Genomic DNA, 47987 nt, shown 5'->3' with positions numbered 1-47987 from the left:
CGTCGTCCCCGGTGATCTCCGAGTGGACGCGCCGCAGATCCTCCACCAGGGAGCCGAGCAGCACCCAGTGCCGCGGATCGGGCGTCGAGATCACCAGCGGCGCCGTGAGCGCGGGGATGTTCGCCGTCGCGGTGTCGGGCTCGACGACGGGGGAGTCCGGGTCGCGACTGAGCAGCCGGAGGTCGTGCGCCGCCCGGCGCAGCTCCTCGGCGATCGCGATCATGGTCGGTTCGCCGGTGAGCCCGTCGTCGTAGTGGTCGTGGAACGCCCGCGTCATGCCGATCGCCCGCGTGACGATGGGCTTGAGGCGCGCGAACAGAGCCTCGTCGTGAGCCAGGACGACCCGGTGCTTCCCCTGCCGCGGGTTCAGCGTCAGGCTCTCCTCGGCCGCGGTCAGCGCGGTCGCGGCCTTCGCCTCCATCGGGCGCAGGAGGCGGGCCTCGATCAGGAGGGCGTCGAGCTCTCCCGGCGTGAGCGTGCTCGTGATCGCCTGGGCGAGCCGGTCGAGGGTCGAGGCGAGCTCGTTCCCGAGCGCGAGGACGGCGGTGCGCGCCGGCGCCGTGAGCACGGGAGGGACGACCGCGATGTTGACGATCACGCCGATGACCGCACCGACGATCGTCTCGCCGATCCGGGCGAAGGCGTACTCCGGATTCGACGCCCCGATCGCGAGGACGAGCATGGCGCTGATCGGCACCTGGTTGGCGCTGCCCGGGGTCAGCTTGAGCACCCACGCGAGCAGCACCGAGACGACGACCGCGACCAGCACGATCCAGCTGTTCATCCCGAACGCCAGACCGACCGCGTAGGCCACCAGCACGCCGACGATCACGCCGAGCGAGCGCTCGATCGCGCGGCCGACGGACTGGTTCACGCTCGGCTGCACCACGAGCAGGGCCGCGATCGCGGCGAACACCGGCAGTTCCCCCGGCACGATCAGGCTCGCCGCGAGCCAGGCCAGGATCATCGCGACGGCGGTCTTGAGCACCTGCAGGAACGGCGTGCGGCTCGTCGCGCGGATGTTCGCGGGGAGTTTCAGTGCCACTGCTCCAGGCTAGTCCGCATAGCGGCGGTACCGGTCCGCCGCTCGCTCGACCCCGCGCTCCTGCGCGGCCGTCAGCGGCAGGAACGGGCGCGCTTCGATCGCCTCCCCGTCGCGCCGCCAGGTGCCGGCGACGCGACCGCGCGCGATCACGACGGGGGAGAAGATGCCGTTCTTGCCGGGGACGACGCGCTCGAAGTCCGCGGGATCGATGACGGGGTCGCGGTTCTGATACCCGAGGAGGTATTCGTCGAAGCCGGGCAGGAGGTGCACGGCGGCGCTCTCCGCGCGGGTCTCGGGAGTCGCGGTCGCTGTGTCGGCCAGGCGCGCGGTGACGAGGTACTCGGTGCCGTCGACCTCGAGGGTGGTGAGCTCGTCGCCCAGCACGGCGACGGCGGTGCGCGCCTGCGCGACGGTTCCCTTCGTCCACCAGACGAAGTCCTTCAGGGTGGCGGGGCCGTGACCGGCGAGGTAGCGACGCAGGTACTCGGCGATCGCCTCGTCCGGCTCGAGCGTGCGCGACGCCGAGAGCGGCGCCCACTCGTCGAGCAGCACGAGCGCCTGCTGGGTGCGGTGCGTCGGCCCCCAGCAGATCACGCCGGTCTGCGCGAGGAAGTACAGCAGGTGGTAGCCGCGCTGACCGCCCGTGGCGATGCCCGCGGCCTCCCAGAGCGCCATGACGTCGGCGCGTCCGAGGCTGCGCCCGCCGGAGAGGGCGGCTGTGAGGAGGTCCTGGGCGCGCACGAAGTCGGGCGGCTCGAGCTCCAGATCGCGGTGCCGGCGCGTCAGCCCGGCGACCATGCGGGCGGTGGTGACACCGAGCATCCAGCGGAGGTCCTCCGGCGCGACGAAGTGCAGGGTGCCGCGCATGGGCCACAACCGCACGATCCGGCCGGCATCCAGGTCCGCGAGCACGGCGCTACGTGAAGGGGCGACCGTCCGCAGGGCGAGCGCCCAGCAGGCCGCGCCGAAATCCTGCGCCTGCACCGCCAGCATCCGGCGCGTCACATCGGCGGGACCGACTTCGCGGTCGCCGTCGAGCGCCTGCGCGAGGCGGCGCATCCGGAGCAGGTCGGAACGGCGCGCTGGCATGGGTCCAGTCTGCCGCAGGGCACCGACACGGGTGCGAGGCGCGCTAGGGGAGGATGCCGAGCTCGCTGAGCTGCTCGCTCAGTCCTGCGCCGTCGGGCGCGTACACCCAGGGCGCTCCCGAGATCTCGCTGTGCTTCTCCGCCTTCGAGCGACCGCCGGCGAGCACCGCCTCGCCGCCGGAGAGCTGGCGGATCGCGACCCCGGTCACGTTGTCGGGGTGGGCTGTCGTGAACTCCCCGTAGAGCATCTCATCGTGCTGGCCGTCGTCGCCGATGAGCAGCCACTTGAGTCCGGGGAACTCGGATGCCAGCCGCTCGAGGCTCGTGCGCTTGTGCTCGCGGCCGCTCCGGAAGATCCGGTCGTGGGTGGGTCCCCAGTCGGTGAGCAGCAGCGGACCGGCCGGGAACAGGTTGCGGGAGAGGAACCGGCGCAGCGTGGGCGCGACGTTCCAGGCCCCGGTCGAGAGGTAGATCACCGGCGTTCCGGGATGGGTCGCCGCCAGCCGTTCCAGCAGGACCGCCATGCCGGGAGTGGGGACGCGCGCGTGCTCGTCGAGCACGAAGGTGTTCCAGGCCGCGAGCAGCGGGCGGGGGAGGGCGGTCACCATGACGGTGTCGTCGACGTCGGAGATGATGCCGAACTCGGCCTTCGGGTCCACGATGTAGATCGGCGCTTCGAACACCCGGCTGGACTCGACGGTGGACAGCCGCACCGTGTGCCAGCCGGGGGTGAGCTGGACGGGGACGACCGTGTCGATCACGCCGCCGCGGTCGGGCATGACCGTGTGGGTCTCGCCCTCGATCTCGACGGTGACCGCCACATCCGCCACGGGAACGCTGACGAACGACCGCCAGCCGCGGATGGACTCCTCGCGCTTGCGATGCTTGCGCTCGGCCCGGCTGCCCGGACGGGGCTCCTTCGCCAGGACGACGCGGCCCAGGATGCGCACCCAGGTGGGCGCTCCGTAGCCGGTGTACGGCAGGACGGTCGCGAGATACCCGCGCTTGCGCGCCCGGCGGGCCCGGAACTCGTGGAACGCGTCTTCGATACGCGCGGCCCGGTGCATGATGGGCTCCACGGAGGCGCTGCGCTTGTCCGGAGTTGCGGTCATAGAGATTCAAGTCTCTCATGGAGTGCAGGATCGATTTCGACAGCCCCCAGATCTGGGGGGCGATCACTGAGCGAGTCGGAGCGGATTCCCCGCAATAAGTGAGCTTTCCACGAATATGATCGTTACCAATGGAGTGCGTGACGCGCGGCGTCACGCCCGGGTTGGGGAACCGCAACACGTAACGTAGTCACCGGAAAGAAGGAGTTGCGATCGTGCCCATCAACGACCTCGTCGCTGGACAGAACACCGTCGGAGCCGCGCTCGTGCGCACCGAGCCGATCCAGGAGCGCAGCGCCGCCCGGGTCGACGCGCTGTTGGACGCGGCCGCCGAAGTGGTCGACGAGATCGGCTTCGACCGGCTGACCACGGCGATGGTGGCCGAGCGGGCGGGCGCCTCGATCGGCACCGTGTACCGGTACTTCCCCGATCGCATCGTGCTCCTCCAGGCGCTCCGCGACCGCGCGGTGCTGCGCTATCGCCGCACCGTCGTCGAGGCGATCCACGAGCAGCAGCCCGAGCACTGGTGGAACGCCGTCGAGGCCGCCATCGACTCGTTCGTCACGATGTTCCGCGACGAGGCGGGCTTCCGCATCATCCGGTTCACCGACGCCGAGCGCTCCGGCGTGCCGGGCGAGGAGGTCGTGCGCGACGTCTCGTTCGCCGCCCAGTTCGCCGACATCCTCGCCGACGAGTACAGCCTGCCCGCCGGCGACGACCTGGCCTTCCGGCTCGAGATCGTGGTGGAGATCATGGACTCGCTGATCAACCGCGCCTTCCGCGACGACCCGGCGGGCGACGAGCGCTACATCGCCGAGGCCCGCGTCGTCGCCCGCGAGTACCTCGAGAAGCGCTACGGCAGCGAGGCCTGATCCCGCTCTCCCCTCGTGGGAATGTCGGTGGTCCGCGCGACGCTGACATCCATCGACGGCTGCGCTCCGAAGAAGCGGGGGAGATCGACGATCTCTTCTGATTTCCGCCATAAAGGGACGCATCCGTTGCCAAACGGGCAGAACGCTGTTTGGGTGGAATGGATGGACCTGACCGACAGAAATGGGCCCCTGCGATGATCGAGTTCCGTTCGGTGACGAAACAGTTCCCCGACGGCACCGTCGCGGTCGACGACTTCTCGCTCGTGATCCCGTCGCGCAAGATCACGGTGCTGGTCGGCTCCTCCGGTAGCGGCAAGACCACGATCCTGCGCATGATCAACCGGATGGTGGATCCGACGAGCGGCACGATCGAGATCGACGGCGAGGACGTGCAGAACCTGCAGCCCGTCCAGCTGCGGCGCAGCATCGGGTACGTCATGCAGAACTCCGGTCTGCTCCCGCACCGCAAGGTCGTCGACAACATCGCGACCGTCCCTTTGCTCCGCGGGGTCAAGAAGCGGGAGGCGCGGCAGAACGCCCTCGAGCTGATGGACACGGTCGGGCTCGAGCGCTCGCTCGCCGACCGGTACCCAAGCCAGCTCTCGGGCGGACAGCAGCAGCGCGTCGGCGTCGCCCGCGGCCTCGCCGTCGACCCGAACATCCTGCTCATGGACGAGCCGTTCGGCGCCGTCGACCCGATCGTCCGCGACGAACTGCAGAACGAGCTGCTGCACCTGCAGCGCGAGCTCGACAAGACGGTCGTCTTCGTGACCCACGACATCGACGAGGCGTTCCGGCTCGGCAGCCAGGTCGTGATCTTCCGCAAGGGCGGCATCATCGCCCAGCAGGGCACGCCGTCCGAGATCCTGGCGGCGCCCGCGGACGAGTTCGTCGCGTCGTTCATCGGCGCCGACCGCGGACGCCGTGCGCTCCACGTCGAGCAGACCCCGACCGGCGATGTGCTGGTCGACAGCGAAGGACGGCCGGCCGGTGTGCTGACCCCGTCCGATGAGGCAAAGGCCACGACCCTCCCGGTCGTGGGTGCTTCGGCGCAGGGTGAGGAAGCGTCGTGAGCTGGCTGTGGTCGAACATCGGCCTCGTCTGGGATCTCACGGTCGCTCACGTGACGCTGAGCGTGTTCCCGATCGTCATCGGGTTCCTGGTCTCGATTCCGATCGGCTGGGTCGCGAACCGCTACCGCGCGAGCCGCGGAGTGCTGCTGACGATCGGCGGCATCCTCTACACGATCCCATCGCTGCCGCTCTTCGTGGCGATGCCGGCGCTGATCGGCACGCAGATCCTGGACCCGAAGAACGTGGTCATCGCCCTCAGCCTGTATGCGCTCGCCCTGATGGTGCGCACGACCTCCGACGCGCTCGCGAGCGTGCCCGGTGACGTGCTGCAGTCGGCGTCCGCCGTGGGCTTCAGCACCTGGCGCCGCTTCTGGTCCGTCGAGCTGCCGCTCGCCGGTCCGGTGCTGCTCGCGGGTCTCCGGGTGGTCTCGGTGAGCACGGTGAGCCTCGTCAGCGTCGGCTCCCTCGTCGGCGTGAGCAACCTCGGAACGATGTTCGTGCAGGGGCTGAACCAGTACAACAACGCCGAGGTGGTGACGGGCATCGTCGCGATCGTGATCATCGCGCTCGTCTTCGACCTGGCCCTGGTGCTCCTCGGGAGGCTCCTGATGCCGTGGACCCGGCTCGGCACGACCAAGCGCGCGAGCCGCCGTGCCGCGCTGAGGGCGGTGACGGGCGCATGACCGATATCCTCGCGGCGTTCGCCTGGGTGTTCGACCCGGCCAACTGGGCCGGCCCGAGCGGCATCCTCGCGCGTCTCGGCGAGCACGCCTGGTACTCGCTGCTGACGCTGATCCTGGCCGCGGTGATCGCCCTGCCGATCGGACTGGCGATCGGCCACACCGGCCGGTTCCGCGGGCTCGCCGTCGGCGTCTCCGGCGCCCTGCGCGCGATCCCGACGCTCGGCCTCGTGGTCTACCTGGCCCTCATCACGCTGAACCTCAGCATCATCCCCCCGCTGATCGCGCTGACCATCCTGGCGATCCCGCCCGTGCTGGCGGGCGCGTACTCCGGGCTGGAATCGGTGGACCGGCGCACGATCGACGCGGCGCGCGCCATGGGGATGACGGAGCTCCAGATCCTGTTCAAGGTCGAGATCCCGCTGTCCCTGCCACTGCTCATCGGCGGGATCCGCTCTGCAGCCCTGCAGGTCATCGCGACCTGGACGGTCGCGGCCATCCTGCCGGTCGGCGGCCTCGGCCGCTTCCTGTTCGACGGACTCGCCGTGCAGCGCTACGACGAGATGCTGGGCGGCTCGATCCTCGTGATCGCGCTCGCCCTCGTCACCGACGGCGTCTTCGCCCTCGTGCAGCGCCTCGTGGTGCCGCGCGGCGTCACCGCCGGCAAGATCCAGGACGTGCGCTCGAAGGACCCCTGGCGCCCCATCGGCCCCTCGGTTCCCAACCATCCGGTCGGGAACAGCAGCACCTGACCCCCGAACCCACCAAGATCCATAGCACCCACCGAAAGAGAGAAACCAACATGTTCGCATCCAAGAGAGGCCGCATCGCGGCCGGCGTGGTGGCGGCGGGAGCCCTCCTGGCTCTCAGCGCGTGCTCGTCCGGCGGTGGCGCGCTCGGCGGCAACACCTCGACCTCGTCGAGCGACAGCGTCACCATCGGCTCCGCCGCGTTCGGCGAGTCCGAGATCCTCATGCAGGTGTACGGCCAGGCTCTGGCCGCCAACGGTGTGAAGGTCAACTACAAGCCGAGCATCGGTCAGCGCGACGTCTACCTCAAGGCGCTGCAGGACGGCTCGATCGACCTGATCCCCGAGTACAGCGGCAACCTGCTTCAGTTCTACAAGAAGGACAGCACCGCCACCTCCAGCGACGACGTCTACACGGCGCTCAAGTCGGCCCTCCCCAAGGGTTACGAGGTGCTCGATCAGGCCGAGGCGCAGGACGCCGACTCCTACAACGTCACCAAGGAGTTCTCGGAGAAGTGGGGCGTCACCAGCCTCGCCGACCTCTCCAAGGTCACCGACCCGCTGACGGTGGGCGCGAACCCGGAGTTCGAGACCCGTCCCTACGGCATCCCGGGGCTCAAGTCGGCCTACGGCGTCACCGCGACGCTGAAGCCGATCAGCGACTCGGGCGGCCCGCTGACCGTCACGGCGCTGAAGAACGGCGACGTGCAGCTGGCCGACATCTACACGACGACCCCGGCCATCAAGGACAACGGCTTCGTGACCCTGAAGGACCCGAAGAGCCTGATCGCGGCGCAGAACATCGTCCCGCTGATCAACACCTCCAAGGCGACGGACAAGGTCAAGGAGGTCCTGAACAAGGTCTCCGCCGAGCTCACCACCGATGACCTCATCACGATGAACAGCGAGAACCAGGGCTCCAGCAAGACCGCGCCCGACGTGGTCGCGAAGAACTGGCTGAAGGACCACCCCGTCAAGTAGACGCGGGCGTCATTCTCCGTCGTGCGGCGGCTCGGGAGACCGGGCCGCCGCACCCATGTGCGCCGCCTCGCGCTTCTGCAGGATCTTCTTCACGAGGAAGACCAGCACGATGAAGACCGCGATGATGGCCACGAAGATGTACCCGGCCCAGTGCAGCTCCCGCGAGAGCTCGCGATAGCTCCCGGCGGCCAGCGAACCGACGCTGACGTAGGCGAACGCCCACAGGATGCACGCCGGCGCCGTCCACGTCATGAAGGTGCGGTACCGCATCGGGCTCATCCCCACCGTCAGCGGGATGAGCGAGTGCAGCACTGGCAGGAAGCGGGACAGGAAGACGGCGATCCCGCCGCGTCGCGCGAGATACGCCTCCGCCTTGTCGAAGTTGTCCTGGCCGAGCTTGCGGCCCAGCTTGCTGGCGCGGATGCGCGGCCCGAACCAGCGGCCCAGGGCGAAGCCGATCGACTCGCCGCACAGGGCGCCGATCACGACCGCGACGACCATCGCGAAGTACTCGACGGGGCCCTCGACCGCGGTGCTCGCGACGAGGACGATCGTGTCGCCCGGGACGATCAGGCCGACGAGGATGGACGTCTCCAGCATGATCCCGACGCCGGCGAGCAGCGTCCGCAGAACGGGATCCACGCTCTGGACGAGGTCGAGGATCCAGTTGAGCGCGTCGTTCACGGGGCGGGCGCCGTCCGCACGAGGCTCCAGAACGCCGTGAGCGCGTCCGCCATGTCGGCCGACGGGTCCAGCATCCACTGCACCTGCATGCCGTCGGCGACGGCGATGCCGAGCCGGGCGAGCTGCCGCGCGTCGACCGCGTCGGTCATCCGGCCCGCGGCCTGCTCGGCGCGCACGTGCTGCTCGAGGCCGCCGACGATCCTCGCGTAGCGCTCGACGAAGTAGTCGTGGCCGGGATGCTCGGGATCGGATGCCTCGGCGGAGAGGGTCGCGTAGAGCTGCACGAGCCCCGGGACCTCGGCGTTGTGGCGGATGACGCGCACGAGGCCGTCCGCGGCGTCCGCCCACTGGTCGCCGAGCTCCGCCCCGCCCGTGTCCACCTCGTCGCGCTTGCGCAGCACCTCGGAGAAGAGCTCCTCCTTCGAGGAGAAGTGATGCAGCAGGCCCGCCTGGCTCAGCCCCACGGACTCGGCGATCTCGCGCAGCGACGCCTTGCGGTATCCCTTGTCGGCGAACACCTCCAGCGCGCGCGAGAGGATCTCCTCCCGTTTGGCGATTCCCTTGGCGTACGAGCCCTTCTTCGGCATACGGACGATGCTACTGGGCCGCGCCTGGGAGACCGGAGCGCTCAGCTGGTGAGCACCAGCACCGGCGGCACGACGACGAGGAGGACGGTCACGACGGCGATGGTGAGGCGGAGCGCCGGGCCCACCGTGCGGCGGCCGGCGGTGAGCCGCGCCTCCCGGGCGAGGAGGGCGTCGCGCCGCTGCTCGGGCGTGCGGCGGTCCTTCGGGGCGCCGAGCGCGGAGCCCGCCGTGCCCGTCTCGTCGACGATGCGGATCGCTCCGGCGAGCACGGGGTCGCCCGACGACCGCCGTGCGGTGTCGTCGGCGAGCATCTCGAGCAGCAGCGCGACGGCGTCCTGGGCGCGGGTGGCGATGGGGAACCAGGGGAGGGCGCGCTTCCACGACCGGAACGCGTCCAACAGGAGGTGGTGCTTCTGGCGCAGGTGCGTGCGCTCGTGCGCGATCACCGCGTCCAGCTCCTCGGGGCTGAGCAACGCGATCATCCCCTCGGAGAGCACCGTCACGCTGCGGGCTCCGGGGAGGCAGTACGCCGCGGGTGCGGGATGGTCGATCACCCGTGTGCTGGGCACGTCCGGGAGGGGCGAGCTGAGGAGGCGCAGCAGCTCCATGTGCTGGTGGCGCTGGCGGCGGCTGCGCACCGACGTCAGCGCGAGGTTCAGTACGAGGTGCGCCGTGAGCAGGACCGCCGCACTCAGCAGGAACGCGTTGAGCAGGCTGACGCCGGAGGGGAGCGGGCCCGTGAAGAGGGTGCCCGCCGCTCCCGCGATCCGGCTCCACAGGTCGTCGCCGAACGGCTGCAGGCCGGCGAGCAGCAGGGAGCCGATCATCGAGATGCCACCCGCGAGCGCGATCGACTGCCACAGCGCGACGGCGAGGACGGGAGCGGCCGTCGGCCAGGTCGCCCGCGCGAGGAGCAGCGGCACGGGCCAGGCCAGGGCGATCGCCAGCAGCCCGAGGATGATGGCCGTCTCGTTGACGGGGAGCACGGTCGGACTAGGAGGTGCGCGCGTCGAGCAGGCGGCGCAGCACCTGCGCCTCCGACTCGTCGACGGTTCCCACGAAGTAGGCGAGCGCCTCGGTGCGGTCGGAGGACGACTCCAGCACCTCGCGCATCAGATCGGCGACGTGACCGGCCTTGCTGAGGGCCGCGAAGTAGACGTGCGGGCGGACGTCGCGCTCGCGGTCGACCATGCCCTTCTGCTCGAGGCGGGAGAGCACGGTGAGCACCGTCGTGAGCGCGGGAGTCTTGCCCTCCCCACGGGTGGCCGATAGCTTGTCGCGTAACTCGTTGGCAGTGATCGGGGCGTCGCCCGCCCACAGGGCGTCCATGACAGCCCGCTCCAGTTCTCCGAGATTCGCCACGGATACAGCGTACGCGAAGATGCTGAGAATGTTCTACACTCTGTAGAAGACGCACTTCTACACCGTGTAGAAGACCGATCGAAGGGTGAGACGCCGTGCACGATCTCTTGGACCCGCTGCTGCTGTCGCGGTGGCAGTTCGGGCTCACAACGATCTACCATTTCCTGTTCGTGCCCCTGACGATCGGCGTCGTCACCGTGGTCGCGATCTTCCAGACCTGCTGGTACCGCACGGGCAAGGTCCACTACCTGCAGCTCACCCACTTCTTCGGCAAGATCTTCCTGATCAACTTCGCCATGGGTGTCGTGACGGGCATCGTGCAGGAGTTCCAGTTCGGCATGAACTGGTCGGACTACTCGCGCTTCGTCGGCGACATCTTCGGCGCTCCGCTCGCGCTGGAGGGCCTGCTCGCGTTCTTCCTGGAGGCCACCTTCATCGGCCTCTGGATCTTCGGCTGGGACAAGCTGCCCAGGGGTCTGCACCTGGCGACCATCTGGTTGACGGCGGCCGGCAGCATCCTCTCGGCGTACTTCATCATCGCGGCCAACGCCTTCATGCAGAACCCGGTCGGCTACACGCTCAACCCGGAGCGCGGCCGGGCCGAGCTCACCGACATCTGGGCGGTGCTCACCAACAAGGTGGCGCTCGCGGCGTTCCCGCACACGATCTTCGGCGCGTTCATGGTGTCGGCGGGGCTGATGATCACGGTCGCGGCCTGGCACCTCTCGCGCAACCAGCACCTCGAGACCATGCGCCCCGCGCTGAAGTTCAGCCTCTGGATGATGGTGGTCGCCGGCATCGGCACGGTGCTGAGCGGAGACCAGCTCGGCCTCGCGATGGTGGAGACGCAGCCGATGAAGATGGCGGCCGCGGAGGCGTTGTACAAGACGTCGACGGGAGCCGACGCCTCGTTCTCGATCTTCACGCTGGGCACACCAGACGGCGTGCACGAGCTGTTCTCCATCCGCGTGCCGTATCTGCTGTCGTTCCTCTCGACGCACACGCTGAACGGGACGGTCGAGGGCATCAACGACCTCCAGGCCCAGTACGTGCAGCTGTACGGACCGGGCGACTACACCCCGACGATCTGGGTCACCTACTGGGCGTTCCGCTGGATGATCGGCCTCGGCATGCTCCACGTGCTCGTCGCCGTCGTCGGCCTCTGGCTGACCCGCAAGGGCCGCATGCCGAAGCGCCAGTGGCAGTGGAAGCTCGCCATCTGGGCGATGCCGCTCTCGCTCGCCGCGATGATCGTCGGCTGGATCTTCACCGAGATGGGCCGGCAGCCGTGGATCGTCTTCAGCCTGATGAAGACGGCGGACGGCGTCTCGCCCAACACCACCGGCCTCGAGGTGCTGATCTCGATCATCGCCTTCACCCTCGTCTACGGCGCACTGGCGGTCGTCGAGTTCAAGCTGATCAAACGTGCGGCCCAGAAGGGTCCGGCCCCGGTCGAGGAGCATCTCGACGAAGAGGGCAAGCACGTCCCGGTCGCGACGGTCTACTAGGAGGAGACGGAAAATGGATCTCGCAGTTCTCTGGTTCGGCATCGTCGCCTTCTTCTTCGTCGGCTACTTCGTCCTCGACGGGTTCGACTTCGGCGTCGGGATGGCGCTGCCCTTCCTCGGCAAGGACGACGTGGACCGCCGCGTCATGATCAACACCATCGGCCCGGTCTGGGACCTCAACGAGACCTGGGTCATCGTGGGCGGCGCCGCGCTGTTCGCGGCCTTCCCCGAGTGGTACGCCACGCTGTTCAGCGGGTTCTACCTGGCGCTGCTGCTCATCCTGATCGCGCTCATCCTGCGCGGGGTCTCGTTCGAGTACCGGCACCAGCGCGACAGCACGCGGTGGAAGAAGTGGTTCGACGGCATGATCGTGTTCGGCTCCGCCGTTCCCGCGTTCCTCTGGGGCTGCGCCTTCGCGAACATCGTGCAGGGCGTGGCGCTCGACTCGGGCTACAACTACACGGGCACGCTGTTCGACCTCCTGAACGCCTACGGCCTGCTGGGCGGACTGACGACGCTCCTGCTGTTCTTCACGCACGGGGTCGTGTTCATCTCGCTGAAGACCGACGGCGCCATCCGGGAGCGGGCGCGCTCGCTGGCCGTGAAGTCGGGCGCGGTGACCGTCGTCGTCGCGGCGGCGTTCCTGCTCTGGACCGGCATCGCGCACTTCTCGGTCGTGTTCCTGATCCTGGCCGCGCTGGCCGCCGTCGCCCTGATCGCCTCGTGGGTCGCCAACCTGCGCGGTGCCGAGGGCTGGTCGTTCGCGCTCATGGCGGCGACGATCGCCTTCGCCGTGGTCTCGCTCTTCGCCGCGCTCTTCCCGAACGTGATGCCGTCGTCGCCGAACCCGGAGAACAGCCTCACGATCGCGAACGCGTCGAGCACCACCGCGACCCTCACCGTGATGACCTGGGTGGCGGCGATCTTCCTGCCGCTGATCCTGCTCTACCAGGGCTTCACGTACTGGGTCTTCCGCAAGCGGGTCACCCGGGCCAGCATCCCGGACGAGGCCCCCGAACCCGTGAACGCCTGACCGGTGAAGCCTTTCGATCCCCGCCTCCTGAGGTACGCCTCCGCGTCCCGGGGGACCCTCGCCGCCGGCGGTCTGCTCGCCATCGTGCAGACCGCCGCCGGCCTGGCGTTCGCCTGGCTCGTGACGCAGCTGATCGTGCGCGCGATCGCGGGTGAGGATCTCACGGCCCTCAGCGGCCTGATCGCCGCGCTCGTGTTGGTGGTCATCGGGCGGGGCGTCGTGCTCTGGCTCGTCGACGCGGTCGCCGCGCGCGGCGGCGCACGGGTGATCGGGCAGTTGCGGGAACGGCTCATGTCCGCTGTCGCGACGCTCGGCCCCGGGTGGACGGCCTCGCGCAACTCGGCCGACGTGACACTCGTCGCCGGCCGCGGGATGGAGGCGCTCGACGGGTACTTCGGCAAGTACCTGCCGCAGCTGATCATGACGGCCGTGGCCACGCCGATCCTGGTGCTGGTGATCGGCTGGCAGGACCTCACGAGCGGGATCATCATCCTGCTGACCCTGCCGCTCATCCCGCTCTTCATGGTGCTCGTCGGCTGGGCGACCCAGGCGGCGCAGAAGCGGCAGTGGACCGCGCTCTCGACGCTGTCCCGCGGCTTCCTCGACGTGGTCGGCGGGCTCTCCACGCTGAAGCTCTTCGGGCGGCAGCACCGCCAGGAGGGGCGGATCCGCTCGGTGAGCGAGGACTACCGGGTGCACACCATGAAGGTGCTCCGGATGTCGTTCCTCTCCGGTTTCGTGCTCGAGCTGGCGGCCAGCCTGTCGGTCGCGCTCGTCGCGGTGACCATCGGCCTGCGACTCGTCGCGGGCGACATGGAGCTGTCGGTCGGGCTGTTCGTGCTGCTGCTCGCACCGGAGGCCTTTCTCCCTCTCCGCAACGTGGGCGCGAGCTATCACGCCGCGGCCGAGGGCGTCGAGGCCGCCGAGAACGCGTTCGCGGTGATCGAGGCGGCGGAGAACGCCGACGCGACCGCTCCGGCCCCGGCGGAGGGAGGGGCACCCGCCGAGCCGGGGCTCGCCTTCGCGGGGGTCGTCGTGCGCTACGACGGGCAGCCCGTGGTCGGTCCCTTCACCGCCGTCGTCGCCCCGGGGAGGCTGGCCGCACTGAGCGCTCCGAGCGGCGCCGGAAAGTCGAGCCTCGTCTCTGCGGCCCTCGGCTTCGCGGACGCGGAGGGCACGATCGTCGCGGGACGCCGGAGCGACGCCGAGGGGCGGCGATCCGCGATCGCGTGGGCCGGACAGCGGCCCGGGCTGATCGCCGGCACGATCGCCTCGAACGTCGCGCTCGGCGACCCGCATCCCGAGCGCACCGCCGTGCTCGACGCCCTGCACGACGCGGCCGCCGGCGAGCTCGACCCCGACGCGAGCGTCGATGCCGGGGGAGCCGGACTGTCCGGCGGTCAGGCGCAGCGCGTCGCCGTCGCCCGCGCCCTGTACCGGCTGCGCACCCGCGACTGCCCCGTCCTGATCCTCGACGAGCCCACCTCGGCGCTCGACGCCGCGACCGAGTCCGCGCTGATGGCCAGCCTCCGGCGGATCGCGGACGCCGGGTCGGCCGTGCTCGTCGTCAGCCACCGGGAGGCCGTGGTCGCCGCGGCCGACGTGATCTTCGAAGTGGAGGCGGCCGATCGTGTCCGCTGACGTCCGCCGTATCCTGCGGCTCTCCCTCCCGCCGGCCCGCCGGCTGTGGGCCGCGGTGGCCCTGGGCGCGCTGAGTGCCGCCTGCGCCGTGGCGCTGCTCGGCGTCAGCGCCTGGCTGATCACCTATGCCGCCGAGCAGCCGCCCGTCCTGTTCCTGTCGATGGCCGTGGTCGGCGTGCGTGCGTTCGCCCTCGGCCGCGCCTTCTTCCGCTACCTGGAGCGCCTGGCCGGCCACGACGCGGCGTTCCGGCAGCTGCCGGCCATCCGCTCCTCGCTCTTCGCGCGCCTCGTGCCCCTCGCACCGGACGGCCTGCGCGGCGCGCGCGGCGGCGACCTGCTCTCGCGGATCGCCGACGACGTCGACGAGCTGCAGAACTACTCGCTGCGAGTGGTCCAGCCGCTGGTGACCTCCGGGCTGATCGCGCTGGCGAGCGTGGTCGTCGCCGTCCTGCTCCTCCCCGAGGCGGGGGTCGCCCTCCTGGCGATGCTCGTCCTGGCCGTCGTCGCCGGATCGTTCGTCAACTCGTGGGCCGCGGGAGCCGCCGAGCGCCGGATCGCACCGCTCCGCGCCGAGCTCTCCGACGCGATCCTCGACCTGGTCCGTAACGTCGACGTGCTCACCGCCTACGGGGCGCTTCCCGCCGCGCAGGCGCGGGTGTCCGCGGCGAGCGACCGCCTGACCGGCGCGGTCCGCGCCCGCGCGGCCGGTCTCGGCCTCACCGCCGGTGCTGTCTCGCTGCTCGCGGGCGGCGCGACCGTCCTCGGCCTCGTGTCCGGCATCCCGGCGCTCGGGGCCGGACGGATCGACGGTCCCGTCCTCGCGGTCGTCGCGCTGCTCCCGCTCGCGGTGTTCGAGGTCTTCGGCATGGTTCCGCTCGCGCTGGGCGCATGGCGGCAGGTGCAGGCGAGCGCCCGTCGCATCGCCGAGGCCGCGCCCGCCTCCGTGCCGGGTGGCATCCCCGTCGATGCCGAGGGCGCCGAGCCGCTCGCAGTCGACGGCGTGCCGGTGCTCCGGCTGGCCCGCGTGTCCGCGCACTGGCCGGGCGTCGACCGTCCGGTGCTGCACGACATCGATCTCGAACTCCTGCCGGGGGAGCGGGTGCTGCTGACCGGCCCGACCGGGGCGGGCAAGACGGCGCTGGCCCATGTGCTGGTGCGCTTCCTGGAGCACGACGGCAGCTACTCCGTCGGCGGTGTCGAGACGCGGGACGCGCGACAGGACGATGTGCGCCGGGTGGTCGGGCTGTGCGAGCAGCAGCCCTACCTCTTCGACGCCGACCTGCGGCAGAACCTGCTGTTCGCGCACGAGACCGCCACGGACGAGGAGCTGCTGGCGGTGCTGGAGCGCGTCGGCCTGGCGGACTGGGCGCGCGAGCGCGACGGCCTCGCGACGAGCGTGGGCGAGCACGGAGCCCTGGTGTCGGGCGGTCAGGCGCAGCGGATCGCGCTGGCGCGCGCCCTGCTGGCCGACTTCCCCGTGCTCGTCGTCGACGAGCCCACGGCGAACGTCGACGTGACGGCCGCCGACCGGGTGGTGCGCGACATCCTCCGCACCGCGGAGGAGGACGGGCGCACGGTGCTGCTCATCTCGCACACCGACGTCCCGCGCGAGCTCATCACCCGGAGCATCGCCCTGGAGGACGGCCGGATCACGGACGCGGCGGCAGCGGCCTAGCCAGCGCGGCGAAGCGGGAGCGCCACGCGTCGGTGCGGGCCGGATCCTGCGCGAGCGCGGGGCCGTCCACCCACGCCGTCACCGGGCGGATGCCGTGCAGCGCGTTCACCGCCCACAGCGTCGCACCGTCGAGCTGCGCCGGCCGCACCTCCTCCTCGTCCACCGGAACCCGGAGGGCCGCCGCGATCCCGCGGACGGTCCGGGCGGCGACGCTGTCGACCCGGGCGAGGGAGAGCGGAGGCGCGAACAGAGTGTCGCCGCGCCACCAGAGGAGCGCCGTCGTCGAACCATCGGACACGTAACCCTCGTCGAGGATGACGGCCTCCTGCGCACCACGGCTCTGCGCGCGTTGGCGCAGGACCGAGAGCCGGTCGATGTCCGGCCCCTTGAGGTCGGGAGCGGTGCGCGGGTCGGAGGCGGCGGTCGCCACGACGAGGGATTCGCCGAGCGGCGGGGCGGTCCGCAGCCGGAACCGCAGACGCAGGGCGTCGCGGGTGCGCACGAGCTCGAACCGCGGGAACCACGCGCCCTCACGGGGCAGCGCGGCGACCCCGGCCTCCCAGAACGCCTGGATCTCGGAGCGGTCGGGATGCCCCTGCAGCCGCGCCGACTCCTGGAACCGCGCGGAGTGCAGCGCGAGCGCGAGCGCGGTCCCGTCGGTGACGAGGAAGGAGTCCGCGACGAGGAGCTCGGTCTCGGCCACCTCGCAGGAGTCGCGGGCGACGAGCTCGCCGCCCGCCCAGTCGAAGAGGGTGCTGCTCGCGTCCATTCGCCTAGGCTAGCCCAGTGGTTCTCCCGCTCCGCGCGCTGCCGCTCGACGACTGGGTCGATCCGGCGGATGCCTTCGTCGCGCTCTTCGGCGACCCGTCGGCGACGTCGCGCGCGGCCGACGCGGTGTGGCTCGACAGCGGCCCCGATGCCGTCGACGGGCGGAGCGTCATCGCCACCGGCCGGCGGGTGCTCACCGCGTCGGCGTCCCGCGGCACGGTCACGGTCGACGGCGTCGAACGCGCGGGAGAGGCCCTCGACGCCCTCCGCGCCGAGCTCTCCGGCTGGGAGGCGCCGAGCATCCCGGACGCGCCGTTCGGCTGGGTCGGCTGGCTCGGCTACGAGACCGGCGCGCGCCCGCTGGGGGTCCCGTACCGCGCGGGCGACGGGGCCGATTCCGCGCTGCTGCTCGTCGACCGCGCCGTCGTCTTCGATCACGCCTCCCGCCGGGTGGAGATCATCACTGCGCCGGAAGGTGACGACCGCGAGTGGGCGGAGGAGGCGCGCGCGGCCCTCGCGGACTGCGCGGGCGCAGCGGCGGCGTACGATCGCGCCCATCCCGTGCCCGAGGCGGCAGCCGTCTGGCGTCACGGCGACGACGCGTACCTCGGCCTGATCCGCGACTGCCTCGACGCCATCCGGGACGGCGACGCCTATCAGCTGTGCCTCACGAACCTCGCGACGGCGCGCACCGACGCGGACCCGCTCGCGGTGCAGCTCCGGCTGCGCGCGACGAGCCCGGCGCACCACGGGGGATTCCTCCGGATCGCGGGGGAGGCGCTCGTCAGCTCGTCGCCCGAGCAGTTCCTGCACGTCTCGGCCGCGGGGCGCGTGCGCACGAAGCCGATCAAGGGGACCCGGCCGCGCGGCGCCACCGTCTCCGCCGACCTCGCGCTCCGCGCCGAGCTGGAGGCGAGCGACAAGGAGCGGGCCGAGAACGTCATGATCGTCGACCTGATGCGCAACGACCTCGCGCGCGTCTGCGCGGTCGGCTCGGTGGAGGTCCGGCACCTGCTCGCGGTCGAGAGCTACGCGCAGGTGCATCAGCTGGTGAGCACGGTGGAGGGGCGGCTGCGCGACGGGCTCGGCGCGGTGGACGCGATCGCGGCGTGCTTCCCGGCCGGCTCGATGACGGGCGCTCCGAAGCTCAGCGCCATGCGCATCCTGTCCCGGCTGGAGGACGGCCCACGCGGTGTGTACGCGGGCTGCTTCGGGTTCATCGGGCTGGACGGGTCCGCCGATCTCGCCATGGTCATCCGGAGCCTCCGCTTCCGCGACGGCGGGGTGCAGATCGGCGCGGGCGGCGGGATCACCGCGCTCTCGGTCCCGCTCGAGGAGTTGGAGGAGGTGCGGGTCAAGGCGGCTCCGCTGCTCCGCTCCGCCGGACTGCGCGTCCCCGGCGCTTGACGTCGGCTGGGAACGGACTGGACGCCTCCGACGTTTAGTAGTCTGGAGTCCCGGGCTTGTGCCCGGAGTCTGCTTCGCCAGCCACCCCGCCCGACGGTCCGCCGTCGCGGTGCGGTCGAGCCGGCGGTATCGACACAGCGCTAGCGAGAAAAACAGGAGTCCCGTGGCACACGAGCACGATTCAGGGAGCACGCCCGTCGAGGGCGCGCAGTACGACTTCGCCGCGATCCAGAGCAAGTGGCTCCCGATCTGGGACGAGCTCAAGCCGTTCGCCACGGCCGACCCGGACGACAAGCGTCCGCGCAAGTACGTGCTCGACATGTTCCCGTACCCCTCCGGAGACCTCCACATGGGCCACGCCGAGGCGTACGCGCTGGGTGACGTGATCGCCCGCTACTGGCGTCAGCAGGGCTTCAACGTGCTGCACCCGATCGGCTGGGACGCCTTCGGCCTGCCCGCAGAGGGCGCCGCCATCAAGCGCAACCTCGACCCGCGCGACTGGACCTACGACAACATCGCGCAGCAGAAGGCCAGCATGCGCCGCTACGCGCCCAGCTTCGACTGGGACCGCGTCATCCAGACCTGCGACCCGGACTACTACCGCTGGAACCAGTGGCTGTTCCTGAAGCTGTACGAGAAGGGCCTGGCCTACCGCAAGGCCAGCCAGGTCAACTGGTGCCCCTTCGACCAGACGGTGCTGGCGAACGAGCAGGTCGTCAACGGCCGCTGCGAGCGCTGCGACAACCTGGTCACCAAGAAGAAGCTGACCCAGTGGTACTTCCGCATCACCGACTACGCGGACCGCCTGCTGGACGACCTGAAGCAGCTGGAGGGCGCCTGGCCGTCCAAGGTCCTCAGCATGCAGCGCAACTGGATCGGCCGCTCCACCGGTGCCGACGTGCAGTTCGCGATCGAGGGCCGCGACGAGGCCGTGACGGTGTACACCACCCGGCCGGACACCCTCTACGGCGTGACCTTCATGGTCGTCGCACCGGACTCCGACCTGGCCGCCGAGCTGGTGGAGGGTGCGCGCCCGGAGGTCCGTGAGCGGTTCGACGAGTACCTGGCGGCGGTGCGCGGCACCACCGAGATGGACCGCCTGAGCACCGAGCGCGAGAAGACCGGCGTCTTCCTGGAGCGGCACGCGATCAACCCGCTGACCGGCGAGCGCATCCCGATCTGGGCGGCCGACTACGTGCTGAGCGACTACGGTCACGGCGCGATCATGGCCGTGCCCGCGCACGACCAGCGCGACCTGGACTTCGCCCGCGCCTTCGACCTCCCCGTGCGCGTGGTGGTCGACACCAACCAGCCCGTCACCGGCGTCATCCCCGTCATCCCGGTCGACCCGGAGACGGGCGAGCCGACGATGCCGGAGGACGCCCCGCTGGAGAACCCGTCGGAGACCGGCGTGGCGCTGACCGGTGAAGGACGCCTGATCAACTCCGGTCCGTTCGACGGGCTGAGCAAGTCGAACGCGATCCGTCGCGTGACGGAGGCGCTGCAGGGCTCCGGCCTGGGCGAGACGGCCAAGAATTTCCGCCTGCGCGACTGGCTGATCTCGCGTCAGCGCTACTGGGGCACCCCCATCCCGATCATCCACTGCGAGAAGTGCGGCGAGGTGCCCGTCCCGGAGTCGGAGCTGCCCGTGCTCCTGCCGCCGGCGGAGGGTCTCGACCTGAAGCCCAAGGGCACCAGCCCGCTGGGTGCGGCCGAGGACTGGGTCAACGTGTCGTGCCCGACGTGCGGCGGCCCCGCCAAGCGCGACGCCGACACGATGGACACCTTCGTCGACAGCTCCTGGTACTTCCTGCGCTTCCTGTCCCCGAAGGACGACACCCAGGCGTTCGACCCGCGCGAGGCCGAGAAGTGGGCGCCCGTCGACCAGTACGTCGGCGGCGTGACGCACGCCATTCTGCACCTGCTGTACTCGCGGTTCATCACCAAGGTGCTGTTCGACATGGGCTCGATCAGCTTCACGGAGCCGTTCACGGCACTGCTGAACCAGGGCATGGTGCTGATGGAGGGCTCCGCGATGTCGAAGTCGCGCGGCAACATCGTGAAGCTGTCCGAGCAGCTCGACGAGCACGGTGTCGACGCGGTGCGACTGACCATGGCGTTCGCCGGCCCGCCGGAGGACGACATCGACTGGGCGGACGTGTCGCCGTCGGGCAGCGCCAAGTTCCTCGCGCGTGCCTGGCGCGTGGCGCACGACGTCACGAGCGCGCCCGACGTCGTCTGGAAGAACGGCGACCCGGCGCTGCGCCGCGTGACGCACCGCTTCCTCGCCGACGCCCCCGGACTGATCGAGGCGTTCAAGTTCAACGTCGTCGTCGCCCGCCTGATGGAGCTGGTGAACGCCACCCGCAAGGCGATCGACACCGGCGTCGGCCCGGCCGACGCGGCCGTGCGCGAGGCGGCGGAGGTCACGGCGATGGCCCTCAACCTCTTCGCGCCGTACACCGCGGAGGACATGTGGGAGATCCTCGGCTACGAGGCCTCCGTGGCGCTGGCCCAGTGGCGCAAAGCCGACCCGACCCTCCTGATCGAGGAGTCGGTCACGGCCGTCGTGCAGGTGGACGGCAAGGTCCGCGACCGCGTCGAGGTCTCGCCGAAGATCTCGGGTGACGAGCTGGAGGCTCTCGCGCGGGCGTCGGAGGCCGTGGTGCGTTCGGTCGGTGGCCGGGAGATCGTCAACGTGATCGTGCGTGCGCCGCGGCTGGTGAACATCGCCACGCGGCCGAAAGGCTGAGCTGAGCTGCCCTGCTCTGAGCTGAACGGGTCGGCGGCCCTCCACAGGAGGGCCGCCGATCCGCGTTTCTGACCGGTTCGGGACCGGGCGACGGGTCGCCGTTCGCGCTTCGTAGCGTGGAGCCATGCGACACCGAGCCGATGCCTCCGACGCGGATCCGGTCGCGCGCCGACGGTTGCGGCTGGGGGCGGGCGCGGCGATCGTGCTGCTGCTCGGTGCGTTCGCGGTGGCGATCCTGGTGTCGGTGTTCGCGCAGCAGGGGAGCGAGGTGGAGGTCCCCCCGGCGCACGCCTCGCCCTCGGCAACGGGAGCGGGATCGGGAGCGGAGGAGGTCGACGGGGCCGGCGAACTCTTCGTGCACGTGTCAGGAGCCGTGGTCAGCCCTGGACTGGTCACCCTCGCGGCGGGCGCCCGGGTGGTCGACGCGATCGCTGCCGCGGGAGGGCTCACGCCTGACGGCGATCCTGCCGGGGTGAATCTCGCGCGCCTGGTCTCCGATGGCGAGCAGCTGGTGGTGCCCCGGGAAGGGGAGCTTCCGCCCGCCGGCGTGGTCGGTGGCGGCGGGAGCGTCGGAGGTGCGACGGCGGGTCTCGTGAACCTCAACACGGCAGGACAGGCCGAACTCGAGACGCTGCCGCGCATCGGACCCGCGCTGGCACAGCGCATCCTGGACTGGCGGGCCGCGAACGGGCGGTTCAGCGCGACGACCGACCTGCTGAAGGTCACGGGCATCGGGGACAAGGTCTTCGAGGGCCTCAAAGACCGGGTGAGCGTCTGATGCCCGATCTGCGTCTCGCCCTTCCGGCCGCAGCCGTCTGGCTCGCCTGCGCCGTCGCCATCGGATCGCCCGGCAGCGCCGGGCTCGTCGCCGTGGGCGCGGGGATCGTGGCGGTGGTGGTCGTCGTCGCCGCGCTCCGGCTGGTTCGGCGTCGTGCGCTGGCGGTGCTCATCGGGGTCGTGGCGGCGGGGGTGGCGTTGGGGTGCGGTGTGTCCGCTGTGCGGGCGCCGAGCCGCACGGCCGGAGTGTTCGAGACGGCCGTCGAGGACCGGCGGGAGCTGACGGTGCAGGTGCGTGCGGAGAGTCCGGGCCGTCGGGTGGCCTCCGGCTTCGACGGCGCCGAGCGCTGGAGCTGGGAAGGCACCGCGCTTGCGGTGACCGGTGGTGCCCCAGGTGGCGGCGGCACCGCGCGCGGGCTGGCCGTCCCCCTGACGGTGTTCGCGGCCGCGGCCGCCGACGGGTCCACGGGAGTGCCGCCGTTCGGCGCCGTGGTGGAGGCGACCGGGGCTGTCCGCGCGAACGAGCCGGGGGAGTCCACCAGCTTCCGGCTGTCCGCTACGGAGAGCGCCGTTCCCGTCGCCGACCCGCCCGCGTGGGTGGCGTGGACCGCGCCGGTCCGGTCGGCGTTCGCCGAGGCCGCGCGGAAGACTCCCGGCGACGGCGGGGCGCTCCTGCCCGGGCTCGCGATCGGCGATGAATCCGGTGTCTCGGAGGAGCTCGACGCCGCGATGAAGGCGAGCTCGCTGAGCCACCTCACCGCCGTGTCGGGGGCGAACTGCGCCCTTGTCACGGGACTGGTGTTCATCGTGGCGGCGCGCGTCGGCGCCGGTCGCCGCACCCGGATCGTCGTCGCCGCCACAGCGCTGTTGGCGTTCGTCGTGCTCGTCGGGCCGGGCGCGAGCATCCTGCGCGCGGCGGTGATGGCCGCCGTCGTGCTGCTCGCGCTCGCCCGGGGACGGCCGGCGGACGGTCTGCCGGCGCTCGCGCTGGCCGTGGTCCTGCTGCTGGTGCACGATCCGTGGATGGCGCGCGACTACGGGTTCGCGCTCTCGGTCGCCGCGACCGCCGGGCTGCTCCTGCTGGCCGGGCCGCTGGCGCGCCTGTTCTCGCGGTGGCTGCCGCGCGGGGTCGCCCTGGCGATCGCCGTGCCGGCGGCGGCCCAGCTGGCGTGCCAGCCCATCCTCCTGCTGCTCACGCCCACCATCCCCGTGTACGGGGTCGGGGCGAATCTGCTCGCCGAACCGGCCGCGCCGGTGGCGACCGTGCTGGGCTGCCTCGCGTGCCTCACGCTGCCGTGGGCTCCGGCGCTGGGGGAGCTGTTCGTCCGGATCGCCTGGCTGCCGTCGGCGTGGATCGCCCGGATCGCGCACACGACCGCGGCGCTGCCAGGGGCGGCGCTCCCGTGGGCCGAGGGCGCGGTCGGGGTGATCCTGTGCGTCGGTGTCCTCGTCGCAGTCGGCGTCGTGAGTGCGCGCGGCCGTGTGCCGAGGCCGGTGTTCGTCGCCGCGGCCCTCGCCCTCGGGGGCGTCGTGGTCGCGTACGCCGGTGCGCTCGGCGGCGCCCTGGTGATACGGATGGTGGCCACGCCGGGGGACTGGCAGATCGCGGCCTGCGATGTCGGCCAGGGCGACGCGATCCTCCTCCGCGACGGCGACGCGATCGGGATGATCGACGTGGGACGAGCGCCGGAAGCGGCGGTCGCCTGCCTCGACCGCCTCGGCGTGGCGCGGGTCGACCTCCTGGTGCTCACTCACTTCGACGCGGATCACGTCGGCGGTCTCCCGGGTGTGCTGGATCGGGTCGAGCGGGCGCTGGTCGGGCGGCCGGACCGGGAGGCCGACGAACGCGTCATGGCATCGCTCGATGAGCACGGGGTGACGGTCGAGCAGGCGCGGGCGGGAATGACGGGCGGGCTCGGTCGGCTCCGCTGGGACGTTCTGTGGCCCCGTGGGGGGCCCGGAGCCGCGCCGACGGGCAACGACGGGAGCGTGGTGCTGCGGACGTCGGGCGCCGGTCTCACCGGGCTGTTCCTCGGGGACCTGGGCGAGCGGGCGCAGGACGAGCTGCTCGCCGCGGGTGGACTCGGACGGGTCGACGTGGTGAAGGTCGCGCACCACGGGTCGGCGGACCAGAGCGAGCGCCTCTACGACGTCTCTGCTCCACGGGTCGGTCTGCTCTCGGTGGGTGCGGACAACGGGTACGGGCACCCGACGCGGCGCGCACTGGATCTGATGGACCGCGTCGGGGCGGTGGCCGTCCGCACGGACACGCGGGGGCTCGTCCTCGTCTCGCCGGGTGCGGACGGGCCGCGGGTCTGGACCGAGCGGCCCGAGGCGGCCGATGCCGGTGGTCGCCCGTATCCTGGAGGGGAACGAGGAGGAACGTGGCGACCAGGAACACCGGCCGAAGCAGCGCGAGCCGCTCCGGAGCCAGCAAGGCCCGCGCGGTCGCGGCGGCGATCCCGCAGCTCGCCTGGAACCAGATCCGCTCCGCACCCGTGGTGCTGGTGTCCGGGACGGAGGGATTCCTCGCCGACCGCGCGATCCGCAACCTGCGCGACGCGCTCAAGGCGGAGGACCCGAGCCTCGAGATCAGTGACGTCTCCGCGGCGGACTACGCGCCGGGCGAGCTCATCACGCTCGCGAGCCCCTCCCTCTTCGGGGAGCCGCGGCTCATCCGCGTCGACGCGGTCGAGAAGTGCACCGACGCGTTCCTCACCGAGATGCTCGAGTACCTCTCCGCGCCCGCCGACGGCACCGTCGTCGTGCTGCGCCACGCCGGGGGAGTGCGGGGCAAGAAGCTGCTCGACGCGATCCGGTCCGGCTCGGGCGGCGGCATCGAAGTGGTCTGCACCGAGCTGAAGAAGGACGCCGAGAAGTACGAGTTCACGCAGGCCGAGTTCGCCAGCGCCGGCCGCAAGGTCACCCCGGGCGCCCTTCGGGCGATCACGTCGGCCTTCTCGGACGATCTCGCGGAGATGGCCGCCGCGTGCCAGCAGCTCATCTCCGACGCGGCGGAGCAGATCACCGAGGCGACGGTCGACAAGTACTACGGCGGTCGCGTCGAGACGAACGCGTTCCAGGTCGCCGACGCCGCCATCGCCGGCCGACATGGCGAGGCGCTCATCACCATGCGCCACGCGCTCGCGTCTGGCGCCGACCCCGTGCCGATGGTGGCCGCATTCGCGAGCAAGATCCGCACGATGGCGAAGATCTCCGGAGCGCGCGGCGGCTCAGGACAGCTGGCCCAGCAGTTCGGGCTCGCGCCGTGGCAGGTCGACCGCGCCAAGCGCGACCTGCAGGGCTGGACGGAGGACGGCCTCGGCCGCTGCATCGAGGTGCTCGCCGAGACCGACGCGAACGTGAAGGGCGGCGGCCGGGACCCGGTGTTCGCCCTGGAGCGGATGATCCGGATCGTCAGCGGCCGAGGGCGAGGCTGAGCGGTCCGCTCACGCGGACCGGCCCAGCAGCACGAGCTCCCCGGTCGTGCGGGTCATCGCGACATAGCGGTCGACAGCGGCCTCGAACGGATCGGTCGCCGGCAGCTCCTCGTCATCGACCAGCACCACCAGATCGAACTCCAGCCCCTTGGCCTCCGCGGGCGTGAGTGCACGCACGCGACCGCGCGGCACGAACGCGGGGTCGCCGATGACGCACGCCGTCCCCTCGTCATGCGCCGCCAGCCAGTCGGCGAGGATGCGGTCCCGATCGGCGAACGCGGCGCGCCGCACCGGGATGCCGTTGTCGCGGATCGAGGTGGGGACGTTCGCATCCCGGAGGACGGAGCGGATGACCGGCGCCGCCTCCGCCATGACCGGCGCCGGCGTCCGGTAGTTGATCGTGAGGGACGCGACCGTCGCGTCGCTCAGGCCGACACCGGCCAGTCGTTCCTCCCAGGACTCCACGAAACCGTGCCGCGCCTGGGCTCGGTCGCCGACGACCGTGACGCTGCGCGACGGGACGCGGCCGACCAGCATGCTCCACTCCGCTGCGGTCAGCTCCTGCGCCTCGTCCACGACGATGTGCGCGAACGGGCCGCCGAGCCGGCCCGTGTCCGACACCTCCGGGACGGCGACCGTGTTGAGCACGCCCCGCAGATCCTGGCCCCGCAGCATGGACATGATCTTCAGATCGGAGTCGTCGGTCGCGATCAGGCGCTCGACCACGTCATCCATGACCTCCCGGTCGGCGGCCGCCTCCGCGACCGCACGGCGCCGCCGCTCGGCCGCCTCGGGGTCGCCCGCCCGCCGGTGCGCCGCGTCGAGGAGCGGCAGGTCCGACAGCCTCCACGGTGCGGCGGACGCCCGCTGCAGGAGCGCCGCCTCCGCAGCGTCGAGCCAGGGCGCGCAGCGGCGCAGGAGGTCAGGAGAGGTCCACAGACGACGCACGACCCCAGGCGGGTCGAGCAGGGGCCAGGCCGTGTCGAACAGGCCGCGCAGGGGCGTCTCCCGGATGAGCACGCGCCGGACCGTCTCCGCGTCCGCATCGGGGGCCGTGAGGCCGTACGCGTCGAACTCCTCCTCGTCATCGAAGCCCCACCGTTCCGCGTCGTCGTCCGCGGTGGGGCTCGAGACCTCAGCTCCCGCATCGCCCCAGCCTTCGCCGTCCCAGCGACCGGCAGGGTCGCCCTGGATCGAGGAGCGCGAGGCGACCGCGTCGACGAGGATCGCGAGCAGGGCCTCCCAGACGACCTCGCGCGCCTCGTTGTGCGAGACGGCGGGATCGGCGGCAGCGAACGCCTCCGCCCACTCCGCCGGGCCGAGACGTAATTCGCCCCACGCCGTGTCGATCACGGTGGTGCGCTGCGGCGCCCGCTCGGAGAGCCGGATCGCGGCCTCCACGGCGCCGGGCATACGGCCGTCGGCCTTGAGCAGCGCCACCCGGCGATCGGGCTCTGCCCGGGCGGCCGGGCCCTCGGGGACGAGGTCCGCCAGGGTGCAGGTGTGGACGCCGTCCTCGCCGAGCCCGGGGAGGATGTCGCTCACGAAGTCGGTGTACGCGTGCGACGGCCCCACGACGAGCACCCCACCCCGTCCGCTCGTCAGGCGCGGGTCGGCGTAGAGCAGGTAGGCGGCCCGGTGAAGAGCGACGACCGTCTTCCCCGTGCCGGGGCCGCCGTCGACCACGAGGGCGCCGCGTGCGCCGGCGCGGATGATCGCGTCCTGATCGGCCTGGATCGTCCCGAGCACATCGCGCATGCGCGGTGACCGGCTGGCCCCCAGGCTGGCGATGAACGCCGACTGGTCGTCGAGCGCGACGCCGGAGGTCGCGCTGCCGGGCGCGAACGCCTCGTCCCAGTAGTCCGTGATCCACCCGTCGGTCCACCGGTACCGCCGACGGCTGAGCGCCCCCATCGGGTCCACCACGGTCGCCCCGAAGAACGGCTCGGCGGCCGGCGCGCGCCAGTCGAGCAGCAGCCGCTCGCCGTCACCGTCGACGAGTCCGATCCGGCCGATGTACTGCGTCTCGTGGTCCCCGACGATCCGGCCGATGCAGAGATCGAGCCCGAAGCGGCGCAGTACACGGATGCGGCCGTTCAGCCTCCGGATCTCGAGGTCGCGCTCGTAGGCGTCCTGTCCGCTCCCGAGGGGCGCCCGGAGTTCGGCGTCGAGCCGGCGCTCCAGCTCGTGGAGCTGCGCCGCCAGGCTGCGCTCGATGCGGGCGAAGTGTCGCTCATCGTCCTCGATGAGTGCGGGTGAGGCCTTGGCGGGATGAGCGGAGAGCGCGAACGGGGAGCGTGGGGAATCGGTCAATGCGCGTCCAATCGGGAGGGAGAGGAACCGATTCTGGTGCATGACGGGGGCCTTGCCGCAAGCGGGGTGGGTCCCGTTATCCTGGAAATGCGGGAGGCGTGCAACCTCGGGACGCGTCGCTCCACCCGCGTTCAGATGCAGAAAGCCCCCGCCGTCGGACCGTGGTCCTCGGGAGCGGGGGCTCTTCGCTGCGCGGGATCAGCTCCCGCGGAGGTCATCTGCTCAGAGAGCGGCGACCTGCTTGGCGATGGACGACTTGCGGTTCGCCGCCTGGTTCTGGTGGATGACGCCCTTGCTGGCGGCCTTGTCGATCTTCTTGGACGCGATGCGCAGCGCCGCGGTCGCCTTGTCCTTGTCGCCCGCGACAACGGCCTCACGGGTCGCGCGGATGGCCGTCTTGAGCTCGCTCTTGACGGACTTGTTGCGCTCCTGCGCCTTCTTGTTGGTGCGGTTGCGCTTGATCTGCGACTTGATGTTTGCCACGAATGGTTACTTTCGTTCGAAGTGAGTATCGGATGTGCCGTTCAGCGAGAGAGGGCGCTTCCCGGCGTTCGTGCGGGTACACCCACACGCAAGCCAACAAACAACTTTACCAGCGGGCAACCTCTGCGCCAAATGCGGCGGGATCAGCGGGCGTCGACCGACTCCGGTGCGTACGAGCCGGACGTGATCTCGTCGAGCAGCGTCGGCCCGTTGGGCTCCCAGCCGAGGTCGATGCGGCCCTTGGATCCGCGCGACTGCTGGTCGAGCAGCAGCGCCTCGGTGAGCCCCGCGCCGAGACGCTCGGAGGTCTCCTCGACCGTCTCGGCGACCACGCCGCCGGCGATTCCCGCAGCGGTGGCAGCGGCCTCCCCGAGCTCGCGAACGGTCGGGTTGGCGCCGCTCGCCCCGAGGTACACGGAGCCGGCGTCACCCTGCTCGAGCGCGAGCACGTAGAGGGCGGCGAGGTCGTCGACGTGCACGGTCGCCCAGTGCTGCGCCCCGTCCCCGATCAGGTGCAGCGCCGGAGCGACGCCTTCGCCGCGCGGAGCGTCGACGATCAGGCGGGCCAGGCCGGCACCGCGGCCGTAGACGATGGACGGGACGACGACGATCCCGCGTACGCCCTCCGCGCCGAGGACGCGGGCCTCGTTCGCTCCGCGCCACGCGGTGAGCGCGGGCGGAGCGGCGGGGGAGTCCTCCGTGATGTCGGCGTTGGAGCCGTAGGTCCAGATCCCGCCGGTGTGCACGAACGGCTTGTCGCTGCCCTCGAGGCCCCGCAGCACGGCGGTGATGAAGACCGGGTCGACGTCCTCCCCGGAAGCGAGGTGCAGGACGCCGTCGCTCGCGAGGGCCGTCTCCGCGACCAGGTCGCTGTCGGTCGCGTCGCCGATCAGCGCCGTTGCGCCCGCGGCCTCCACGATCGCCGCCTTCTCGGCGTTGCGGACGAGGGCGGTCACGGAGTGCCCCTCCTCGAGGAGGCGGGGGAGGACGGAGGTGCCGATGTAGCCGGTCGCGCCGGTCAGGAGGATGCTCATGCTCCCATCCAACACTGCCGGCGCCGGCGCATTCCCCGCCTGACGGCGAGCGTAGGCTCGACCCCATGACTGCTTCGACCATCGCCATCGTCAACGCCCGCGTCGTCCCCGTGCTCGGAGAGCCGATCGAGGGCGGCACCGTCCTCATCCGCGACGGCGTGATCGAGGCCGTGGGCGCGGCGGGCGAGGTCGACATCCCGGACGGCGTCCCGACGGTCGACGCGACCGGCAAGTGGGTGCTGCCCGGCTTCGTCGAGTCGCACGGGCACGTCGGCATCCACGAGGAGGCCAACGGACCCGCGGGCGACGACACCAACGAGATGACGACGCCGAACACCGCGGCGGTGCGCGCGATCGACGCCGTGAACATCGACGACGAGGGCTTCCGCGACGCACTCTCGGGCGGCGTCACCTCCATCGTCGTCAAGCCCGGATCCGGCAACCCGATCGGCGGCCAGACCGTCGCGATCAAGTCCTGGGGCGGCCGGACGATCGACGAGCAGGTCATCAAGGCGGCCGTCAGCGTGAAGTCGGCGCTGGGCGAGAACCCGAAGCGCGTCTACGGCGCGAAGAACGTCACCCCGAGCACGCGTCTGGGTGTCGCGATGATCATCCGCCAGGCGTTCGTGGAGGCGCAGAACTACCGCGCCCAGCGCGACGAGGCCGAGCGCGACGGCAAGGCGTTCGCCCGCGATCTCACCAAGGAGACCCTCGTCCGGGTGCTCGACGGCGAGCTCTACTGGGACCAGCACACGCACCGCCACGACGACATCGCCACGGCCCTGCGCCTGGCCGACGAGTTCGGCTACAAGCTCGTCGTGAACCACGGCACCGAGGCGCACAAGATCGCGGACGTGCTCGCCGAGCGCGACATCCCGGTCATCTTCGGGCCGATGTTCACCTCCCGCTCCAAGGTCGAGCTGCGGGACCGCGCCATCGCCAACCTCGCCACCCTCGCGGCGGCGGGCGTGCGCGTCGCGATCACGACGGACCACCCGGTCGTCCCGATCAACTTCCTCGTCTACCAGGCGGCCCTCGCCGTCAAGGACGGACTGCCGCACCAGACCGCGCTCGAGGCGCTCACCGTCAACCCGGCAGCGTTCCTGGGCCTCGACGAGCGGATCGGCGCCCTGGCCCCGGGACGCGACGGCGACGTGGTCGTGTGGTCGGGGGACCCGCTCGACGTGAACTCGCGTGCCGAGCGCGTCTACATCGAGGGCACGGAGGTCTACCGCTGGGAGGACGGCGCCGGCCGGGTCGTGGAGCGCTCCGAGCGCTTCGCCTGACGGGTCGGAGGGGCTCGGCCGTTCATGGGAGAATGGCGGCACGATGTCACCACGAGCTTTGACGGCCCTCGAGCCCGCCGCCACCGATCCCGCGTTCCTGCGCAACTTCTGCATCATCGCGCACATCGACCACGGCAAGTCGACCCTGGCCGACCGCATGCTGCAGATCACCGGCGCTGTCGCCGAGCGGGACATGCGCGCCCAGTACCTGGACCGCATGGACATCGAGCGCGAGCGCGGCATCACGATCAAGAGCCAGGCCGTCCGCATGCCGTGGGCGCACGACGGGTCGACCTTCGCGCTCAACATGATCGACACGCCCGGCCACGTCGACTTCACCTACGAGGTGTCCCGTTCGCTCGCCGCGTGCGAGGGCGCCATCCTGCTGGTGGATGCCGCCCAGGGCATCGAAGCGCAGACGCTCGCGAACCTCTACCTGGCGCTCGAGAACGATCTGACGATCATCCCGGTGCTCAACAAGATCGACCTCCCCGCCGCCGACCCCGAGAAGTACGCGGCCGAGCTGGCGAGCCTCATCGGCGGCCGCCCGGAGGACGTTCTGCGTGTCTCGGGCAAGACCGGGATGGGCGTCGATGCGCTCCTCGACCGAGTCGTGCAGGAGATCCCCGCGCCCGTGGGCGTCGCGGACGCTCCCGCCCGCGCCATGATCTTCGACTCCGTCTACGACAGCTACCGCGGCGTCGTCACCTACGTCCGCATGGTGGACGGCAAGCTGTCGCCGCGCGAGCGCGTGCAGATGATGTCGACCAAGGCCACCCACGAGATCCTCGAGATCGGCGTCTCCTCGCCCGAGCCCACCCCGTCGAAGGGTCTGGGCGTCGGCGAGGTCGGCTACCTGATCACCGGCGTGAAGGATGTGCGCCAGTCCAAGGTCGGCGACACGATCACGACGGCGTCGAAGCCCGCGACGGTCGCCCTCCCCGGCTACACCGAGCCCAAGCCGATGGTCTTCTCGGGTCTCTACCCGATCGACGGCAGCGACTACCCCGAGCTCCGCGAAGCCCTCGACAAGCTGAAGCTCTCCGACGCCGCGCTCGTCTACGAGCCCGAGACGTCGGTCGCGCTCGGCTTCGGCTTCCGCTGCGGCTTCCTCGGCCTCCTGCACCTGGAGATCATCACCGAGCGCCTCTCGCGCGAGTTCGGCCTCGACCTCATCACCACCGCGCCGAGCGTGGTCTACGAGGTCACGACCGAGGACAAGAAGACCATCACGGTCACGAACCCGAGTGAGTTCCCGGGCGGCAAGATCGACAAGGTGGAGGAGCCGATCGTCAAGGCGGCCATCCTCGCCCCCAAGGACTACGTCGGCGTCATCATGGAGCTCTGCCAGAGCCGCCGCGGCACCCTGCTCGGCATGGAGTACCTCGGCGAGGACCGCGTCGAGATCCGCTACACGATGCCGCTCGGCGAGATCGTCTTCGACTTCTTCGACAACCTGAAGAGCCGCACCGCCGGCTACGCGTCCCTCGACTACGAGCCCGCGGGCGAGCAGGAGGCCGACCTCGTCAAGGTCGACATCCTGCTGCAGGGCGAGGCCGTCGACGCGTTCAGTGCGATCGTCCACCGGGACAAGGCGTATGCCTACGGCACGATGATGGCCGGCCGCCTGCGCGAGCTCATCCCGCGCCAGCAGTTCGAGGTGCCGATCCAGGCCGCCATCGGCGCCCGCATCATCGCGCGCGAGAACATCCGCGCCATGCGAAAGGACGTCCTCGCCAAGTGCTACGGCGGCGACATCACCCGCAAGCGCAAGCTCCTCGAGAAGCAGAAGGAGGGCAAGAAGCGCATGAAGATGGTCGGCCGCGTCGAGGTCCCCCAGGAGGCGTTCATCGCCGCGCTCTCGGGCGACACGGAAAAGAAGGACGCGAAGTAGCGGAGGCTACGCGTTCGCCTTCCGGTACACGTTGATCTGCACGCCGGACGCGAGCGTGCGCGTCTCGGCGACGTCGAACGTCGTGCGCGGGAACCCGTCGGGGAAGAGCTTCTTGCCGGTCCCGAGCACGATCGGGTAGACCATCAGCCGGTACTCGTCGACCAGGCCGTGGGCGCCGAGCGTCTGGATGAGGTTCGCGCTGCCCCAGACGCGGATCTCTCCGCCGGGCTGCTCCCGGAGCGCCGCGACCGCGCCGGGCACGTCGTCGCCGAGCAGCTGCGAGTTCTTCCAGCCCAGCTCGGTGAGCGTGCGGGAGGCGACGTACTTCGGCACCCGGTTGTAGCGGCGGGTGAACGCGCCCTGCAGGCCGGGAGCGTCCTCGGGCCACACGCCCCAGGCCTGCGACCAGATGTCGTAGGTGCGGCGGCCGAGCAGCAGGGCCTCGGTGCGCTCCTCCCACTCCACGACGACGTTGTCGTCCGCGTCGCCGCCGCCGCGTTCGCGGTCGAAGTCCATCTGCCACCCGCCGTACGGGAAGCCGTGCTCGTCGTCCTCCGTCGACCCTCCCGGCGCCTGGATGACGCCGTCGAGCGTGATGAACTCCTGCACCACGATGCTGCTCATGCCGAACCTCCTCGGTCGTGCTCGGCCCCAGTGTCGTCGTCGCGGCGGTAGAGCGCCAGACCCGGCCGGGAATCCGCTCCGGTTCGCGCTGGGGCGCGGATTGGCGGAGGATAGACACCATGCGCCGCTCCACCTTCACCGACCAGCCCGTCACGTACGGCGCCGTCGGTGGAACGCAGGCCCCCGACCTGCTCTACTACCCGCCGAAGGGCTACCGGCCTCTGCAGAAGAGGACGCGTCTCGGCTCGGGCGACGAGCGGTTCGAGACGGCGGCCACCGCGTTGATGACGTGGGGCGTGCAGCGCGGCAGCGGCATCCTCGTCACCGAGGTGAGCGAGGGCACCGGCGTGCAGTACGAGGGCATCGAGTACGACGCCGACGGCACGCCGAAGGGGATGCGGGAGCACCGCGTGGAGGAGGACGTCTTCGCCGACGACGGCTCCCCGTACATCCGCAACGGGATGACGGCCGTGCTCAAGGTGCCGTTCGGCCCGTTCAAGGTCTCCGCTCCGATCCGCGTCGTCTACGTGGTGGACGAGCCGGACCGCGCGGGCTTCGCGTACGGCACGCTGCACGGACACCCGGAGAGCGGCGAGGAGGCGTTCTTCGTGGAGCGCCACGAGGACGGCACCGTGTGGTTCGTCCTGCGGTCGTTCTCGCGCCCGTCGACCGGCTTCTACCGTCTCGTCGCGCCGGTGCTCCGGGTGGTACAGAACCGCTTCACGACGAAGTACCTGCGTTCGCTGCTCCCCGCACGGTCGGCCTGATGCCGAGCGCCCTCCCGCTCGGCGACCCCGCGCCCGCCGACGGCATCCTCCCGGAGTCGTCGCTCGACGGTGCGGCGGACCGCGACTTCGGCGTCTACCTGCACGTGCCGTTCTGCCGGGTGCGCTGCGGGTACTGCGACTTCAACACGTACACGGCCACGGAGCTCCGCGGTGTGAGCCAGTCCGAGTACGCCGGGCACGCGGTCTCCGAGGTCCGTTTCGCCGCGCGCGCCCTGCAGGCGAGCGGATTGCCGGAGCGACCGGTGTCGACCGTGTTCCTGGGCGGCGGCACGCCGACCCTCCTGCCGCCGTCGGATCTCGGCGCCATGCTCGGCGCGGTTCGCGACGCATGGGGCCTCGCGCCGGGCGCCGAGGTCACGACCGAGGCGAACCCCGACTCCGTGGACGCGGAGGACCTGCGCCGCCTCGCCGACGCCGGCTTCACCCGGGTGTCGTTCGGGATGCAGTCCGCCGTCCCGCACGTCCTCGCGACGCTGGAGCGCACCCACGACCCCGAGCGCATCCCACTGGTCGTCGAGTGGGCGCGCGACGCCGGCCTCCAGGTGAGCCTCGACCTGATCTACGGCACGCCGGGGGAGTCGCTCGCCGACTGGGAGCGGAGCCTCGACACGGCGCTCGCCTGCGCCCCCGACCACCTCTCGGCGTACTCGCTGATCGTCGAGGCGGGCACCAAACTCGCGCGCCAGATCAAGAGCGGACAGGTCCCGGAGCCCGACGAGGATCTCCAGGCGGACATGTACGAGCTCGCGGACGCGCGACTCGCCGCGGCCGGCTACGACTGGTACGAGGTCAGTAACTGGTCCCGCGACGGCGACCACCGCTCGCGCCACAACCTCTCGTACTGGCTCGGCCACGACTGGTGGGGCATCGGGCCGGGCGCGCACAGCCACGTCGGCGGCGTGCGCTGGTGGAACGTCAAGCATCCCGCCGCGTACGCCCAGCGCGTGCTCGCGGGGGAGTCGCCCGCCGCCGGCCGGGAGACGCTCGACACCGAGACGCGCCGGGTGGAGCGGGTGCTGCTGCTCACGCGCATCCGGGAGGGCATCCGCACGGCCGAGCTCTCCGCCGAGGGTCGCCGGGAGATCGCGGGACTCATCGCCGACGGCCTGATCGACGGAAAAGCCGCCCTCGCCGGATCGGTGACCCTGACCCTGCGAGGACGGCTTCTGGCGGACGCCGTCGTGAGACGGCTGCTCGCCGAGGTGTGATCGGGAGCGTCAGCTCACGAACTTGATGGCGATCGGGTACGTGTAGTACTCGCCGCGGTTCGCCTTGAGAGCGGCCATGATGCTGAAGACGATGTTCACGACCCAGACGGCCAGCAGGATGAAGATCCCGACGACGACGAAGCTCGTGATCCAGCCGACCACGGTGCCGATGAACAGGGTTATCTGGAAGTTCAGCGCCGTGGCGGTGTGGGAGCGCACGAACGGGCCGCGCTCCTTGAGCACGAGGTACCCGATGAGCGCAGGGAGCCATCCGAAGAGGATCCCGCCGACGTGGACGAGCGTCGCCCAGAGCTTCTCGTCGGAGGGGCTCAACTGCTGAGAGGCGCCTCCGTACGGCTGCTGGGGCGGCGGTGGGGGCGTTGCGGACATGGAGTCTCCTTGCAAAGAGCCCGGAGGTCCCGGGCTGATCGGCGGACGATTACCCACACAGCCTAGGGCCGGAGGGCCGAGGCTGAGAAGAAACCGAGAGCCATTCGGCCCGAGACCACCGTTCTACTTGATGAAGCGGAAGTTCACCGGGTACCGGTAGGAGCCCCCTCCATTGACCTTGACGAAGCCGAGGATCGAGAACACCAGGTTCACGATGTAGAGCACCCACGGGATCAGCAGAGTGAAGAGCAGGTAGCCGACGCCGAACGTGAAGCCGCCGATGATGACACCGACGATCAGCGACGCCACCCACACGATGATCCAGGTGATCTGCCAGTTGAGCGCCTCCTTGCCCTCGACGTTCGTCTTCGCGCCGCGGTCCTTGAAGACCAGCCAGATGATGAGGGAGGGGAGGATCCAGAGGATGCCGCCGAGGTGGGCGAACGACGCCCACTGCTTGTCCTGCGCGGCGTCCAGCGGCGCGGCGGGAGCGGCGTACGGCTGCTGCGGAGGCGTGCCGTTGTAGGGCTGCTGGGGAGGGACGTTGCCGTACGGCTGCTGCGGCGGGACGTCGCCGTATGGCTGCTGCGGAGGAACGCCGTTGTTCGGGTCCACAGGCTGATTCGGATCGGACATGCGTGTTGCCCTTTCATGATCGGATGCGACGGAGTCGACCCGGTGCGCATACGGTACCGCCGAGCGCGCCCGCGGACAATAACTCGTGACGGCCGTTCGCGCGATATGATTAGCACTCAAGAACGCTGAGTGCTAAGTGAATTCGCTGTCACAGGGTCGACGGGAGGGTGTCATGGTCTCCGAGCGCAGTCTCGAGGTCCTTCGGGTGATCGTGCAGGACTACGTCGCCTCCCGCGAGCCGGTCGGCTCGAAGAGCATCGTCGAGCGGCACTCGTTCGGCGTCTCGGCCGCGACGATCCGCAACGACATGGCCCTGCTCGAGGAGGAGGAGCTCATCGCGGCTCCCCACACGTCGTCCGGGCGCGTCCCGACCGACAAGGGCTACCGGCTGTTCGTCGACCACCTCTCCGAGATGCGTCCGCTCACCACGGCGCAGCGCACCGCCATCGAGGCGTTCCTCGGCGAGTCGATCGACCTGGACGACGTGCTCGCACGCACCGTCCGCCTGCTCTCGCAGCTGACCAACCAGGTCGCGCTGGTGCAGTACCCGTCGGTCTCCCGCTCCCGCATCCGGCACATCGAGCTGGTGTCGCTGGCGCCGCACCGCCTCCTGAGCGTGCTGATCACGGACTCGGGCGCGGTCGAGCAGCGTGTGATCGAGCTGAACGCCGCGCTGAGCGACCAGGAGATCGCGGAGATCCGCGGAGCGATCAACGGCGCGGCGGCGGGACTCTCGCTCCCCGACGCCACCGCCCGGCTGCGTCAGCTGCCGGACGCCTTGACCGAGCGGACCCGTGAGCTGGTCTCGCCGGTCGCGAGCGCGCTGCTCGACCAGATCGCCGCGAACCGCCAGGAGCGCCTCGTGATGGCCGGGGCCGCCAACCTCGTCCGCACCGAGACCGACTTCCCCGGCACGATCACCCCGGTGCTCGAGGCGATCGAGGAGCAGGTGGTGCTGCTGCGCCTGTTCGACGAGATGGCGCACGACCAGCACGGCGTCGCCGTCAGCATCGGGCGCGAGAACGCCGTCCTCGGGCTGAGCGAGGCGTCGATCCTGTCGAGCGGCTACAGCGCCGCCGGCTCCGACGTCGCCCGCATCGGGCTGCTCGGCCCGCTCCGCATGGATTACTCGGGCAACATGGCCGCGGTCCGCGCGGTCGCCCGCTACCTCTCTCGCCTCCTCGGCGACTAGAACCACGACAAACGAGAAGGAACAGCCTTACGTGGCCGACCACTACGAAGTACTGGGCGTTGAGCGCAACGCCACCCCCGACGAGATCAAGAAGGCGTACCGCCGGCTCGCGCGCGAGCTGCACCCGGACGTGAATCCGAGCTCCGAGGCCCAGGAGCGGTTCAAGCTCGTCACGCACGCGTACGACGTGCTCAGCGACCCGCAGCAGCGCCAGCAGTACGACCTCGGCGGGTCCGGCGGTTTCGGCGGCGGGGGAGGCCAGGGCGACTTCGCCGGCTTCGGGGACATCTTCGAGACGTTCTTCGGGGGAGGAGGGGGCGCCTCCCGTGGTCCGCGGTCCCGGCGCGAGCGCGGGCAGGACGCCCTGCTGCGCGTGGAGATCGATCTCGACGAGGTCGTCTTCGGCACCCACCGCGACCTCGAGGTGGACACCGCCGTCGTCTGCGAGACCTGCAACGGCTCCTGCTGCCAGCCCGGCACCGCGCCGGTCACCTGCGACATCTGCCACGGCACCGGCAGCATCCAGCGCTCCGTGCGCTCCCTGCTCGGCAACGTGATGACGTCGAGCCCGTGCGGCAGCTGCCGCGGCTACGGCACCGTCATCGCCACCCCGTGCGTCACCTGCCAGGGTCAGGGCCGCGTGCGCGCCCGCCGCACCGTTCCGGTGGACATCCCCGCCGGCGTCGACACCGGCCTGCGCCTGCAGATGCCGGGCAGCGGCGAGGCGGGCCCCGCGGGCGGCCCGAACGGCGACCTCTACCTCGAGATCAAGGTCAAGCACCACGATGTCTTCAGCCGCGACGGCGACGACCTCCTCTGCACCCTCGAGGTGTCGATGGTGGACGCGATCCTCGGCACGACGGCGTCGGTCAAGGCGCTCGACGGCGACATCCGCCTCGAGCTGAAAGCAGGCACGCAGAGCGCCGACATCGTGACCGTGAAGGATCGCGGCATCACGCACCTGCGCGGCAGCGGCCGCGGTGACCTGAAGGTCGGGATCCAGGTGGTCACGCCGACGAAGCTCGACCACAAGGAGAAGGAGCTCATCAAGAAGTTCGCGGCGACGCACCACTCGGTGGAGCCGTCGCTCGCGCGCTTCCAGCAGGGGCTCTTCGCCAAGCTGCGCGACCGGTTCCTGAACTTCTGACCCGATGAGCTCGCTCTATCTGCGGGAGGACCTCGAGGCCGTGGACGCCGGGGGCCGCCTGACGCTCACCGGCCCCGAGGCCAAGCACGCCGCGACCGTGAACCGCACCCGCCCTGGCCAGACCGTGCTCATCGGCAACGGCCGCGGCCTGGTCGCCGCGGGCGAGGTGGTCGTCGCGACCGGAGCCGAACTCACGATCGAGGTCGCCTCGGTGCGGCAGGAGGAGCGGCCCGCACCGCGCATCACCCTCGTGCAGGCGCTGGCGAAGGGCGACCGCGACGAGCTGGCGATCCAGGCGGCGACAGAGCTCGGCGTCGATCGCGTCGTCCCGTGGTCCGCGTCGCGTTCGGTGTCCCGCTGGGACGGCGCGAAGATCGCGAAAGGCCGTGACCGCTGGTCGACGATCGTCCGGGAGGCCTCGAAGCAGTCCATCCGCGCCTGGGTGCCGGAGGTCGGTGAGCTGGCCACGACCGCGCAGATCGCCGCCCTGACCGTCGACGCGGACGTGCTGGTGCTGGAGCCGACGGGGGACACCGCCCTGACGGCGTTCACGCCGGGCGAGCGGGACCTCATCCTCGTCGTCGGCCCCGAAGGCGGCATCGCACCGGGCGAGCTCGAGGTGCTCCACGGCGCGGGTGCGCGCATCGTGCGCCTCGGCGACACGGTGCTCCGCACCTCCACCGCCGGCCCCGCGGCCCTCGCGGTGCTGAACGCCGCGCTCGGTCGCTGGTAGACCCCTCAGGGCGGGCGAATAGGATGGACCCCATGGAAAGCGCACAGCCCTCGATCTTCTCGCGCATCGTCGCGGGCGAGATCCCGGCCGACATCGTCTACGACGGCGAGCGCATCATCGCGTTCCGCGACATCGCGCCCAAGGCGCCGGTGCATCTCCTCGTCGTCCCCAAGACCGAGCAGTACCGCGACGTGACGGAGCTCGCCGCCGGCGACCCGGCGCTGCTCGCCGAGATCGTGTCCGTCGCGAAGCGCCTCGCCGCCGAGGCGGGAGGCGACTTCCGTCTGGTCTTCAACACCGGTGCGGGCGCGGGACAGACCGTGTTCCATGTGCACGCCCACGTACTGAGCGCCGGCCCCGGCGGGTCGCTCGAGGAAGGAAGCCTTGCCGACTAGCGAACCGATGCCCGAGGCGGGCGCCGCGTCGAACGGGGCCGCCGAGGCGCGTCTGCACGTCGACGGCGTCCAGATGGTCCGGCTGCTCGGACCGCAGGACCGGCTCCTCACCACGCTGGAGCGGCAGTATCCGCTCGTCAGCGTGCACGTGCGCGGCAACGAGATCACCCTGACCGGGGACGCCACGCAGGTGGAGGCCGCACGGCGGCTGCTGGAGGAGCTGCTGCAGCTCGTCCGCAACGGGCAGGACATCAGCCCGGCCGAGGTCACGACGTCGGCCAAGATCCTCGACAACGACAACGCCACGAGTCTCGCGGACGTGCTGGGCCAGGCCATCCTGACCACGCGCGGAAAGACCATCCGCCCGAAGACGCTCGGGCAGAAGAAGTACGTCGACGCGATCGACGAGAGCACCATCGTCTTCGGAATCGGCCCGGCCGGTACGGGCAAGACGTACCTCGCGATGGCGAAGGCGGTGCAGGCCCTCCAGCGCAAGGAGGTCAACCGCATCATCCTGACGCGCCCGGCGGTGGAGGCGGGGGAGCGCCTGGGCTACCTGCCCGGCACGCTCACGGACAAGATCGACCCGTACCTCCGCCCGCTGTACGACGCGCTCAACGAGATGATGGACCCGGAGCTGGTGCCGAAGCTGCTCGCGGCGGGCACCATCGAGGTCGCTCCGCTCGCCTACATGCGCGGCCGCACGCTGAACGACTCGTTCATCATCCTCGACGAGGCGCAGAACACGACGCCCGAGCAGATGAAGATGTTCCTCACCCGTCTGGGCTTCGGCTCGCAGATGGTCGTGACGGGCGACATCACGCAGATCGACCTCCCGAACGCGGCGAGCGGCCTGCGGCTCGTGACGCGCGTCCTCAAGGACGTCGACGACATCCACTTCGCGCAGCTGACCAGCGAGGACGTCGTGCGCCACACCCTGGTGGGCCGCATCGTCGACGCGTACACCGAGTACGACGCCAAGCAGCAGGCGCGCCTGTACGAGCGCGAGAAGGCCGCCGAGTTCGCGAACCGCGCCGAACGCCGCGGGGCCGCGCGCGACCACCTCCCGAAGCGACGATAGGGCCGCCATGAGCATCGAGATCAACAACGAGTCCGCGATCGAGGTGGACGAGGCCGCCCTCCAGCGCCTCGCCTCGTACGCGTTCGACATCATGCACGTCCACCCGGACGCCGAGCTCGCGATCGTGCTCGTCGACGAGGCCGCCATGGAGCAGCTGCACGTGCAGTGGATGGACGAGCCCGGCCCGACCGACGTGCTCAGCTTCCCGATGGACGAGCTGCGTCCCGGCACCGAGGAGGAGCCGTCGCCGGCCGGACTGCTCGGCGACGTCGTGCTCTGCCCGCAGGTGGCGCAGGTGCAGGCCGAGACGGCCGGGCACACCCTGATGGACGAGCTGCTGCTGCTGACGACCCACGGCATCCTGCACCTGCTGGGCTTCGACCACGCGGAGCCGGCCGAGGAGCGCGAGATGTTCGGGATCCAGCGCGACATCCTGGTGGGCTTCTCCCGCTACGACCGACAGCGCTAGGAGGCACGATGCTCCCGGCGCTGTTCTTCATCGTCGCGTTCGTCCTCGTCGCCTTCGGCGGTCTGATGGCCGCCGTCGACTCCGCCCTGGGCGTGCAGTCGCGCGGCGACATCGCCGACCTGGCGGAGACCTCCCGGTCCAAGAAGGCGCTGCTGGCGATCTCCGAGGACCCGGGCCCGTACCTGAACGCGGTCAACTTCAGCCGCATCATCGCGGAGACCACGGCCGCCGTGCTCGTCACGCTCGCCTTCGAGCAGATCTTCGACGAGTGGTGGATCTCACTGATCCTGGCCGCCCTCATCATGACGGGCGTGTCGTTCGTGCTGGTGGGCGTCAGCCCGCGGAGCGTGGGGCGCGCGAACTCGACCGTGCTGCTGCGCACGACCGCCGGACTCGTGCGCTTCGTGCGCGTCGTGCTCGGCCCCATCCCGGGCGGCCTGGTCGCGCTGGGCAACCGCGTGACGCCCTCCCGCGCGCGTTCGGCCCCGGTCACGAGCGAGGAGCAGCTGCTCAGCATCGTCGACGAGGCGGCGGAGTTCGACGTGCTCGAGGAGGACGACCGGGAGCTCATCCACTCGATCTTCGAGTTCAGCGACACCGTCGTGCGCGAGGTGATGATCCCGCGCACGGACATGATCGCCCTCGACACGTCGGCGGGTCTCGGCACGGCGATGGGCCTGTTCTTCAGCAAGGGCGTCTCGCGCATGCCGGTCATCGACGGGGACCCCGACGAGGTCGTCGGCGTGCTCTACCTGCGGGATGTCGCCAAGCTCAGCTTCGAGCGCCCGCTCGGCGCCGACGAGCTGACCATGGGGGAGATCGCGCGGCCCGCGCTCTTCGTGCCCGAGTCGCAGAAGGCGGACGCGCTGCTGCGCGAGATGCAGCGGGAGTCCAACCATCTGGCGATGGTCGTCGACGAGTACGGCGGCATCGCGGGTCTCGTCACGCTCGAAGACCTCATCGAGGAACTCGTCGGCGACATCTCCGACGAGTACGACCACGAGGTCGAGCTGGTCCAGCCGCTCGGCGAGGGCCGCTACCGGATCGCGACGCGCCTCCCGCTCGACGATCTGGGCGAGCTGTTCGACCTGGAGATCGACGACGACGACGTCGACAGCGTCGGCGGTCTGATCGCCAAGGCCCTGGGCCGCCTGCCCGAGGTCGGCTCGACCGTGTCGATCGAGGGCCTCCGGTTCACGGTCGACCGCATCGAGGGCCGCCACAAGCACGTCAGCACCGTCCTGGTCGAGCGCGACACCGCGCTCCTCCCGGCGCCCGACGACCGGGTGCTCGCGCACCGGTCGGACGAGAAGCGCCAGAAGCACGACAGACACGAGAAAGAAGTACGCCCGTGACCGAGTACCACGCCGGATTCGTGTCGTTCGTCGGCCGCCCGAACGTCGGGAAGTCCACGCTCACCAACGCCCTCGTGGGCGAGAAGGTGGCGATCACCAGCTCCAAGCCGCAGACGACCCGCCGCGCCATCCGCGGCATCGTGCACCAGAAGAACGGCCAGCTCATCCTGGTCGACACCCCGGGCATCCACCGTCCCCGCACCCTGCTCGGCGAGCGTCTCAACACCCTCGTGCAGTCGACGCTCGGCGACGTGGACGTGATCGGGTTCTGCGTGCCCGCCGACGAGAAGATCGGCCCGGGCGACCGCTTCATCAACGAGCAGCTCGACGACTACCCCTCCGCGAAGAAGGTGGCGATCGTCACCAAGATCGACAAGGCGAGCCGCCCGCAGGTCGCGCAGCAGCTGCTCGCCCTCGCCGAGCTGCGGGAGTGGGAGGCGATCGTGCCGATCTCCGCCACCAGCGCCATCCAGCTCGACACCCTCACGGGCGAGCTCATGAAGCTGCTCCCGTCGTCGCCCGGCCCGCTCTACCCGGAGGACGCGATCACCGACGAGGGCCTCGAGGACCGCATCTCGGAGTACATCCGCGAGGCCGTGCTGGAGGGTGTGCAGGACGAGCTCCCGCACTCGCTCGCCGTCACGATCGACGACATCGTGGAGCGCGACGACAAGGATCTCGTCGAGGTGTATGCGAACCTCTTCGTCGAGCGCGACAGCCAGAAGGCCATCGTCATCGGCAAGGGCGGCAGCCGGCTGCGGGATGTCGGCGCGGCCGCTCGGGTGCCGATCGAGGCGCTGCTCGGGCGGCACGTGTTCCTCTCCATTCGCGTGAAGGTGGCGAAGGACTGGCAGCGCGACCCGAAGCAGCTGGGGCGTCTCGGGTTCTGACGCCCCGTACATCCCGAGGATGATTCGCGCGTCAGGATGCGGCTTCGGCGCGCCCGGGACCGTACCGTAGAGGCATGCCCGACCGCACCCGCCTCCTGAGCGCGCTGGCGCCGCACCGCTGGGTGCTGGAGCCGGCCGTCGCGGCGCTGCTGTTCGTCGCGTGGCTGCTGGCCGGTCTGCCGACCGCCCTCTCCGGGCTCGCCGTCCTGTTCTACTGCGCCGGTGTCGCCCTGTCGCGGGTGCTCCCCGGTGCGGCGCTCGGGATCGTGTGGGTGGCCATCCTGCTGGAGCTCACCGAGCCCGATCCGCTGCCGGGCGCGTTCCGTGTGATCGGGAGCGTCGCGGTCTTCGCCACGGTCTTCGGGATCGCCGCCCACGGCGGACGCGTGCTCCGCTGGTTCGCCTTCGGTTCGGCCATCCTGCTGGGCCCGGCGATGGCGTACCTCTTCACGGTGCGCGGGGAGCTCAAGTTCCTGCAGTTCGGGCCGGTGATCGCGGGCTACTACACGAGCCAGGGCGTCGGGCTCCTGCTCATGAGCCTCCTGATGATCGTCGCCTTCCTGATCGCGTGGCTGCTCGGCTACCTCGTGGCCCGTCAGCGCGCGTTCGAGCCGACCAGGGACACTGCGCCGGGCCAGACGCAGCGCGGCTCGGTCCTGGTCTGGCTGGCCTCCTCGGGCGGGGCGACCGTGACCGAGGGGGATCCGGACCGGCCCCGGCTCGTGCGGCGCCTCAGCCGCACCGAGCTGACGTTCGACATCGCCGGCGCCGCGGCGTTCGCGGTGGTCTGCCTGCTGATCGACTCGGCGAACGTGTTCGGCACCACCCTCGACGGCAGCCGCTCCGGCGTGGTGGTGCTGGCGGTGTTCACCGTCGCCGTCGCGCTTCGGCGGATGTCCCCGGCGGTGGCCCTCTCCTTCGCCTGGCTGGGCGCCGTCATCCAGATGACGACGGGCAATACCATCCTGGCGAGCGACCTCGCGGTGCTGCTCGTCCTCTACGCGACGGGCGCGTACGGCGATCGGGTCGTCCGCTGGGTCGGTCTGGTCTCATCCGGTCTCGGCGCCCTGGTCGCGGCGCTCTACCTGTCGGTGACCTCCGCCCTGGCCCAGGGCTACTTCGACCTGCTGTCGTCGTCGATCACGAGCATCGCCCTCCAATTCGCCTTCCTGTTCGTGGTGAGTGCGACCGTCCTCGGGCTGTCCTGGGTGCTCGGCCTGCTCATGCGCACCTGGCGCGCGGCGCGGTTCTCGCGCTACGCGCAGACGATCGCCGAGCTCGACCGCAACCGGGCGGAGGAGGTCGTCGTCGTCGAGCAGGAGCGCACCCGCATCGCGCGCGACATGCACGACGTCGTCGCCCACTCGCTCGCCGTCGTCATCGCCCAGGCCGACGGCGCCCGGTACGCCCGGCACGCCGATCCGGAGGCGGTCGACGAGGCGCTCACGACCATCGCGGCGACCGCACGATCGGCGCTCGGCGACGTGCGCATCCTGCTCGCCGAGCTGCGGCAGTCGCAGCCAGAGGGACCGCAGCCGGGACTCGACGACGTCGTGCAGACCGTGGAACAGATCCGCGCGGCGGGCCTACCGGTCGTGCTCGAACGGATCGGCTCGTACGAGGGGCTCGGCTCCGCCCAGCAGATCGCCGCCTACCGCATCGTGCAGGAGGCGCTCACCAACGCCCTCCGGCACGGCGACACCTCCCAGCCCGCCATCGTCGTCCTGGCGGCCGCCGCTCCCGGCGACGGGGGACCCGGCATCGTCATCACCGTGAGGAACACCATGAAGCACCCGTCCACCGAACAGTCCTCGACCGGCATGCTGCCGCGCATCGGCCACGGCCTGCCCGGGATGCGGGAGCGCGCCTCCCTCGCCGGCGGAACCCTCTCCGCCGGACCCGCCGATGGCGTGTTCGTGGTCTCGGCCTTCCTCCCGGCCGGGGGAGCCGCGTGACCGGCGGCGAGAGCGCGCCGATCCGCGTGCTGCTGGTCGACGACCAGGCGCTGTTCCGCGCGGGCGTGCGGATGCTGGTCTCGTCCCAGCCCGACCTCGCGTTCGTCGGCGAGGCCGCCAACGGCCAGGAGGGCGTGGACCTCGCACGCGCGGTGAGCCCGGACGTCGTCCTCATGGACATCCGCATGCCCGTCATGGACGGCATCGCCGCCACCGGCGCGATCATCGCCGAGGCCGAGCGCGAGGGCCGCACGCCACCCCGCATCGTCGTACTGACCACCTTCGACCTCGACGAGGCCGCCGCGCGCGCTATCCGGGGCGGCGCGAGCGGGTTCGTGCTGAAGGACGCCGAACCCGAGTTCCTGCTCGCGGCGATCCGCACGGTCCACGCGGGGAGCGCGGTGATCGCCGCGGGCGCCACCCGCGAGCTCTTCCAGTACTTCTCCGAGGGACGCGCCGCCGAACGCCCCCAACCCGTCGAGTTCGCCACCCTCACCGCCCGCGAGCGCGAGATCTTCGTGCTCGCGGCGCGCGGCCTCAGCAACGCCGAGATCGCCGGCTCCGAGTTCCTCAGCGAGGCGACGGTGAAGACGCACATCAGCCGCATCCTGTCGAAGCTCGGACTGCGCGACCGGGTGCAGATGGTCGTGTACGCGTTCGAGCACGGGTTGACCGGGGGTGCGGGGGCGTAGTCGCCGAATCATCCTCCAGACGGATGGTGGATAGGCCCCCGGCGCGATCCGCCGCCGCCTGCGCCTTCCTAGCGTGGAGGTATGACTGAGACCACTGCTCCCGTCGCCCGCGTCGAGGCGGCGACCAAGACCTACGGATCGGGGGCCGGCCGGGTGGCCGCGCTCGACGGCGTGACCATCGGGATCCCGGCCGGGCGGTTCACGGCCATCATGGGGCCGAGCGGGTCGGGCAAGTCAACGCTCATGCACGTGATGGCCGGGCTCGACTCCGTGACCAGCGGGCGCGTCTTCCTCGGCGACACCGAGATCACCGCGCTGCCGGACAGGGAGTTGACCCTTCTGCGGCGGCGCCGGGTGGGTTTCGTGTTCCAGTCGTTCAACCTGGTGCCGACGCTCGACGTGCAGGGCAACATCCTGCTGCCGTTCGAGCTCGACGGGCGCAAGCCGACGCCGCCGCAGCGCGAGTGGATCGACCACCTGGTCGAGTCGCTCGGCCTCGGCGCCCGCCTGACGCACCGGCCGCACGAGCTGTCCGGCGGTCAGCAGCAGCGCGTCGCGATCGTGCGAGCGCTGGCGACCCGGCCTGATCTGATCTTCGCCGACGAGCCGACCGGCAACCTCGACTCGCGCACCGGGCGCGAGGTGCTGGCGGTGCTGCGGGAGGCCGCGCACACGTACGGCCAGAGCATCGCGATGGTGACGCACGATCCCGTGGCCGCCAGCTTCGCCGACCGCATCGTCTTCCTCGCCGACGGCCGGGTGGTCGCCGAGCGGGAGCGGTCGTCTGCCGAGGAGATCTCCGCCTACATGCTCGGGATGGAGGCGCTCGCGTGATCCGGGCGTTCCGGGCGAACGCCCGCGAGCACCGGGCGAGTATCCTGGTCGCCGCTCTCAGCTCCGCCTTCGGCGTGGCGCTGCTGGCCTGCACGAACGTCCTCAGCGCGTACATCGCGGCCAGCGACTTCGGGGCGAGCGCGACCGTCCGGATCGCCCTCTCGGTGGTGTCGGGCATCTTCTTCGTCATCGCGGTCTACGTCGGCGCGATCGTGACGACGAACACGTTCGCGACGATCATCGCCGGCCGCACGCGCACGATCGCCCTCCTGCGGCTGATCGGCTCCAGCGCCCAGGCGCAGCGCCGCTCGGTCGCGGGCGAGGGGCTCACCGTGGGCGTGATCGGCGCGGTCGCCGGGGGAGCGGGCGCGGCAGCGCTCTCCCTGCTCGCGACCCGCCTCCTCACGCTCACGGGAACGCTGCCGGATGTGCCGTACCCCGTGCTCACCCCGTCGTTGCTGGTGCCGGTCGTGGTGGTCGTCCTCACGACCTGGCTGGCGTCGTGGATCGGCAGCAGGAGGGTGCTGAGCGTGTCCCCGATCCAGGCGCTCGGCGCGGCGCAGGAGCGTCCCGCCGCGGCCGTCCGCAGCCGTGGCCGCGCGATCGTCGCGCTCACGCTCATCGCCCTCGGTGCGGCGCTGCTCGTGCTGGGCGTGCTCCTGGGGCTCGGGATGTTCGCCGGCGTGCCGGCCCTCGACGGTCTCGCGCCGTACGGGGTGCTCGTGGCGCTGCCCGGCGGCATCCTCTCGTTCACGGGCATCGTGCTCGCGGCCCCGATGTTCCTGCCCGTGGTCCTCCGCGGCGTCGGGATGCTGCTCGGTCGCGGCGCCGCCTCCCGGCTCGCCGCCGCAAACGCGATGCGGAACCCGGAGCGCAGCTCCCGGACCGCCATCGGGCTCGTCATCGGCGTGACGCTCGTCACGATGTTCGTCGTCGCCGCCCAGTCGTGGCTCCAGATGATCCACCGTGCCGCGGAGTCCGAGCCGGAGGCCTATGCGGGTGTTGAGAATATCCTCACCGTCACGATGGTGGTCTTCAGCGTGCTGGTCGGTTTCTCCGCCGTGATCGCCGCGGTCGGTGTGGTGAACAGCCTGGCCCTCAGCGTGCTCCAGCGGGCGCGCGAGCTCGGCCTCCTGCGCGCCCTCGGCTTCACCGGCGGCCAGGTGCGCCGGATGATCTTGGCCGAGAGCGTCCAGATCACCGTCGCCGGGCTTTTGACCGGACTGGTGCTGGGATGCGTGTACGGCTGGGCCGGTGCGCAGTCGCTGCTCGCGGGCATCCCGGGCGGCGGGTTCGTCGTCCCGGTGCTGCCGTGGGCCTATCTCGCCCTCGTGGCGGGGGCCGGAGCGCTGCTCGCG

At 71.0% G+C, this 47987-nt stretch carries 43 protein-coding genes and 1 pseudogene; 30 read left to right on the top strand and 14 right to left on the bottom strand.

Going from position 1 to position 47987, the window contains the following annotated elements; genetic code table 11:
* The 3 genes from BGO91_RS07230 to BGO91_RS07220 all read right to left on the bottom strand — a co-directional run.
* A partial coding sequence (locus BGO91_RS07230; protein ID WP_366925293.1) for an aromatic acid exporter family protein occupies positions 1–1045 on the bottom strand: 1045 nt, incomplete at its 3' end.
* A gap of 9 nt (positions 1046–1054) precedes the next feature.
* Complete coding sequence (locus BGO91_RS07225) at positions 1055–2134, bottom strand: winged helix DNA-binding domain-containing protein (RefSeq protein ID WP_290472116.1); 1080 nt, start codon at positions 2132–2134, stop codon at positions 1055–1057.
* A gap of 43 nt (positions 2135–2177) precedes the next feature.
* Positions 2178–3245, bottom strand: coding sequence for an App1 family protein (locus tag BGO91_RS07220; protein ID WP_290472115.1), 1068 nt, complete (start codon positions 3243–3245; stop codon positions 2178–2180).
* Between the two features lie 212 nt (positions 3246–3457).
* Here BGO91_RS07220 and BGO91_RS07215 point away from each other — a divergent pair, with 212 nt between their 5' ends.
* The 5 genes from BGO91_RS07215 to BGO91_RS07195 all read left to right on the top strand — a co-directional run bounded on the left by BGO91_RS07215 (position 3458) and on the right by BGO91_RS07195 (position 7596).
* Positions 3458–4114 (top strand): TetR/AcrR family transcriptional regulator, encoded by a 657-nt coding sequence (locus BGO91_RS07215; RefSeq protein ID WP_290472114.1) that lies wholly within the window; start codon positions 3458–3460, stop codon positions 4112–4114.
* A gap of 194 nt (positions 4115–4308) precedes the next feature.
* The gene (locus BGO91_RS07210) at positions 4309–5187 is read left to right on the top strand and encodes an ATP-binding cassette domain-containing protein (protein ID WP_290472113.1); all 879 of its coding nucleotides are present in this window, start codon (positions 4309–4311) and stop codon (positions 5185–5187) included.
* Positions 5184–5870 (top strand): ABC transporter permease, encoded by a 687-nt coding sequence (locus BGO91_RS07205; protein WP_290472112.1) that lies wholly within the window; start codon positions 5184–5186, stop codon positions 5868–5870. Before BGO91_RS07210 ends, BGO91_RS07205 begins: the two co-directional genes overlap by 4 nt.
* Complete coding sequence (locus tag BGO91_RS07200; RefSeq protein WP_290472111.1) at positions 5867–6619, top strand: ABC transporter permease; 753 nt, start codon at positions 5867–5869, stop codon at positions 6617–6619. Before BGO91_RS07205 ends, BGO91_RS07200 begins: the two co-directional genes overlap by 4 nt.
* Positions 6620–6669: 50 nt before the next feature.
* Positions 6670–7596: an ABC transporter substrate-binding protein gene (locus BGO91_RS07195; protein WP_290472110.1), complete on the top strand. Its 927-nt coding sequence runs from the start codon at positions 6670–6672 to the stop codon at positions 7594–7596.
* Positions 7597–7605: 9 nt separating this feature from the next.
* On the opposite strand, the gene BGO91_RS07190 is transcribed toward BGO91_RS07195, so the two are convergent.
* From BGO91_RS07190 to BGO91_RS07175, 4 genes are read right to left on the bottom strand one after another with little or no spacing between them, the layout of a single operon-like run.
* The gene (locus BGO91_RS07190; protein WP_290472109.1) at positions 7606–8280 is read right to left on the bottom strand and encodes a DedA family protein; all 675 of its coding nucleotides are present in this window, start codon (positions 8278–8280) and stop codon (positions 7606–7608) included.
* A complete protein-coding gene (locus tag BGO91_RS07185) occupies positions 8277–8867 on the bottom strand; it encodes a TetR/AcrR family transcriptional regulator (RefSeq protein WP_290472108.1) in 591 nt (196 codons plus the stop codon). The genes BGO91_RS07190 and BGO91_RS07185 overlap by 4 nt, the downstream gene beginning before the upstream one ends.
* Positions 8868–8908: 41 nt before the next feature.
* On the bottom strand, positions 8909–9853 hold the full coding sequence (locus BGO91_RS07180; RefSeq protein WP_290472107.1) for a M56 family metallopeptidase: 945 nt from the start codon (positions 9851–9853) through the stop codon (positions 8909–8911).
* Between the two features lie 7 nt (positions 9854–9860).
* Positions 9861–10229 (bottom strand): BlaI/MecI/CopY family transcriptional regulator, encoded by a 369-nt coding sequence (locus BGO91_RS07175; RefSeq protein WP_290472106.1) that lies wholly within the window; start codon positions 10227–10229, stop codon positions 9861–9863.
* Positions 10230–10324: 95 nt separating this feature from the next.
* Here BGO91_RS07175 and BGO91_RS07170 point away from each other — a divergent pair, with 95 nt between their 5' ends.
* The 4 genes from BGO91_RS07170 to cydC are packed head-to-tail and all read left to right on the top strand — an operon-like array spanning position 10325 to position 16086.
* The gene (locus BGO91_RS07170; RefSeq protein WP_290472105.1) at positions 10325–11737 is read left to right on the top strand and encodes a cytochrome ubiquinol oxidase subunit I; all 1413 of its coding nucleotides are present in this window, start codon (positions 10325–10327) and stop codon (positions 11735–11737) included.
* 13 nt (positions 11738–11750) lie between these two features.
* Positions 11751–12770, top strand: coding sequence for a cytochrome d ubiquinol oxidase subunit II (gene cydB, locus BGO91_RS07165; RefSeq protein WP_290472104.1), 1020 nt, complete (start codon positions 11751–11753; stop codon positions 12768–12770).
* Between the two features lie 3 nt (positions 12771–12773).
* Entirely contained in the window at positions 12774–14411 is a 1638-nt protein-coding gene (gene cydD / locus BGO91_RS07160; RefSeq protein WP_290472103.1) for a thiol reductant ABC exporter subunit CydD, read from the top strand.
* Entirely contained in the window at positions 14401–16086 is a 1686-nt protein-coding gene (cydC, locus tag BGO91_RS07155) for a thiol reductant ABC exporter subunit CydC (RefSeq protein ID WP_290472102.1), read from the top strand. Before cydD ends, cydC begins: the two co-directional genes overlap by 11 nt.
* Here cydC and BGO91_RS07150 read toward each other — a convergent pair.
* A complete protein-coding gene (locus tag BGO91_RS07150; RefSeq protein ID WP_290472101.1) occupies positions 16061–16855 on the bottom strand; it encodes an aminotransferase class IV in 795 nt (264 codons plus the stop codon). The genes cydC and BGO91_RS07150 overlap by 26 nt on opposite strands.
* Positions 16856–16872: 17 nt before the next feature.
* On the opposite strand from BGO91_RS07150, the gene BGO91_RS07145 reads away from it, so the two are divergent.
* The 5 genes and pseudogenes from BGO91_RS07145 to holA all read left to right on the top strand — a co-directional run bounded on the left by BGO91_RS07145 (position 16873) and on the right by holA (position 25230).
* Positions 16873–18261, top strand: coding sequence for an anthranilate synthase component I family protein (locus BGO91_RS07145; RefSeq protein ID WP_290472100.1), 1389 nt, complete (start codon positions 16873–16875; stop codon positions 18259–18261).
* 163 nt (positions 18262–18424) lie between these two features.
* Positions 18425–21013 (top strand): leucine--tRNA ligase, encoded by a 2589-nt coding sequence (leuS, locus tag BGO91_RS07140; RefSeq protein WP_290472099.1) that lies wholly within the window; start codon positions 18425–18427, stop codon positions 21011–21013.
* 124 nt (positions 21014–21137) lie between these two features.
* Positions 21138–21791, top strand: coding sequence for a helix-hairpin-helix domain-containing protein (locus BGO91_RS07135; protein WP_290472098.1), 654 nt, complete (start codon positions 21138–21140; stop codon positions 21789–21791).
* Positions 21791–23917, top strand: a pseudogene (locus BGO91_RS07130) (ComEC/Rec2 family competence protein); the annotation flags it as partial. The gene BGO91_RS07135 and the pseudogene BGO91_RS07130, both read left to right, overlap by 1 nt.
* A gap of 332 nt (positions 23918–24249) precedes the next feature.
* Entirely contained in the window at positions 24250–25230 is a 981-nt protein-coding gene (gene holA, locus BGO91_RS07125; RefSeq protein ID WP_290472122.1) for a DNA polymerase III subunit delta, read from the top strand.
* Positions 25231–25239: 9 nt separating this feature from the next.
* On the opposite strand, the gene BGO91_RS07120 is transcribed toward holA, so the two are convergent.
* From BGO91_RS07120 to BGO91_RS07110, 3 genes are all read right to left on the bottom strand, one after another.
* Positions 25240–27543 (bottom strand): AAA family ATPase, encoded by a 2304-nt coding sequence (locus BGO91_RS07120; RefSeq protein ID WP_290472097.1) that lies wholly within the window; start codon positions 27541–27543, stop codon positions 25240–25242.
* Between the two features lie 222 nt (positions 27544–27765).
* The gene (rpsT, locus tag BGO91_RS07115) at positions 27766–28026 is read right to left on the bottom strand and encodes a 30S ribosomal protein S20 (protein ID WP_290472096.1); all 261 of its coding nucleotides are present in this window, start codon (positions 28024–28026) and stop codon (positions 27766–27768) included.
* A 143-nt stretch (positions 28027–28169) separates the two neighbouring features.
* Entirely contained in the window at positions 28170–29060 is an 891-nt protein-coding gene (locus BGO91_RS07110) for an NAD-dependent epimerase/dehydratase family protein (protein WP_290472095.1), read from the bottom strand.
* A gap of 65 nt (positions 29061–29125) precedes the next feature.
* Between BGO91_RS07110 and BGO91_RS07105 the strand changes: the two genes are divergently transcribed.
* Both BGO91_RS07105 and lepA read left to right on the top strand, forming a co-directional pair.
* Positions 29126–30346 (top strand): amidohydrolase, encoded by a 1221-nt coding sequence (locus BGO91_RS07105; protein WP_290472094.1) that lies wholly within the window; start codon positions 29126–29128, stop codon positions 30344–30346.
* 43 nt (positions 30347–30389) lie between these two features.
* On the top strand, positions 30390–32240 hold the full coding sequence (lepA, locus tag BGO91_RS07100; RefSeq protein ID WP_290472093.1) for a translation elongation factor 4: 1851 nt from the start codon (positions 30390–30392) through the stop codon (positions 32238–32240).
* A 6-nt stretch (positions 32241–32246) separates the two neighbouring features.
* On the opposite strand, the gene BGO91_RS07095 is transcribed toward lepA, so the two are convergent.
* Positions 32247–32864: a dihydrofolate reductase family protein gene (locus BGO91_RS07095; RefSeq protein ID WP_290472092.1), complete on the bottom strand. Its 618-nt coding sequence runs from the start codon at positions 32862–32864 to the stop codon at positions 32247–32249.
* Between the two features lie 119 nt (positions 32865–32983).
* Here BGO91_RS07095 and BGO91_RS07090 point away from each other — a divergent pair, with 119 nt between their 5' ends.
* Together BGO91_RS07090 and hemW are read left to right on the top strand one after the other, a co-directional pair.
* Positions 32984–33631, top strand: coding sequence for a DUF1990 family protein (locus BGO91_RS07090; RefSeq protein WP_290472091.1), 648 nt, complete (start codon positions 32984–32986; stop codon positions 33629–33631).
* The gene (gene hemW / locus BGO91_RS07085; protein ID WP_290472090.1) at positions 33631–34860 is read left to right on the top strand and encodes a radical SAM family heme chaperone HemW; all 1230 of its coding nucleotides are present in this window, start codon (positions 33631–33633) and stop codon (positions 34858–34860) included. The genes BGO91_RS07090 and hemW overlap by 1 nt, the downstream gene beginning before the upstream one ends.
* 9 nt (positions 34861–34869) lie before the next feature.
* Here hemW and BGO91_RS07080 read toward each other — a convergent pair whose 3' ends face one another.
* Both BGO91_RS07080 and BGO91_RS07075 read right to left on the bottom strand, forming a co-directional pair.
* Complete coding sequence (locus tag BGO91_RS07080; protein WP_290472089.1) at positions 34870–35250, bottom strand: DUF4870 domain-containing protein; 381 nt, start codon at positions 35248–35250, stop codon at positions 34870–34872.
* A gap of 123 nt (positions 35251–35373) precedes the next feature.
* Positions 35374–35886, bottom strand: coding sequence for a DUF4870 domain-containing protein (locus BGO91_RS07075; protein ID WP_290472088.1), 513 nt, complete (start codon positions 35884–35886; stop codon positions 35374–35376).
* A gap of 172 nt (positions 35887–36058) precedes the next feature.
* Between BGO91_RS07075 and hrcA the strand changes: the two genes are divergently transcribed.
* From hrcA to BGO91_RS07015, 12 genes are all read left to right on the top strand, one after another.
* Positions 36059–37078 carry a heat-inducible transcriptional repressor HrcA gene (gene hrcA, locus BGO91_RS07070; RefSeq protein WP_290472087.1) on the top strand — a complete coding sequence of 340 codons (1020 nt, stop codon included), beginning with the start codon at positions 36059–36061 and terminating at the stop codon, positions 37076–37078.
* Between the two features lie 31 nt (positions 37079–37109).
* Positions 37110–38225, top strand: a complete 1116-nt coding sequence (gene dnaJ / locus BGO91_RS07065) for a molecular chaperone DnaJ (protein WP_290472086.1) — start codon at positions 37110–37112, stop codon at positions 38223–38225.
* Between the two features lie 4 nt (positions 38226–38229).
* Entirely contained in the window at positions 38230–38958 is a 729-nt protein-coding gene (locus BGO91_RS07060; protein ID WP_290472085.1) for a 16S rRNA (uracil(1498)-N(3))-methyltransferase, read from the top strand.
* 32 nt (positions 38959–38990) lie between these two features.
* Positions 38991–39353: a histidine triad nucleotide-binding protein gene (locus BGO91_RS07055; RefSeq protein WP_039920889.1), complete on the top strand. Its 363-nt coding sequence runs from the start codon at positions 38991–38993 to the stop codon at positions 39351–39353.
* 7 nt (positions 39354–39360) lie between these two features.
* Positions 39361–40434, top strand: coding sequence for a PhoH family protein (locus tag BGO91_RS07050; RefSeq protein WP_290472121.1), 1074 nt, complete (start codon positions 39361–39363; stop codon positions 40432–40434).
* Between the two features lie 7 nt (positions 40435–40441).
* Entirely contained in the window at positions 40442–40903 is a 462-nt protein-coding gene (gene ybeY, locus BGO91_RS07045) for an rRNA maturation RNase YbeY (RefSeq protein WP_290472084.1), read from the top strand.
* Between the two features lie 8 nt (positions 40904–40911).
* Positions 40912–42258, top strand: a complete 1347-nt coding sequence (locus BGO91_RS07040) for a hemolysin family protein (protein ID WP_021757120.1) — start codon at positions 40912–40914, stop codon at positions 42256–42258.
* Positions 42255–43148 carry a GTPase Era gene (era, locus tag BGO91_RS07035; protein ID WP_179702190.1) on the top strand — a complete coding sequence of 298 codons (894 nt, stop codon included), beginning with the start codon at positions 42255–42257 and terminating at the stop codon, positions 43146–43148. Before BGO91_RS07040 ends, era begins: the two co-directional genes overlap by 4 nt.
* 74 nt (positions 43149–43222) lie before the next feature.
* A complete protein-coding gene (locus tag BGO91_RS07030) occupies positions 43223–45103 on the top strand; it encodes a histidine kinase (RefSeq protein WP_290472083.1) in 1881 nt (626 codons plus the stop codon).
* Positions 45100–45795, top strand: coding sequence for a response regulator transcription factor (locus BGO91_RS07025; RefSeq protein ID WP_290472082.1), 696 nt, complete (start codon positions 45100–45102; stop codon positions 45793–45795). Before BGO91_RS07030 ends, BGO91_RS07025 begins: the two co-directional genes overlap by 4 nt.
* Before the next feature lie 81 nt (positions 45796–45876).
* Positions 45877–46629, top strand: coding sequence for an ABC transporter ATP-binding protein (locus BGO91_RS07020; protein WP_290472081.1), 753 nt, complete (start codon positions 45877–45879; stop codon positions 46627–46629).
* On the top strand, positions 46626–47987 hold a 1362-nt coding region (locus tag BGO91_RS07015; protein WP_290472080.1), incomplete at its 3' end, for an ABC transporter permease. The genes BGO91_RS07020 and BGO91_RS07015, both read left to right, overlap by 4 nt.

Source organism: Leifsonia sp. 71-9 (assembly GCF_001898805.1).
In the GTDB taxonomy this organism is placed as follows: domain Bacteria; phylum Actinomycetota; class Actinomycetes; order Actinomycetales; family Microbacteriaceae; genus Leifsonia.
This window is presented reverse-complemented; position numbering and strand designations above follow the sequence as displayed.

Bases quoted from the DNA above. Each gene is read 5' to 3' on its own strand.
- BGO91_RS07030 (WP_290472083.1), top strand. From the start codon at position 43,223: ATGCCCGACCGCACCCGCCTCCTGAGCGCGCTGGCGCCGCACCGCTGG.
- BGO91_RS07195 (WP_290472110.1), top strand. From the start codon at position 6,670: ATGTTCGCATCCAAGAGAGGCCGCATCGCGGCCGGCGTGGTGGCGGCG.
- BGO91_RS07105 (WP_290472094.1), top strand. From the start codon at position 29,126: ATGACTGCTTCGACCATCGCCATCGTCAACGCCCGCGTCGTCCCCGTG.
- BGO91_RS07135 (WP_290472098.1), top strand. From the start codon at position 21,138: ATGCGACACCGAGCCGATGCCTCCGACGCGGATCCGGTCGCGCGCCGA.
- BGO91_RS07200 (WP_290472111.1), top strand. From the start codon at position 5,867: ATGACCGATATCCTCGCGGCGTTCGCCTGGGTGTTCGACCCGGCCAAC.
- BGO91_RS07050 (WP_290472121.1), top strand. From the start codon at position 39,361: ATGCCCGAGGCGGGCGCCGCGTCGAACGGGGCCGCCGAGGCGCGTCTG.
- BGO91_RS07185 (WP_290472108.1), bottom strand. From the start codon at position 8,867: ATGCCGAAGAAGGGCTCGTACGCCAAGGGAATCGCCAAACGGGAGGAG.
- hemW (WP_290472090.1), top strand. From the start codon at position 33,631: ATGCCGAGCGCCCTCCCGCTCGGCGACCCCGCGCCCGCCGACGGCATC.
- BGO91_RS07220 (WP_290472115.1), bottom strand. From the start codon at position 3,245: ATGACCGCAACTCCGGACAAGCGCAGCGCCTCCGTGGAGCCCATCATG.
- BGO91_RS07225 (WP_290472116.1), bottom strand. From the start codon at position 2,134: ATGCCAGCGCGCCGTTCCGACCTGCTCCGGATGCGCCGCCTCGCGCAG.
- BGO91_RS07040 (WP_021757120.1), top strand. From the start codon at position 40,912: ATGCTCCCGGCGCTGTTCTTCATCGTCGCGTTCGTCCTCGTCGCCTTC.
- BGO91_RS07150 (WP_290472101.1), bottom strand. From the start codon at position 16,855: ATGGACGCGAGCAGCACCCTCTTCGACTGGGCGGGCGGCGAGCTCGTC.
- BGO91_RS07060 (WP_290472085.1), top strand. From the start codon at position 38,230: ATGAGCTCGCTCTATCTGCGGGAGGACCTCGAGGCCGTGGACGCCGGG.
- BGO91_RS07110 (WP_290472095.1), bottom strand. From the start codon at position 29,060: ATGAGCATCCTCCTGACCGGCGCGACCGGCTACATCGGCACCTCCGTC.
- BGO91_RS07095 (WP_290472092.1), bottom strand. From the start codon at position 32,864: ATGAGCAGCATCGTGGTGCAGGAGTTCATCACGCTCGACGGCGTCATC.
- lepA (WP_290472093.1), top strand. From the start codon at position 30,390: ATGTCACCACGAGCTTTGACGGCCCTCGAGCCCGCCGCCACCGATCCC.
- cydB (WP_290472104.1), top strand. From the start codon at position 11,751: ATGGATCTCGCAGTTCTCTGGTTCGGCATCGTCGCCTTCTTCTTCGTC.
- ybeY (WP_290472084.1), top strand. From the start codon at position 40,442: ATGAGCATCGAGATCAACAACGAGTCCGCGATCGAGGTGGACGAGGCC.
- BGO91_RS07210 (WP_290472113.1), top strand. From the start codon at position 4,309: ATGATCGAGTTCCGTTCGGTGACGAAACAGTTCCCCGACGGCACCGTC.
- BGO91_RS07075 (WP_290472088.1), bottom strand. From the start codon at position 35,886: ATGTCCGATCCGAATCAGCCTGTGGACCCGAACAACGGCGTTCCTCCG.
- BGO91_RS07020 (WP_290472081.1), top strand. From the start codon at position 45,877: ATGACTGAGACCACTGCTCCCGTCGCCCGCGTCGAGGCGGCGACCAAG.
- BGO91_RS07090 (WP_290472091.1), top strand. From the start codon at position 32,984: ATGCGCCGCTCCACCTTCACCGACCAGCCCGTCACGTACGGCGCCGTC.
- BGO91_RS07055 (WP_039920889.1), top strand. From the start codon at position 38,991: ATGGAAAGCGCACAGCCCTCGATCTTCTCGCGCATCGTCGCGGGCGAG.
- BGO91_RS07080 (WP_290472089.1), bottom strand. From the start codon at position 35,250: ATGTCCGCAACGCCCCCACCGCCGCCCCAGCAGCCGTACGGAGGCGCC.
- hrcA (WP_290472087.1), top strand. From the start codon at position 36,059: ATGGTCTCCGAGCGCAGTCTCGAGGTCCTTCGGGTGATCGTGCAGGAC.